The organism is Actinoplanes sp. NBC_00393 (assembly GCF_036053395.1).
Taxonomy (GTDB): Bacteria; Actinomycetota; Actinomycetes; order Mycobacteriales; family Micromonosporaceae; genus Actinoplanes.
The window spans coordinates 1264111-1320866 of record NZ_CP107942.1 but is presented as its reverse complement, the minus strand read 5'-3'; the positions used below and the strand labels follow the sequence as shown (position 1 = coordinate 1320866).

The following is a 56756-nucleotide window of genomic DNA, read 5'->3' as shown; positions in this document are numbered from 1 at the left end:
CTGGTACGGCCGGGGGGCCGCCGACTGCAAAGGCAACATCGTCATGCACCTGACCGCGTTGCGGGCCCTCGGGGACGATGTGCCGGTCAACCTCAAACTGATCGTCGAAGGGTCCGAGGAACAGGGCACCGGCGGTCTGGAGGATTTCGTCGAGCACCACCCGGATCTGCTGCGGGCCGACGCGATTCTGGTCTGCGACACCGGGAACGCGGCGGTCGGCGTACCGGCCGCCACGGTGACCCTGCGCGGCATGGTCAACGTGGTCGTCTCGGTGGAGGCGCTCGCCGGCGAACTGCACTCCGGCATGTTCGGCGGCCCCGCCCCGGACGCCCTCGCGGCGCTGATCCAGATCCTGTCGACGCTGCGCGACGCGGCCGGCAACACCACGATCGCCGGGCTGGAGTCCGGCCAGACGTGGAGCGGGGCGCCCTATCCGACCGAGCAGTTCCGCAGTGATGCGGCGCTGCTCGACGGGGTGGGACTGCTCGGTGACGGCACGGTCTCGGACATGATCTGGGCGCGGCCGGCGGTCACCGTGCTCGGCATCGACTGCCCACCGGTGATCGGGTCGGCGGCGGCCATCCAGCCGCACTCGCGGGCCCGGCTCAACCTGCGGGTGCCGCCGGGCACCGACGCGTTGAAGGCCCAGGACGCGCTGATCGCGCATCTGCATGCGGCGGCGCCGTGGGGGGTGCGGGTCACAGTGACGCCGGAGGCGGTGGGCCAGCCGTTCGAGGCGCGCACCGGTGGCCCGGCATATCAGGCGCTGGCGTCGGCGATGCAGGAGGCGTTCGGCCGGGAGATGACGACGCTGGGGCAGGGTGGGTCGATCCCGCTGTGCAACGTGTTCGCCGACACCTATCCGGACGCGGAGATCATCCTGATGGGGGTGGAGGAGCCGCTCGCTCTGATCCACGCCCCGAACGAGAGTGTGGATCCGGGTGAGATCGCTCGCCTGGCGCACGCTGAGGCTCTCTTCCTGCAGCGGTACCGCAGGTAGCCGCACCGCACTGTCGCACGGCCGGCGCTGTCCAGCGCCGGCCGTGCTGCTTTTTGCCCAAACGGCATTTTGTTAAGCCGAAGTCTCATTCGAACGCGATCATGAGAGCGATCGGCGCGTGTCGACCTGCCGCGCCTTTCTGGTGCTTTTACCTGCAATGCAGCGCTGCAGCGGAGATCGAGACGGCACGAAGCGGGGCGCGGGACTTCCCAATAAGTTAATCGAGAATTACAGTGCGATCAGGCACTGCAAGGCCGCCCGCAGTTCCGGTCGCGGCCGCTCAACCTCGCGCTCCTCCTGGTACCGCCCGCCGGTCACGCACCGGTCCGGCGGTGCGCCGTCCTGGGCAGGTGCCGGACGGACCGTCACACCGGTAAGCCATCGCGGCGTCCATCGCTACGAAGAACGAGGCAGCCATGCATATAAATCGGGTCGTTCCACGTACCCTGACCGCGCTTTTGATCGTCTCTATGGCCGCTGCCGGCTGCGCTGACAGCACGGCATCCGACCGCACCGACGCTGCAGCGTCCACCTTGACCAAGGCGCCGATCCTGGTCGGCTTCCTCAATCCGACCGGCGGCCCGGTCCCCCAGCCCGGCGCCGACACCGGCGCCAAGGCGGCAGCGTCCTACATCAACGGTGAGTTCGGCGGCATCCACGGCCATCCCATCGAGGTCGTCTCGTGCGACACCGACACGACGCCGGAGAAGGCGCAGTCGTGCGCCAACCTGTTCGTCGAGAAGAAGGTGGTGGCCGTCATGGACGGCTACAACCTGTCGTCCAGCGCCGCCCTGCCCGCGCTGACCGCCGCGCAGATCCCGCTGGTCGGCATGATCCCCTACGACTCGGTGACCGGCGCCAAGGCCGACAACCGGGTGTTCTTCGCCGCGCCGCAGGCGTCGTTCCTGGTCGGGGCGCTGCAGGCGTTCCAGACCGAGGGCAAGAAGTCGGTCACCCTCGCGCTGGTCGACACCCCGTCGTCGCACCAGACCATCGACAACCTGCTTCCGGCGCTGGCGAAAGCCCTCGGCATCGACGCCAAGGGCATCTACTACTCCCCCACCAACCCCAACTTCACCGCTGTGGCCTCCGCCATCGCCCAGGACAACCCCGATGTGGGCGGGCTGGTCGCGTCGCCCAGCGAGGCGGTCTGCACCGCGCTGGTCAAGTCGCTGCGGCAGCTGAAATACCAGGGCGAGATCTTCACCGCCGCGTGCACCGACTACATCAAGGGCGCCCCGGAGCAGGCCGCCGGCGGCGCGCTGTACTCCTCGAACTGGCTGCCCACCGCCGCGAAGTACGCGCCGCCGGAGACGCAGGCCGAACTGACGCTGGCCCAGAAGTACATCTCGGACGTCCCGAACGCCGTGCCCGGCTACTACGCCATCGGCGAGTTCTCGCTGTTCGCGACGTTCGCCAAGGCCATGTCGGCGGCGACCGAGGCGGACCTGACCGGCCCCGGTGTGCTCAAGACCCTCAAAGGGCTCAAGGAGTTCCCCAGCTTCCTCGGCCCGAAGATCACCTGCGGCAGCGCCACCTCACCCAACTGCACCACCCAGATGCTGCTGTTCAGCGTCCAGCCCGACGGCACGACCAAACCCGTCACCGACACCTGGATCACCCCGGCCCCGCAGGTCCTCTCCGCCATCCCCGGAGCGGTATAACCCGTGAGCGCCGATCAGATCCTGCTGTTCATCACCCTCGGTTTCGCCGGCGGAGCGGTCTACGCCGTCATCGCCGCGTCCATCGTGTCCCTGCACGCCGCCACCGGAGTCCTCAACTTCGCCCAGGGCTCCCTGGCGCTGTGGGGTGTGTGGGTCGTCGCCGAACTGAGGGAGGGCGGCACGCTCGTCCTGCCCGTCGGCACGGTTGCGCTCAGCGCGCAGCCGCTGCCGGCGTGGCCGGCCGTCGCCCTCGGGGTACTCAACGTGGCCGTCCTGGCGCTCGCCGCGCACTGGCTGGTGTTCCGGCCGCTGCGGACCGCGCCGCCGCTGGCCCAGGTGGTGGCATCGGTCGGGCTGATGCTGGCGATCGCCTCCCTGGTGCCGTTGCGGTTCTCCACCGAAGGAGTGCTCGCGCCGGCGCTGCTCACCGACCGCACGATCACAGTGGCCGGCGCGGTCGTCAACGTCAGCGACCTGATCCTGCTGGCCACGGCGCTGACCGTGGCGGCGGCGCTGTCGGCGTACTTCCGGTTCACCCGCTGGGGTGTGGCGACCCGGGCCGGCGCCGAGGACGAGCTCGCGGCCAGGTTGACCGGGTTGTCGCCGGACCGGCTGGCCGGTTTCATGTGGCTGCTGACCGGCGCGGCGACGTCGCTGGTGGCCATTCTGGCCGCGCCGACGCTGGGTCTCGATCCGATCGGCTACATGTTCTACGTCCTGCCCGGACTCGCCGCCGCCCTGCTGGCCCGGCTCACCTCGATCATGATCGCGTGTGTGGCCGGTGTCGGCATCGGTGTGCTGCAGTCGATCCTGCTGCTGCTGAGCACCATCGACGGCTGGCCGGTCTGGGCGCAGGCCGGGCTCGGGGACGCGGTCCCGTTCGTCATCGTGATCTTCGCGCTGGTCGTGCTGGGGCGGCGCATCCCGGCCCGCGGCGCGCTCGGCACCGTGCGCATGCCGGCGGTCGCGTTGCCCGTACGGCCGTGGCCGGCCGCCGCGGTGCTGGTCAGCGCCGCCACCCTGGCCATCGCGCTGACCTCGGGCAGCTGGCGGTTCGGCGTCGTCACCTCGATCATCATGGCGCTGATCGCCCTGTCGCTGGTCGTGCTCACCGGCTACCTCGGGCAGATCTCGCTCGCCTCGATGGCGTTCGCCGGCAGCGGCGGATTCATCCTGTCGCGCGCCACGATGGCCTGGGACGTGCCGTTCCCGCTGTCGATCATCGTCTCGGCCGGCGCCGCGACGCTCGTCGGTGTGCTCGTCGGCCTGCCCGCGCTGCGGGTACGCGGCGCGCAGCTGGCGGTGGTCACCCTCGCCGGGGCGGTCGCCGTGCAGCAACTCGCCTTCGCCAACCCGGCGCTCACCCCGTTCGAGGGCAACCTGATCGACGGGCCCACCCTGTTCGGCTGGGACCTGACCGTACGCAGCGGCACCGACCTGACCACCTCGGCGTTCGCGGCGACCGTCGTCGTCATCGTCGGGGTGCTCGCCATGGCCGTCGTCCGGTTCCTGGCCGGCTCCACCGGCCAATCCTTCCTGGCGGTGCGCTCCAACGAGCGGGCCGCGGCCAGCGTCGGCATCAACGTGGCCCGCGTCAAGATCGCCGGGTTCGCGCTGTCGGCGTTCCTCGCCGGAGTCGGCGGCTGCCTCATCGGCTACAGCCGCTCGCAGCTGTCGGTCGAATCGTTCAACGTCATCGTCGGGCTCAGCGTGCTGTGCATGGCGTACGTCGGCGGGATCACCCGGATCAGCGGGGCCCTCATCGCCGGGCTGATCGCCCCGCTCGGTGTGCTCTACACCCTGCTCAACACCACGTTCGGGCTCGGCCGCTACTACACGCTGATCGCCGCCTGCGCCCTGGTCCTGACCGCGGTGCTCAACCCCGTCGGCATCGCCGGCGGCCTGCACCGTCCTCGGAAGGTAGCCCTATGACCGCACTGCTGACCACCGAGAAGCTGACCGTCCGGTACGGCGGTGTCCTGGCCAACACCGACATCACCCTGCACGTCGACGCCGGCGAAGTGGTCGGGCTGATCGGCCCCAACGGCGCCGGCAAGACCACCTTCGTCGACGCCGTCACCGGCTTCACCGCAGCCGGCGGCGCCGTCACCGTCGCCGGGCGGCGCGTCGACCGGCTCGCCCCGCACGAACGGCGCCGCGCCGGGCTGGCCCGCACCTGGCAGGCCGGTGAGCTGTTCACCGATCTGACGGTGCGGCAGAACATCGCGGTCGCCTCCGGCCGCGGGCCGCTGCGCAACCTGTGGAACGACCTCATCGGCCGCCGCGACCCCGGCCACGACACCGAGACCGTGCTGGAGACGTTCGGCCTGCAGCCGGTCGCGGACCGCCGGCCCGGCGAGCTGAGCCTCGGCCGGCAGAAGGTCGTCGGTGTGGCGCGGGCGCTGGCCGGCGCCACCCGCGTGGTCCTGCTCGACGAACCGGCTGCCGGACTGGACACCGACGAGAGCGCCGAATTCGGCGGCCACGTCCGAGCGATCGCCGCGTCCGGGCTGGCAGTGCTCCTCATCGACCACGACATGACCCTGGTCGCCGGCATCTGCGACCGGGTGTACGTGCTGGATTACGGGGCGGTCATCGCCTCCGGGACGCCGGCTGAGGTCCTCGCGGACCCGGCGGTGCGGACCGCGTACCTCGGATCGGAGCTCGTCCCATGACCGAGGTGCTGAAGCTGGAGGGAGTCACGGCCGGCTACGCCGGCATCCCGGCCGTGCGCGACCTGAACTTGAGCGTCGCGTCCGGCGAGGTCGTGGCGATGCTGGGACCCAACGGGGCGGGCAAGACCACCACCCTGCTGACGGCGGCCGGTGTCATCGCGCCGATCTCCGGCACGGTCACCGCGTTCGGGCGGCCGCTGCACAAACGCCTCGAGCAGAACGCGCGCGCCGGGCTGGTTCTGGTCCCCGACAACCGCGGTTTGTTCCACAGCCTTTCGATACGCGAGAACCTCGCTCTCGCCCGCGGCAGCCTCGACCAGGCGTTGGAGCTGTTTCCCGCGCTGAAAGACCTGATGCCGCGCCGGTGCGGGCAGTTGTCCGGAGGGGAACAGCAGATGCTCGCCATCGCCAAGGCTCTGGTGCGCCGGCCGAAGGTGCTGCTCATCGACGAGATGAGCATGGGGTTGGCGCCGGTCGCGGTGCAGGCACTGCTGCCGACCATCCGGGCGCTGGCCGACCAGTACGGTGTCGGGGTGCTGCTCGTCGAGCAGCACATCGACCTGGCGCTGTCCATCGCCGACCGGGCGGTGGTGCTGCACCACGGCCGGGCAGTGCTGACCGGGCAGGCTGCGGAGCTGCGCGCCGACAGACACACGGTCGCCGAAGCCTACTTCGGTACGTCTACGCCTGCTCTGTCTCCACCCAGAACGTCGTGAGCCGCTCGGCCGACGGGCCCCGGCACCATCAGACCTGGTTCGCTCAAGTGCCCAGGCCATGATCGACGCGGCCCTGGCCGACGCGCTCGCGTGAACGCGAACCGGCCAGGGCGCACCGAATCCGTCAGCGGGACTTTCCGGTCAGGCTCTGCGTGAGCTTCTTGACCAGCTCCGGCTTCTTGAGGTCGGCCGTGCCCTTGACGCCGCGGCGCGCCAGCTGCGTACGCAGATCGGCGACCTTCATCCGGGCGATCTTGCTCTCGCTGACCTCCGGGGTGTTCGGAGTGTCGTTGCGGCTGGTCGGGTTCTTGGCGCTCGTGCTTTTCTTGCTGGTCTTCGCCGACTTCAGTTCGGCCTTCACGTACCGCTCGACGAGCTCCGGCTTCTTCATGTCGGCCGTGCCCTTGACGCCGCGCCGCGCCAGCCGCGTACGCAGATCGGACGCCTTCATCCGCGAGACCGCGGTCTCGCTGACCTCCGGCGTGTTCGGGGTGTCGTTACGGCTGGTCGGGTTCTTCTTGCCGCCCTTCGCCGCCCGCACCTCGGCCTTGACCAGCTTGTCCACCAGCTCAGGTTTCTTGAGGCCCTCAGTGCCCTTGACGCCGCGGCTCTTCAACTCGCGGCGCAGCTCGTCGACCTTCATCCGGGCGATCTTGCTCTCGCTCACGTCCGGGGTGTTCGGCGTGTCGTTGCGGCTCTTGGTGGCTGCCATGCAGATTCGCCTCCATTCATCGACGTTTCCGATCATCTGTCAGCTACCCGCTCCGGCGACGCCGACACCTACCGCCGCGGATATCCCTCCCCCGCGCCTCCCTCACCGGCTTCGAAAGGTTGATGTGCTGTTCGGCCATGCCGTACCCAGGGCTGGACAGCCTTCCGGCTACCGCTCGCCATGCGGATCCTCGGGCTGTGCGCGGGGTGTACGAGCGCCGCCCCCGGCAGGCAGGATGGTCCACAAGGTACACCGGCCCGGTGGAGCCGCCGGGGATTGCATCGAGGGGGATGCCTTCATGACAGCGATGTCCGTGCGCCTCGGAGCAGCAATGGTTGCCGTCGGGGTGGTCGTGGCGAGCGCGGTCGTACCATCGCCCGCGTCGGGCTCCGAGCGTGATCGCGGCTACTCGGCGCTGATCCGCCGGGCCTCGTACGGTGTCCCGCACATCACCGCCGGCGACTTCGCCGGTCTCGGGTTCGGCGTCGGCTATGTGCAGGCCGAGGACAACCTCTGTGTCATCGCGGAGAAGGTGGTGACGGTCGCCGGTGAGCGATCCCGGTGGTTCGGGGCGGCCGGGCCGGACGACGCCAACGTGCGCAGCGACCTGTTCTACCGCAAGGCGATCGACGACCGCGTCGTGCAGCGCCTCCTCGAAGGCCGCCGCGACGGTGTGCGGTCGCCGTCCGACGACGTACGCGACCAGATCCGCGGCTTCGTCGCCGGCTACAACCACTTCCTGCGCCGCACCGGCGGGGCGAACCTGACCGACCCGGCATGCCGCGGCAAGGCGTGGGTGCGCCCGGTGACCGAGACCGACATCTGGCGTACGTCATGGGCCAGCATGGTCCGCGCCGGCTCACGTGCCCTGCTCGACGGCATCGTCGCCGCGGCACCCCCGGTGCCCGCCGAGCCCGTGCAAGCCATGCAAGCTCCGGACGCCGCCGCGGTCGTCGCCGCCCTCGACGGGGCGAGCGCCGGCATCGGCAGCAACGCCTACGGCCTCGGCGCGCGAGCCACCACGAACAAGAACGGGATGGTGCTGGCCAACCCGCACTTCCCCTGGCAGGGCGCGGAACGCTTCTACCGGATGCACCTCAAGGTGCCCGGTCGCTACGACGTCGAGGGCGCGGCGCTGATCGGCGATCCGATCATTGAGATCGGGCACAACCGTACGCTCGCCTGGAGCCACACCGTCTCCACCGCGCGCCGGTTCGTCTGGCACCGCCTGAGTCTCGTGCCCGGCGACCCCACCTCCTACTACGTCGACGGCCGGCCGGAGAGGATGCGTGCCCGCACGGTCACCGTCCCGGCCGGCGACGCCGGCACGGTCCGCCGGACCCTGTACGACACCCGCTACGGCCCGGTGGCCGTGGTGCCGGGTTCCTTCGACTGGACGGCGACCACCGCATACGCCGTCACCGACGTCAACGCGACCAACAACCGCGCCTTCGACGGGTGGCTGCGGATGGGCCAGGCCCGCGACGTCCGCCAGCTCAAGGCGGTGCTCGACCGCCACCAGTTCCTTCCGTGGGTCAACGTGATCGCGGCGGACGCGCGCGGCGAAGCGCTGTACGGAGACCATTCCGTCGTGCCGCGAGTCACCCATGAGCTCGCGGCCGCCTGCATCCCCGCGGCGTTCCAACCGCTGTACACCGGCAGCGGACAGGCGGTCCTGGACGGCTCCCGGTCGGACTGCGCGCTGGGCACCGACCCCGACGCCGCCGTACCGGGGATTCTCGGCCCCGCCGACCTGCCGGTGCGGTTCCGCGACGACTACGTCACCAACTCCAACGACAGCCACTGGCTGGCCAGCCCGGCCGCGCCGCTGGAGGGCTTCCCGCCGATCCTCGGCAACGAACGCACTGAGCGCAGCCTGCGTACCCGGCTCGGGCTCGACCAGATCCAGCAGCGCCTGGCCGGCACAGACGGCCTGCCCGGCACGGGCTTCACCACCGACCGGCTCTGGCACGTCATGTTCGGCAACCGGGTGCACGGCGCCGAACTCGTCCGCGACGACCTGGTCGCCCTCTGCCGGCAGCAGCCGATCGCGACGGCCTCGAACGGCGCGACCGTCGATCTCAGCGCGGCCTGCGAGGCGCTGGCCCGGTTCGACCTGCGCGTCGACCTGGACAGCCGTGGGGCACACCTGTTCAGCGAGTTCGCCCTCGCCGGCGGGATCCGGTTCGCCGACACCTTCGACGCCACCGACCCGGTGCGCACCCCGCGCCGGCTCGACACCACGAATCCCCGGGTGCGTACCGCGCTCGCCGACGCCGTGCAGCGGCTCACCGGTATTCCGCTCGACGCGAAGCTGGGTGACATCCACACCGACACCCGCGGCGAACGCCGGATCCCGATGCACGGCGGCCGGGGCGACGCCGGCGTCTTCAACGTGATCACCAACCCGCTCGTGCCGGGCGTGGGCTACCCGAAGGTCGTACACGGCGCGTCGTACGTCATGGCCGTCGAGCTCGGCCCGCACGGCCCGGCGGGCCGGCAGATCCTGGCCTACTCGCAGTCGACGAACCCGAACTCACCCTGGTACGCCGACCAGACGCGCCTCTACTCCCGGAAAGGCTGGGACACGATCAAGTACACCGAGGCGCAGATCGCGGCCGATCCGAACCTGCGCGCGTACCGGGTGGTCGAGCGGGGCCGCTGATCGTCACGTGGATGTGTAGCGGCGCCCGGAGTCGAACCGGGCGGTCCAGCCTTATGAGGGCCGGCTGGGCACCGACGCCCCGCCGCCGAGCAGATCCACAGTGCGAATGGCAGGAGAGCCGAAGCCGAGGTCGGAGTCGAACCGAATTGCCCGAAGGACCCGCGTTGCAGGCGGGCGGCCCCACCCGGGACCCACCAAGGCCATGAGGTGATCGACGGGAGTCGAACCCGCACCTGTGATCCGGGCCTGGTCCGCCGTGCAGGGATCGAACCTGCGACCTGCCGATTAAGAATCGGTAGCTCTACCAGCTGAGCTAACGGCGGTTGGCAGAAGTGACGTCGGCGCCACCGACGGGACTCGAACCCGCGGCTCCCCGATCGACAGTCGGGTGCTCTCCCTCTGAGCTACGGCGGCATGGCGGCCCGCTGATGCGGGCCGCAGTGGAGCCACGGAGAGTTGAACTCCGGACCTTCCCGGTGCGAGCGGGACGCTCTTCCAGCTGAGCTATGACCCCATGAGTGCGTCCGGAGGGAGTCGAACCCCCACCCCTTGCGGGACCGGCACCTGGGGCCGGCGCGTCTGCCATTTCCGCCACGAACGCAGGTGAACTCCATCGGTATGGAGCCGGCGGTCGGAGTCGAACCGACCGGGTCCCGATTACGAGTCGGGCGCTCCCCCTCGGGAACCTCGCCGGCTGGCGTGTCCTCGGCGGGAGTCGAACCCGCACTGGCCGCCTCCTCGGGACGGCGCCTCTGCCAGTTGGGCTACGAGGACGTGTCTTGCGTGTGTGCTCCGAGAGGAGGACTCGAACCTCCAACCTTCCGCTCCAGAGGCGGACGTGCTGCCAGTTGCACCATCTCGGACTGCTGGTTGTGGTAGACCCGACCGGGATCGAACCGGCGTCTCCGCCTTGAGAGGGCGACGAGCGTTCCGCTGCTCCACGGGTCCATGTGTGCCCACCGGTGTTCTGCCGTGTGAACTCGGTGGGCATGCTTCGTGTGGAACCGACCGGGATCGAACCGGCGACCTCCGCCATGCCACAGCGGCGCTCTTCCTGCTGAGCTACGGCCCCAGGCGCGCCGCCCGGGGTCGTGACCCGGGCGGCGCGTGGTTCCCGCGGCGGGCCCGTGCTGGCGCCGGCGGCGGGTTTCTCATGCCATTCGCACTGTGGAGTTCTCAATTCCGAGACCGAGGTCTCGACGAGTCCATGCCCGCAGAATGTTCTGCGGGGGACGCAAAAAGCAGGGGTGACAGGATTCGAACCTGCAACCTTCGGATTTGGAGGCCGCTGCGCTACCGAATTGCGCCACACCCCTATAAGGAATTGTCGGTGAAACGAAAGAAGCCGCCTTCCCGATCCGGGAGGCGGCTTCGGCGCTGTAGCGCTTCGGCGGGCGCTAGGTGCGCCTCCCGGGGACGGGCTTGATGCTGAGGGCCTGCTCTTGGTGCATCTCGAGGGCACAGGCGACCGCATCCGGCAGCAGCAGATGCTGCGGATTCGTTTCGGCGTGCCAGCGGCGCATCGGTTTGCTCCTCGCTTCGTGCGGCGGTTGCGGATGACTCTAAGGGATGTGTCTCGATGATGCAATCAATTTAGGGTGATCGAGTTGACCTCAATCGCTCTTTCCTATCGTGAGGAGAGACGGGTGTGCGCGTCAATGCAATATGCCAAGAGAGCCGGACACCGTTGATCGGTGCCCGGCTTCTCTGATGGCTGCCCGGTTTGTTCGGGCTGCTACCTGGTGCGGTTCACGGCGGCCATGACGGCTTGCACCGACGCGGTCAGGACCGAGGTGTCGAGGCCGGCTCCCCAGACCGTCACCTCGCCGACCTGGCAGTGGACATAGGCGGCGGCTGGGCTTTGCGCGCCGTTGCCGGTGGCGTGTTCGCTGAACTCGAGGATGTCGACGGTGATCCCGGCGTGGCGCAGCGCGTCGGTGAGCGCTGACAGCGGCCCGTTGCCGGTGCCCCGGCACTCGTGTTCCTGGCCGTCGGCGCGGACCACGCAGCTGAACTGGTCGTCGCCGGTGAGCTGCCAGGACGCCAGGGTGACCGGCCCGGTTTCGGCCGGGTCCAGGTAGGTGGCCCGGAACAGCTCCCACAGCCGTCGCGGGGACAGTTCCTCGCCGGTGTCGTCGGCGACCCGTTGGACGTGCGCGGAGAAGTCCGGCCGCATCGCCGCGGGCAGGTCCAGCCCGCGGTGGGTGTGCAGCAGGTGCGCGATGCCGCCCTTGCCTGACTGCGAGTTGACCCGGATGACCGCCTCGTAGGTGCGGCCCACGTCGGCCGGGTCGATCGGCAGGTACGGCACCGACCAGGGCGCCTCCTCGGCCGGCACCCCGAGGTCGGCCGCCTGCTTGGCGTGCGCCGCGAATCCCTTGGCGATGGCGTCCTGATGGGTGCCGGAGAAGGCGGTGTGCACCAGCTCTCCGCCGTACGGGTGGCGCGGGTGCACCGGCAGCCGGTTGCATTGCTCGACGACGTCGCGGATCGTGTCGATGTCGGAGAAGTCGATCATCGGGTCGACGCCCTGGGCGAACAGGTTCAGCGCCAGCGTCACCAGGTCGACGTTGCCGGTGCGTTCCCCGTTGCCGAACAGGCAGCCCTCCACCCGTTGTGCTCCGGCCAGCACGGCGAGTTCGGCGCAGGCCACGCCGGTGCCGCGGTCGTTGTGCGGGTGCGCCGACAGGATCACACTGTCGCGGCGGGCGAGGTTGCGGTGCATGTATTCGATCTGGTCGGCGTACACGTTCGGGGTGGCGATCTCGACGGTGGCCGGCAGGTTGATGGTCACCGGCCGGTCCGGGCTGGCCTCCCACAGTTGGGTGAGGCTGTCGCAGATCTCCAGGGCGTAGTCCGGTTCGGTGAGGTTGAAGACCTCCGGCGCGAATTGGAACCGGACGTCCACGCCGCTGCGGTCGGCGCCGCGCATCAGGTGGCGGGCGGAGTCGCGGATCAGCTCGTGCAGCTCGTCGCGGGAGCGGCCGAGCACGACCTCGCGCCAGGTGGGGGCGGTCGCGGTGTACATGTGCACGACGGCACGGGGCAGGCCGGCGATCGACGCGACGGTCTGGTCGATCAGCTCGGTGCGGGCCGGGGTGAACACCACCACGGTCACGTCGTCCGGGACCGCACCGCTGGTGGCGAGGTGGCGTACGAAATCGAAGTCGGTCCGGCTGGCGGCCGGGTAGCCGATCTCGATCTCCTTGAAGCCCATGGTGACCATCAGGTCGAACATCCGGCGTTTGCGGGGTGTGTCCATCGGCTCGGCCAGTGCCTGGTTGCCGTCACGCAGGTCGACCGGCACCCACAGCGGGGCGCGTTCGACGCGGGCCGACGGCCAGGTCCGGTCGGTCAGCGGCAGGGCGACACGGTCGTGGGCCGCCTGGTAGCGGTGGTACGGCATGGCGCTGGCGCGCTGGGGATTCCAGTGCGGGGCGTCCGACGGCACGGGGCCGGCCGGGGTGCGCAGAGTGGGAAACGACATCGGGAACGTCTCTTTTCGGATCGGTCGATTGACCGGCACGGCGAGGCACCCGCTGCGGGGTGCCGGTCGTGTCAGACCCCGCAGCGGCAGCCGAGGAGGAGAAGGGCAGCCGATGGCATGCGTGTAGAGTAAGCACTTGTCAGGTACTCAGACAAGTGAACTCCTCAGACAAGTTGGAAGGCGTGCCCATGACAGCGGGTCCGTTGCGGCCGTCCTCACTGGTCCAGCAGGCCACCGACCGGCTCCGCGAGCAGATCACCGGCGGCGAGTGGCCGGTCGGCACGAAACTGCCGGGCGAGGTCACCCTGGCCGATCAACTCGGCGTCGGGCGGTCCACGGTCCGCGAGGCGCTGCGCGCCCTGGCCGGCGCCGGCATGGTCCGCGCCCGGCAGGGCGCCGGGGTGTACGTGATCGCGACCCGGCCGAGCGACGACTGGTCCACCCGGCTGCGGCAGGCCGCCGTCACGGACGTCTACGAGGTCCGGATGATCGTCGAGGTGGAGGCCGCCCGGCTGGCCGCCACCCGCCGCACCGACGACGATGTGGCCGCCCTGCGCGCGGCCCTCGACCGGCGGCGGCAGGCGGCCGGCGCCACCGACGCCGAGTTCGTCGAGATTGACATCGCCCTGCACGCGGCCGTGGTCGCCGCCACCCACAACCCGTTGCTCGTCAGCCTGTTCACCGAGTTCACGCCCAGGCTCCAGCAGGGTCTGCTCGACCTCGTCGCGCTGCTGGGGCTGCGCTCGGCCGACCCGACCCCGGGCGACGACGGGCACACCGCCCTGGTCGAGGCGGTCATCGACGGCGACGCCGACGCGGCCGCGAGCGCGCTCGGGGCGGAGCTGCGGGGCACGCTCGCCCTGCTGCGGGCGGCGGCCCGTTGATGACCCGGTAGAACAGCGGTGCACGCTATTCGTCCGGCCGGATGCGGTGAGCGCAGCTGGTGGGTCAGACGCCGGCGGGCACCTGCCGGTCGTCGCCGGGGCAGGGCAGGAAGCGGCGCAGCAGCGGCCAGGCCATGATCAGCGCGATCGCGGTATAGACGGGTATGTCGCGACCCGGCCGAAACTGGCCCGATCAGGAACGTGACGGCCAGCAGCTCATCGCCTGGTCGACGATCTCGTCGAGTTCGGCGCGGCCGAGGCCGTTGGCGGCGTGCACGGGAATACCGAAAGCCAGCGCCATGACATAGCGGGCCAGGCGCCTCGGATCCGCGTCGCCCGGCAGGTCGCCCTCGTCGACAGCACGACCGAAACGCTGCTCGAGCCGCTCGACCGCGTCGTTGCGGAACTGGACGAGCGCCTCGTGCACCGGACGGTTCTCGTCACACGCCGGCAGCGCGCCCTGGATGGTCAGGCAACCCGCGAAACCCTCGGGCATGGTCGAGGTGCGGACCGATCCGCGCAGCAGCGCCTCGGCTGCTGCCTGCGCGGTCGGCTGCTCCAGGGCGGCGTCGAAATAGTCGGCCGGGCCCTGCGTGTATCGCTGCAGAACCTTGCGGAACAGTTGTTCCTTGTTGCCGAAGGCCGCGTACATGCTGGTCTTGGTGATTCCCATGGCACCGGTGAGATCAGCGAGACTCGAACCCTCGTACCCCTGCGCCCAGAACACCCGCATGGCGCGCTCGAGCGCCTCGTCGGTGTCGAAGCCGCGGGGCCGACCCAACACCGTGCTGCGGGAACGGCTCATGGCGGCAACCGTACCATTCGGTACAGAATGCTTCACCGGCTGGTGATGCCGCGTGCGAGCTGTTCTACCAGACCGGCGGCCGCATCAGGAGTGGGCCGCTCAGGTCACCAGGCCGCGGCGGTAGGCGTACACCACGGCCTGCACCCGGTCGCGCAGGTCCAGTTTGGTGAGGATGCGGGACACGTACGTCTTGACCGTCTCCTGGCTGAGCACCAGCGCCGCGGCGATCTCGCTGTTGGACAGGCCCTCCGCGATGAGCCGGAGCACCTCCAGCTCGCGCGGGGTCAGCGCGCCGCCGTCCGGGTCGCCTTCGGCCGGGCGGATGCGGGCCGCGTACCTGCCCACCAGCTGCCGGGTCACCTCCGGGGCCAGCAGCGCGGCGCCCGTCGCGACCGTGCGGATGCCGCCCAGCAGCTGCGCCGGTGGGGCGTCCTTGAGCAGGAAGCCGCTGGCGCCCGCGCGCAGCGCCTCGTAGACGTATTCGTCGAGGTTGAACGTCGTCACCACGAGGACCTTCACCGGCTCGGGGACGCCGACTCCGGCCAGCAGACGGGTCGCCTCGATGCCGTCGAGCACCGGCATCCGGACGTCCATCACCACCACGTCGGGCCGGAGCCGGGCGGCCAGGTCGACCGCCGCGCGTCCGTCGCCGCACTCGCCGACGATCTCCATGTCGGGCTGGGCGTCGATGATCGTCGCGAAGCCGGCGCGGATCAGCTCCTGGTCGTCGCAGACCAGCACCCGGATCGGCGCGGTCACGACGGGTTTCCGGCCGGGATCCGGGCCCGCACGAGGAAGCCGCCGCCGGCCTGCGCGCCCGCGCTGAAGTCGCCGCCGAGGACGGCGACCCGCTCGCGGAGCCCGGCGAGGCCGCGCCCGCTGCCGCCCGGGGAAGCGTTGCCGGATCCGGAGCCGTCGGTGCTGATCTCCACGGTCGTCTCCCCTTTCCCGTGGTGGACGTGAACCCTGGTCGGGCTGCCGTGCGCGTACTTCAGCGCGTTCGTCAGCGCCTCCTGCACCACCCGGTACGCCGCCACCTCGGCGCTGCCGGTGGCCGCCGACGGCGTGCCGTCCCGGACGAACTCGACCGGCTGCCCGGCCTGCCGGGTCTGGTCGACGAGGGTGTCCAGGTCGCCGACCGACGGCGTACGCGGGTCGTCGGTGCTGTGATCCGGGTTGAGCAGGTCGAGCAGTTGCCGCAGGTCGCCGACGGCCCGGCGGCCGGTGCCGGTGATCGCGGTCAAGGTCTGCTCCAGCTTGTCCGGGGCGCCCGTCAGGTAGCGTGCCGCCTCGGCCTGCACGACCATCGCCGTCACGTGGTGGGTGACGACGTCGTGCAGCTCCCGGGCGATGCGGGTGCGCTCCGCCGTACGGGTGGCCTCCTCGACATGGCGGCGGCGTTCCGCCTCGGCGGCCCGGTTCTGGCGCAGCCACGCCCCGATGCCCCACGCGAGCGCCAGCAGCAGATAGAAGGTGGTGAACCCGACGACGCCCTCAGCCGAGCCGAGCCGGTCGAGGGAGACCACGAGGGATCCGTACGCCGCTGTGGCGAGACCCGCGACGAGCCAACGGCGCTGTTCCACATAGGCGCCCGCACTGACGAGCGCGATGGCCAGTGCCGTACCCGCGACGGTGTGGTAGCCGCGGAGCTGGTCGATCGCGAAGCCGAGCGACACCAGCACGAGGCAGACGGCCGGCCACCGGCGGCGTACGGCCAGCGGCAGGCACTCCAGGGCGACGACACCGATGGTCAGCGCGTCGTACGGGCGGTTCGGCAGGTCACCGACCTGCGTGCCGTGCCGCTGCAGCGCCGGGACCGCCGCCGCGAGGGCGAAGGCGAGGGCGAGCGGGAGATCCCGGACCGTGACCGGCCACTGCCGCCACAGATCCGGGAGGCTCCGGAGCTTGATCACCGGGTGACTGTAGCGGTTGCCGGGGCTTGTGCCGTCCGGCGGCGAAGCGGGACGATGTGCCCGCGGCGCTTGGCCAGCCACAGGAACACCACGGTCAGGACCACGCCGGCCAGCACCGCGTACAGGCTGCCCTCCGGCCCGAAAGCGCCCCCGCTCAGCGCGACCGGCCCGGACGTCGAGGCCTCGAGCAGCCCCTTCGACTCGCCGTTACCCGAGACCGCGACGCTGAAGATGCCGCCGGCGGCGAAGTTCCAGCCGAAGTGCAGACCGATCGGGACCCACAGGTTGCGGGTGGCGGCGTAGCAGGCGGCCAGCATGAACCCGGCCTCGATCGCGATGGCGGTCGCCCCCCACAGGGTGGCGTCCGGGTTCACCAGGTGCATCGCGCCGAACACCACGCCGGTCAGGGCGAGAGCGATCCAGGTGCCCGTACGCTCCTCGATGATCCGGAACAGCACCCCCCGGAACAGCAGCTCCTCGGTGACGGCCGCGGCCGCCATGAACCCGAGCAACCCCAGCGCTCCCGTCGGCGAGCCCCAGCCTTCGACGTGGTAACCGCCGAGGAACGCGATGTTGGCGATGACGGCCGCGAACATGGCGAAGCCGATGAGCGTCCCGCGGCCCACCTTCCCCCACCAACCGTCGAGATCGAGCTCGGCAGGGTCGCGGCGCTCGGTGCGCCGCACCACCCACCGGTAGACGACCACGCCCAGCACCGCCGCCACCGCGCCGATCACCAGGGTGAGGAAGAAGTCGCCCTCGACCGCGGCGGCACCCTGCCCGCCGATGAGGGCGACGGCGACGACGGCGAGAAGCTGTTTGACGAATCGCATGATGACTCCTTCGCAGACCGCGACCGGAGCGCCGCGGACAGGAAGAAACCTATGGATTTCCGCCGCAGCAATCGTCACCGTGCGGTGGACACTTGCGGGTAGCTCGCACGGGGGACACGACCCGCTCGGCGAGCAGGCGCTGGCGGTCGTGGCACGGGTGCTGCGGTAGGGTGAGGTCGGCACGCTCCCGTGCCGAACCTCCTCCCGGGTGCCCACGCCACCCGGCACCGCGGAGGCAAAGGGGTGTCCGGCCTCGGGAGAGCGACCGTCCCATGCTGAGACGCACCGACGGTTGTGCGTATCGCTGCCGCGTGGGGATCGCGGCGTGCGCGTGACCGGACGGGACAGCGATGACCGAGCAGAAACACCTCAAGGCCCGCATCCGTGCGCGGATGGCCCGGACCGGCGAACGGTACGCCGCCGCGCGCCGGCACGTGGTCGGCGACGCCGAGCGGCCCGGCACCGACCACGACTGGCCGTTGCGGGGTGGGCTGCACCCCGAGACCGCCGCGGTGGCGCACGTGCTCGCCGGCCATGGAGTCGAGCTGTCGGAGGCGATGGTCCTCGGCATCGGCGGTGGGCTCGGTGCCGGATACATCCTCTGGGAGTTTGCCGCGCACGACACCACCCACCTGACGTTGGGTTTCCGGCGCCGGTGGAACTATCTCGACTGGACCGACCAGACCCTGGACCGGCTCGGCGCCCGTTACCGGGTGCACACCACGTCGGGCGCCAAGGGCGCGGCTGCCGCCCTGGACGCGGCACTGGCCGCGGGCGAGCGGGCGATCGTGGTCCCGGACCGGTACCTGGTCGGCTACTGGCACCTGCCCCCGCACTTGGAGGCGCACGGCGGCCATGCGGTGGTCGCCTACGCGGCGACCGGCGCGGGGGTACGCATCGACGACCGCAACACCCGTCCGCTGACCGTCTCGGCCGACGCGCTGCACCGCGCCCGGGCACGCGTCGTCTCGTACCGGAACAAGCTTGTCGTGGTTGAGGCCGCGACCCCGCCGGAGAAGCTCGCAGACCTGGTTCGTGACGGGGTCCGGGAGTGTGCCGGGCACCTGGGCGGCACGTCTTCGTCGTTCGCGCTGCCGGCCTGGCAGAAGTGGGCGAAGCTGCTCACCGACCGGCGCAACGCGAAGGGCTGGCCGACCGTTTTCGCCGACGGCCGCGGGCTGGCCACCGCGCTGCTGACGGTGTGGGACGAGGTGGAGCCGGTCGGCATGAGCGGCGGCCACCTGCGCGACCTGTACGCCGACTTCCTCGACGAGGCCGCACCGCTGCTCGGCGAGCGGGCGACGCAGGCGGCGCAGGCGTTCCGCGAGGCGGGCCGCCGCTGGCATGCGTTCGCTGAGGCCGCGCTGCCGGCCGATGTTCCGGAGTACGCCCGCCTGCGCGACATGGTGGCGGCGGTGGCCGAGGGCGTGGCGCTGGGAGACGACGGCGCCGCCGGCCGGGCCGAGGCTGCGGCCGAGCTGTGGCAGCTACGGGCCGAGCTGGACCGGAAGCCACCGGTGGCGCCCGATCTGGGCATGCTGGCCGACCGGCTGCGCGCGGTGCACACCGCGGAGACCGAGGCGGTCGAGGTGCTGCGCACGCTGTAAATGTTCGAGCGGCCAGGGTGAATGAGCTCGCCGGATGCCGATGCTGCTGACCGGCATCCGGCGGCTGACCGTTCGCGTCAGGGTCGTGCGTCGAAGTGGGTGCGGGCCTCGAAGACGCGGTCCATGTTGGCCTCGGCCCAGGTCTTGATCGCGAGCATGACCGGGAACAGGTCGTTGCCGAGTGGGGTGAGCTCGTAGTCGACACGGACCGGCACTGACGCGGTGACCGTGCGGGTGAGCAGGCCGTCACGTTCCAGGGTGCGTAGCGTCTGGGTGAGCATCTTCTGACTGACGCCGGCGATGCGGCGGGCCAGCTCGCCGTGGCGTTGCGGGCCGTCGGCGAGCGCTGCGATCACCAGCGCCGCCCATTTGTCGGTGAGCGTGCTCAGCAGTTCGCGGGTCGGGCAGCCCGCCAGGAACGCGTCGTAGTCACGTTTGGACTGCTCGCGCCGCTCCCCGGCCGTTGTCGTCGCCATGCCCGCCACCTCCTGGCACCTTAGGCACCTCAAGGTACCTACTTACTTCTGGTGCCCAACCCTACCTATCTTCTAGAGGTCAACAACACCTCGAAGGAAGAGGAAAGCGATGCGCGCCATCAGGTATGCGGAGTTCGGCGGCCCGGAGGTCCTGCAGGTAGCGGCGGGTCTGCCGGTGCCCGAGCCGGGACCGGGACAGGTACGGGTACGCGTCGCCGCCTCCGTCCTGCACCCGGTCGACCTCATGATCCGCGCCGGCCGGTTCCCGGCCCCACTTCCGACCGGGCTGCCCTACATACCTGGCTGGGACGTCGCCGGCACGGTCGACGCGGTCGGCCCCTCGGTCACCGACCTGGCCGTCGACGACGAGGTCATCGGCTTCACCCCGTGGCTGCAGACCACGAACGGCGCCCACGCCGAGTTCGTCGTCCTGGACGCGACGTGGCTGACCGCCGCACCCACCGGCATTCCCGCCACGCAAGCCGCGACCCTGCCGACCAACGGCCTCACCGCCGTCCAAGCCCTCGACCTGCTCGCCCTGCCGGCCGGCTCGTCGTTGCTGGTCACCGGCGGCGCAGGACAGGTCGGCGGGTTCCTGCTCGCCCTGGCCCGCAACGCCGGCCTGCACGCCACCGCCGTCGCCGGGGCCGGCGACCGCAAGTTCGTGGAATCGCTGGGCGCGACGTTCGTACCGCGCTCGGAGGAACCGCAGGGCAGCTTCGACGCGGTCGTCGACCTGGCGGTGATCGGCTCGTCGCTGCTGGACGTGGTCCGCGACGGCGGTGGCTTCGTCGCCGCTTCTCCCCCGCTGCGCCCGGAACCGGTACGTGGAATCCGGACGCACGCCCTGGGGGTGCAGCCGAACGGCTCCCGGCTCAGCGACCTGGTCAAGCTGGTCGAAAGCGGCGACATCCCGCTGCGCGTCGCCGGCGTCTACCCGTTCACCGAAGCGGCAGCCGCCCACATCCGGCTCGCCGAAGGCGGCGTCCGCGGTGGCGTCGTGATCGTCCCCTGATCCGGTGTCTGCCCTGCCGGATCCTCGGCAGGGCAGACCTCATTCCCACCAGCGCAGATTCTCGGCCGCTGTCGCCACCGGCTCGATGATCTCCCACACGTCGACGATCAGCCCGTCCTCGAGCCGGCAGACGTCCACGACCACCGTCTCCGGGCCGCCGGGAAGCCAGCGCCGGGAATGCACCACGACGTACTCGCCGTCGGACAGCAGTTGCAGGAGCTCCACCTGCATGTCGGCCAGCGGCACCAGTGCCGCCTCGACCGCGGCGAGCCATTCCTTCTTCGTTTTCGTGACGTTGCCCGGCCGGCGGTGGGTGAAGTCGTCGCTGAGGAACCGGCCGACCGCGTCGACGTCATGTGTCTCGATCAGTCCGGCCAGTGCTCGCTGGACGATGCTCTTGTTCTCAGTGGTCATGGCCCGAAGTGTTTCGGCGCCGGGTGGCACTTGTCGATGAAGTGGCATTTCATGGCGTTCGCCGCCAGGATGCGTACGCTCTCGATCGTGCACACCGTCGGGGAACTGCTGCGGCAATGGCGGCATCGTCGTGGTCTGAGCCAGCTGGACCTGTCCATCGCCGCGGACGTCTCCGCCCGGCATGTCAGCCTGGTCGAGACCGGCAAGTCCCAGCCGAGCCCCGACATGATCCTGCGGCTGGCCGACCAGCTTCATGTGCCACTGCGCGACCGTAACCACCTACTGCTGGCCGGTGGTTACGCGCCCCGCTACCCCGAGCGGTCTCTGGACGACAGCGCCCTCACCGCCGCCCACGACGCTATCCGGCGGGTTCTGCGCGCGCATGAACCGTACCCGGCCATTGTCTTTGATCGTCGCTGGAACATCGTGATGGCCAACCGGGCGTTCGAGCCGTTCCTCGCCCAGGTCTCCCCTGACCTGCTGCGCCCGCCGGTCAATCTGATCCGTCTGGGCCTGGACCCGCGCGGCCTGGCCCACCTGGTCGTCAACCGCGACGACGTACGTGCGGTGTTCCGCTCCCGGATCTCCCGGCAGCTCGCCACCAATCCCGATCCCGAGCTGACCGCCCTGTACGAGGAACTGCTCGCTGATGAGCCCGGCGAACCGCCGCAGCCGCAGGCCGGCACCGACGTGGTGATTCCGATGGTGCTGCGCATCGACGGGCGGGAGCTGCGGCTGTTCTCCACGTTCACCACGTTCGGCACGCCGATGGACATCACCATCGACGAGATCGCCATCGAGTCCTACTACCCGGCCGACGCCGAGAGCGCCGCCTACTTCGACCGTTTCGTTCAAGCCGACAAGTCCGGCCCTCCCTAGCGTGGGAGGCATGACCCGAGTTCCTGATGCGGCGCGCCGCCGCCTTCGTCTGGTTGACCGGGTGCTCGACCCACGCCGGCTGGCGTATCTGAGCGGCGGCGGTGACCGCGACGGGGTGCTGGCCGCGCTGGCCGGGTACGCGACGCCCGACGGCGGGAATGCGTTCGCGCTGGAGCCCGACGTCAAGGGGTCGAGCCGCCGCAGCGGCCGTCTGCTGAGCCGCGGTCGCCGGGGTGGGGACGGCCGTGATCGCGGTTACGGCTGGCGTGCCGATCGCGGACGGGCGGCCTGACCGTGGTCCGCAGGTGCTGACCAACTCGTGGAACCGCCCGGCGGTCGAAGGTTGTGACCTGGCCACGTTCGTCCCGGCCACCGCCGCGTTCGCGGCCGCCGGGACGTTCGTGGTCGCCTCGGCCGGCAACAGCGGGCCCGGCTGCGCGACGGTGAATCTGCCGCCGGGGCCGTACCCGGATGTGGTCACCGTCGGCGTGACCGACCACGCGGGTGTGGTGGCGGCGTCCTGTCATCGACGGGTGGGCCAGGGCGCGAAGGCGTTCGCGTCGGCGGGCAGCAGCGCCGCCAAGGCTGGGCAGTGCCGGTGGATCAGGCTGGTCATCGAGGTCTGCGCGATCCAGTCCAGGCCGAACTGGGTGTAGATCTCGGGCCGGTAGTCGGCGGTGAGGAACCGGTCGCTCTGCAGCCGCCGTGACGCCATCAGGATGAAGACGCGGAACGCGGTGTCGGAGAACCCGAAGCCGTCCGGCGGGGTTTCGGCGAACAGGCCGACCATGGTGTCGACCTCGTCGATGCTGCGGTAGACGGTGCGCAGTCGCTCCACCGTTTGCGGGTCGCTGTTCAGGTCCTCCCAGCGCGTGATGCGGGGCAGGTGCAGGGCGGCGCGGAAGTCGTTGTAGCGGGGTACGCCGCGGCGGCGGGTGCGGACCAGGTCGACCACGGACAGATCGATCAGTTCGCCCTCGCGTTCCACGTTGAGCAGTGCCTGAGGGTAGTTGTGCAGGGTGATGGCGCCGGGGTGGGCGGTGCCGAACGAGTAGAGCACGTTGGTCAGCCCGAGTTCGCGCAGCACGTCGTCGGCCAGGTCGCCGCGCAGCTGATTGAAGGCGGCGTCGCGCAGCAGGCCGCCGGTCGCGGCGTCGTGGAACGTGTAGTCGTCGGGGATGAGCGGGTGCATGCGGTAGACGGTGACGAAGTCCTCGGTGAGGGAGAACGGTGTGCCGTGGTGGTCGGGTGTCGTCTTCGGGATGCCGTGCAGCGCGTTCGCGTCGGTCAGCCACAGCCCGATCCGGCTGAGCAGGTCGTTGGCCGGGACGCCGTGCCAGTTGACGTTCATGCCCCGGCGCAGCACCTCGGTCGCCAGGATCGCCGGCGTCCACTCCACCGTGTGGATCTTCGCGATCAGAGCGGACACGATCAGCCGGGCGGTCTCGTAGACCCGCACGTCACTCCAGCCCGGGTTGCGTTGGCGCAGCTCGTCGCAGAGCACGTTGTGTTCCCGGGCGAACAGCGTGTGCATGCTGCTGAGCCCGAGCCACCACGCCTCGTTGAACCCGGTGATCTCCGCGCCGCGCACGTCCACCGGCAGGTAGCCGTCCGGGGTCATCCGCAGTTTCGCGCCGTCGCGCAGTTCGGCGGCCTTCGCGGCGTCCGAGCCGTACACCTCGGAGCCGTCCCACCAGTGCGACACGACGTTGCCGAACAGCTTTTCGACGCCGTCCGCGCCGGTGCCGCGGCTGATGTTCCCACCGATGCGCATCCACGACTCGAGCGGCCCGCCGACCGTGTTCACCCAGCCGGGCATGTCGGCCGGCAGCGGCACCTGAACGTCGTCGACGCCGAGCGGATGCCGGGCGTGAACCACCCAGTCGTGCACCTGGAACTGGATCCAGGCGGCGGCCAGGATGTTCAGCGAGGTCGCCGGCCGGAACTGCTCGCGGTGCAGCAGTTCGCGACTGACCACGATCGGGTTCGGCTCATCATGCAGGTCAGGCCGGTGCACCGCGGGCACGTTGCGGCCGAACGCCGCATCCACGGAACCCATGGCAGGCTCAGAAAGATCATTCAAACGGCCGTCATGGGTACGGAAGACGCGCTCATCCTCGGCCGGAGCTGCCGGCGCCTGCCGGGCGCGCGGCGGGGCTTCGCGCACCTCGGTGTCCATCAGGTTCTCCCGGCGCAGCACGTCCCGCAGGGCCGCCAGGTTGAGCAGGGCCAGCGACGTCGGCAGGCGGTGCCAGGGCCGGAACCGGTTGACCACGCCGAAGATCGTCCGCATCGCGGCGCCGGCCACGTGGTTGCGCAGCGGCACGTCGGTGAGCCAGCGTTGCCGGTCGCGGTGCGCGGCGCTGGCGTCGTAGGCGGCCTTGCGCACCCGGTTGAGATTGCCGAGCGGCCGGAATTCGTCGGTGGTGTTCCACGGGTTGAACCGCAGCGCGTGCACCGCCGGGTCGTCGGAGGATCCGGCGGGAATGGTCAGCACCGCGATCGGCTCGGGCGGGTCATCACGTGAGCGCCAGTCGACGGCGGCGTCCTCGATCGGCGTCGACTCCGAGTCACGGAACCGCTGCACACACAGCTCGAAACTCACGTCGCCGCGCGCCAGCCGGTCCGCCAACTCGTGGCCGAGGAAGTCGGGGTCACCGGCCGGCGGCGCGCCCGCTGCCGGTGTGCCGGGCGCGGGCCGCAGCAAGTACTGCACCGCGGTGTCGCCCCAGGCGATCGGGATGCGGCTCCAGAACGTCTCGGTCGCGACGCTGGTGATGCGGGTGCGCCCGGCGGTCAGGTTGCGCACGATGCGGACCGTCTCGCCGGGGCCGAGCACGAACACCAGCCGTACCAGCCCGGCGTAGCGCCGCCACCCGCCGCCGGCCGTGGCCACGGCGACCTCGGCGAACTGGCGGGCGTCGCGGGCGTGCGACACCGGCGCGTTGGTCATCAGCAGGTCGTGCTGCTCGCCGCCGGCGTCCACGGTGACCCGCAGCGCCGCGCCCCGCAGGTCGGCCTCCTGGTCGGACAGGATGCGGCCTTCGGCGTTGCTGAACCGCACCGCCGTGCGATAGACCGCGCCCGGCTGGGCGAAGCCGACCCGCAACTCGGCCGGCACTTCGAGAAACCGCAACACTGCGTCGCGCGTACCGAAAATGCTTTTGGCCTGGAAGCCCGCGGTGATCGGCCCGCCGCCGGAAGCCTTGCGATTCCGCAGCTGGGTTTGCATGATCTTGACCGCGAACCCCTCGAATAGCCGCCGTTCGGCCTCGGGCGAGCCGCCCAGGTAAGTCTCCGACCACAGCCTCGTGCGGTGGGTGGTCCGGTCCTCAGCAGTCATCGGTGACCCCCGATCGATCAGCCTGCGTCAACGCGTCGCGGGCCGATCCTGGCGCAACGGCGGCCCGCACGGGTGTCTGCTGTCGGCTACCCGATCCAGGTAGGCACTGTTCGCTGACGATGCCTCCGGGCGCCACCTGGATCTGCCGTGCCGGGGCCGCGGCTTGCGCTCGCTCGCGCCACCGCCGGTCGTGGGTGACGGTCAGAACAGCGCCGGGGTACGTAAGCAGCGCCTGCTCCAGTTGCTCGAGCAGTTCGGGAGCCAGGTGGTTCGTCGGCTCGTCGAGCAGCAGCAGGTCGCTGGGGCGGGTGACGGCGAGGGCGACCTCCAGGCGCCGGCGCTGCCCGACCGACAGGTGCGCCACCGGCCGGCCCAGGTCGTCGGGATGAAACAGCCCGAGCCGCAGCAGCGCGTCCGCGGCGTCCTGCTCGTAGGCGGCGGTGGCCACGGCGAAGACCTGGAGCAGCGTCGCAGCCGAACCGGTCGTGATGTCCTGCCGCAACCATGCGACACGAAGGCCGGGACGGTGCCAGACCGTGCCGTGCTGCGGTGCGAGCTCGCCCGCCAGCACGCGCAGCAGCGTGGTCTTGCCCGACCCGTTGGGTCCGGAGATCAGCAGCCGGTCACCGGCCGACACCGCGAGCGACTCCAGCTCAAGCCTCGGCGCCGGCCCGTCCACTCCCAGCCGGACACCGTCCGCACTGATCAGGGCACCCGGATCGGCGGGCGCCGGCCCGGCGAAGTCAGGTGTGAACCGCAACGGATCGGCAGGCCGCGGCGCGGGATCCGCGCGCAGCCGGTTCACCCGCTCCTTCGCCATCCGAATGCGTCCCATCGCACCGTGGTCGCGGCCGCGGGCCCGGAAGGCGGCATGGCCGAACAGCGAGCGGCCCAGCTTGCGCGGGATCGCGTCGAGCCGGAAGGCGTTGGCGGCGACGAGCGCCTCCTGACGGGCGAGGTCGTGCCGCCACGCCTCGTACTCGGTCAGCAGCCGCCGCCGTTCAGCCGCGCGTGCGGTCAGGTAGCCGGCGTATCCGTTGCCGTATCGGCGCAGCGAACCACCTTCGACATGCACGATGTCGGTCGCGAACCGATCCAGCAGCGCACGATCGTGGGTCACCACGATCAGCGCGCCGCGGTGCGCGGCCAGGCGCTCCTCCAGCCAACCGATACCGGCGTCGTCGAGGTCGTTGGTCGGCTCGTCGAGCAGCAGCAACTCCGCCTGCGACGACAGGGCCGCCGCCAGCGCCAGCCTCGCCTTCTCGCCGCCGGACAGCGTGCTCACCAGCCGGGACTGGTCGAGACCGCCCAGCCCGAGCCGGTCGAGCCCGGCGTGCACACGCTGATCGACTTGATAACCGTCGCGGGCCTCGAACCGGTCCATGGCGGCGCTCAAACATGCGAGCAGCCCGGCCTGCTCGTCGGCGCCGACGTGTTCCAGCCGCTCAGCGGTCCGCTGGATCTCGGCCTCGAGGCCGCGGACGTCGGCGAGCAGGTCGTCGAGTGCGTCCGCGACCGTGGCGCCGGGCCGGAACCGTGGCTGTTGTTCGGCGAACGCGACACCGCCGGGCAGTTCGACGTCACGGTCGCCGGCCGTCAGCCGTACCGTTCCGGCGAGCGCTCGCAGAAGCGTCGACTTGCCGGCGCCGTTGTCGCCGACCACCGCGATCCGCTCGGCGGGGCCGACGATCAGGTCGATGCCGGCCAGCACGGTGCGTTCGGCGAATCGGACAGCTCCGCCTCGAATGGCGATCATTGGGGGCTCCTCCCCACGACGCGGCAGCGTCGCGGAATCCGCGCCTCGAAGAGCGCGAGAACGTACGGGGAACCTCGCGCGGCCGGCGACACATGCCTGCACGACGCGCATAGGACCCACCGCGGAGAAGCCTCGACGCGGTGTCCCGTACTAGCGGATCAGAGTGCCCACGGCGGCAACGGTAGCAGACGTTCGGTGGCTAGGCGGGCCGGACAGGGATCGATGATCTCTGTACACTGCGGCGGCGCGCCAGGCGGGGGCTCGGCGCATGACGTACGGGGAGGAATGTCGTGAGGTCCCACCGTGTCCGCCGGTACGGCGCCGGACTCGCCGCGGTCCTCGGATTGCTCGCCGCGACTGCGATGCCGGCCGCCGCGGCTGCCAAGCCGACGCTGCATCTCGAAGACATGACGCTGGAACCGGGTGGTCCGGCGAAGTCGCAGTTCATCTGGGTGTCGCCGAATCCGGTCAACGCGGAACTGACGCTGCACGACGTCGACGTCACGATCGACACCACCGGCCTGGCCGGTGTGGCAACCGTGAAACTGCTGAATCACGTCGCCACGTGCACGACCACCGGGCCGGTCTACACCTGCCAGGATGACATCCTGCGGCCCCGGATCGGCGATATGACCGCGAGCATCCTGCTGACGGACCTCTCCTTCACACCGGTCGGAGCGGCCGGCGCGCAAGGCCAGGTCAAGATCACCATGACGAGCCGGGAACAGGGCACCGTGGTGCAGACCGCCACGATCTCGGTCGAGGAGAAGGTGGAATCAGCGCTCGCCGTCGGCGGCGAATTCACCGTGGTCGAGACGAAGCCGGGCGGCACGTTCCGGGTGCCGTTGGACGGCGTGCGCAACGAGGGCGAGAAGGTCGTCGACGGCGTCGTTCTCACCTTCGGCATCACCCCGGAGTTCCAGCCGGCCCGGCTGTACACCAACTGCGAGTACGGCACCACCCTCGGCTACTGCCACTTCGACACGAAACTGCAGCCGGGTACGGTCTACGCGCTCGCCGGCGCCCTGACCGCCACCGTGCCGGCCGACCTGCCGGCTCCGCTCCAGCTCGAGCATGGTTTCGGCTGGGTCGTTCACGCCCTGAGCGGCCCGGGCATCCAGAAGGTCCGCGCGCAGAACCCGAAGCGGGGCACCGGCGGCACGCTGACGTTGACGGCGCAGGGCGCGCCGAGCGACACGGAGTACCACGAGGCCCACCAGACCGTCGTCGTGCGGGTCGGCGGCAAGCAGAGCGCCGACATCACCGCGATCGGCGCCGAGGTGCAGGGCGACGTCGGCTCCACCGTGGAGGTGGAGGTCGGCATCGAGAACAGTGGCCCGGCCGCGGTCTACGGTCCCGGTTCGGACCCGCGAGCCACCGTCACCCTGCCCGAAGGCACCACGGCCCTCGATACCCCGCAGGGCTGCACCGCCGACGCCAAGAACAAGCTCCGCTACGTCTGCGTCGTCGAAGACGACGTGTACCGGGCCGGCACCTCGACGACTTGGCCGTTCCCGGTGCGCATCGACAAGGCGGGCACGCTGACCGGCACGGTGGCGGTCGCGGTGAACCAGTCGGTGGCGCAGCCCACCGGCAACGACACCGCCGAGATCGTCCTCAACGGCCCCGGCGACGGCGGTTCCGGTGGTGGCGGGACGCTGCCGATCACCGGCGCCCCGATCGCGCTGGTCACCGGCGTGGGCGTGCTGCTGCTCGCGGGCGGCGCGGCCGCGTACGTGATCGGCCGCCGTCGCCGGGCGAAGTTCACCGCGTGACCCGGCCCGCCGGCGTCGGGGCCGATGCCGAAGCTCCGACGCCGACGGGTAGACAGGTCCCCGTGACGGAGGGCTCGTCGATCAGGCAGGCCGGGCGCAGCCTGGCCGTCGCCACGCTCGCGTCGCGGATCGCCGGATTCGTGCGCATCGTGGTGCTCTCCGCCGCGCTCGGTCTGGGCACCCGGCTGCTGGACACCTACAACATCGCCAACACCCTGCCGAACGCCGTCTACGAGCTGATCGTCGGCGGGACCATGGCCAGCATCGTCGTGCCGCTGCTCACCCGGGCCGCCCTGACCGAACCGGACGGCGGTGTGCTGTACGCGCAGCGGCTGCTCTCCCTGATCGTCTACGTCCTGTCCGCCGTCACCGTGCTCGCCATCGTCGCCGCGCCGCTGCTGATCGACCTGTACGCGCCCGGCTTCACCAGCGAACAACGCGAGCTGGCGATCGTGTTCAGCCGCTACTTCTTCCCGCAGATCCTCTTCTATGGCATCAGCGCCACCGCGGCCGCGGCCCTGAACAGCCGCGGCCGCTTCGGCGCGCCTGCCTGGGCGCCGCTGTGCAACAGCGTCATCGTGATCGCGGTCGGGCTGACCTACGCGGCCGTCGGCGGCAGCACCACGACGACCCTGGACACCGGCCACCTGCTGCTGCTCTCGGTCGGCACCACGGCCGGGGTGTTCGCGCAGATGACGCTGGTCGTGTGGGCGTTGCGCCGCACCGGGTTCGCGCTACGGCTGCATCTGGATCCGCGCGGTATCGCGATCCGGCGGATCGGCCGGCTCGGCATCTGGGTGCTGCTGTCGGTCGTCACCACCCAGATCCTGGTGGCGGCGGCGACCCGGACAGCATCGTGGAGCGGACCGGGCGGCATCACCGCCTTCCAGAACGCGAACGCGATCTACCACGTGCCGTTCGCTGTCATCGCGGTGTCCGTCATGACCGCGATGCTGCCGCGGCTGAGCCAGTACGCGGCCCGCAGCGAACATCAGCGGGTCGTCACCGGGTTGTCGCGGGCGGTGCGTACCGCGCTGGTCGTCATGGCGCCGATCGCGACGGCGTTCGTGCTGCTCGGCCCGCAGATCGCGACCGTGCTGTTCGATCACGGCAACAGCAACGCCGCGACCGTACGGGTGCTCGGGCTGGTCCTGGCCGCCTACGGCCTGACGCTGGTGCCCTTCACGAGCTACATGATCCTGCAGCGGGGTCTGTACGCCCTGCAGGACACGAAGACGGCTGCGCTGATCACCGCGGTCGTCGCCGGGGTCGGGGTGGCGGGCTGCGCGGCGGCCGGGTGGCTGCTGCCGGCCGAGGACATCGTGATCGGCATTCCGATCGCGTACGCCGCCGCCTACACCACCGGGCTGGCCCTGACCGCCGTGGTGCTGCGCCGCCGTCTCGGCCACATCGACGGTAAGCGCCTCGTGCGTACCCATCTGCGGGTTTTGATCGCCGTCCTCAGCGGCGCGGTGTGCGCCGTGCTCGCGCTGTGGGCGCTGGCGGCCGCGGTGGATTCCTCGGGCTGGGGCGGTGCCCTGCTCACCGCTGCGGTGGCGGCGCTGGCCGGCGGGGTCGGCTATCTCGCGGCCGGCCGGCTGCTGCACGTGGCCGAGCTGCGGCACCTGCTGAACGCAGCGCTGCCCGGCATCCGCACCTGGTGACCGGGCAGCCGCCGGGTGCTGCGGGTGAACAGCTGCCGCACCACCTCGGGGTCCATCGCGGTGCCACCGGCGGCCACCCGCTCCACCGCGTCCAGGAACCCGTCCAAATTGGTCACCCGGTCCTTGAGCATCTCGCATGGATCTCAGCGTCGTCAGTCCGGCGCCGCGGCGGCATACGGCGGCCCATGCACTTGCCTGGTAGGGCCAGCCTTACCAGGGCAGCGAGATGAGTCGATCTCCACTAAGGTTGTTCCGAGTCGATAACCGGGCCCCACCGCCCGGTACGGGGAATCGATGTAGAGGAGAAACCACCCTTGCGTACGCTCATGCGCGCGGGCGCCATCGCGCTCGCGGCCAGCTCTGTCGTGCTCGGCGGCGGCGTCGCCGCTCAGGCGGCTCCGGCCGACAACGTGACATTCACGCTGAATCGCCTGGTCCTGCAGCCTGCGGAGTACGGCCACACCGGCAGCATCCGCATCGTCATCCGCAACCGGACGAGCGAGCCGTTCAGCGGCGGTGTCACCATCACCGAGCCGCTGCCGTACACCACCACGAAGACTGAAGGCGCCTCCGGCTGCATGCTGGACAAGACGCCGGACAACCGCACCATCTCCTACTGCGGGATGGACTACGTCATCGAGCCGGGCCGCAGCGGCGTGGTCACGGTCCAGTTCCGTTCGCCGAGCAAGCCGCAGCCGTTCGCCCAGATCGCGCCGACCAACGGCAGCATCGAGATCGGTGGGGTCACCACCGAGTTCTCCGCGCTGTTCCGCTCCACCACGGGTTCGCTGCGCAACCCGCGGCCGTACGTGCAGGACACCACGCCGGCGCTGAGCGTGGCCGCCGGCGATGTGACCCTGACCCGGCAGGAGGACGGCACCTTCGCCGGCCGCGTGCCGGTCACGGTGCGCAACAACGGCGACGCTGCGCACCGGGGCCTGGGGGCGGAACTGCGGTCCCCTGCGGGCGTCGACCCCTTGTCGAACATCGAACCGAGCGAAGGTTGCTTCCCGATTGAGGACGGCCTCGGCACCATCTGCTCGGTGGACGGCGGGCAGCTTGCCGAGGGCCAGGAACGCTCCTTCGAGTGGTTGCTGACCGCGCCGGCCGGCACCCCGGCCGGACCGCTCGGTACCGGGACGACGCAGGTGAACCTCGTCACCGACGGGGCCGCACAGGCCGACAACGCCAACGTCGCCTCGTTCGCCGTCACGGTCGCCGACTGATCGGTCCGTCGATCAGAGATCATGTGGTGTGAATTTCGACGTACTGCTGGACCGGGTCGCGGCCGATGACCCTGCCGCTGGGCAAGCGCTGATCGCGGCCGGTGCGCCGGCCGTCGGTCCGGTCCTGCAGACGTTGTGTGACGAAGCCTCGCCCATCCCCTGGTATCGGCTCACTGCCGTGCTGCAGCGGATGGGCGAGGCCGCGTTCGGCCCGCTGGCCACGGCGCTGGCCGCGGCGCCGACGGCTGAGGTGGCCCGGCGCTGCAGTGCCGCCTTCATCCACCTGGACGTGCCCGACAAGGCGATCTACCGGTCGGCTCTGCGCCATCGCAGTCCCGCGGTCCGCGCCGCAGCAGCCAGCGCGCTGCAGGCCGAGCCGTTCCTGCCCGACCTGATCGAGCTTCTCGACGACCCGGACCCCGACGTACGCCAGCGTGCCGTCTGGGCCTGCGCGGTGATCGGCCCGGCGGCGATCCCGGCGTTACGCGCGGTGCGGCGTGGTCCTGGACGGCGACGCCGGGCAGCGCTGACCACCTTGGCGGACATCGGGGGCTGGGCAGCCCTGGAAGCCGCCGACCAGCACGCGGTGACCCGGCTCATCGAGGTCAAGGCGCTGGGCGAGACACCGGCGCCGATGCACCTGTGCGGCTCCTGATACGCCGTACCCGCGGCGGCCGGCCAGCAGGCGGTGCTGGACGCGTTCGAGCTGACCGAGGCGCGGCCGGTGACGATGCGGCTCGGCGCCTCCGCGTGGAACAGCGACCACCACAACGGGGACCACCGCTCCTGCTCGCGCATGTACGTGACACCGGCACTGAACGCTTGGACGCTGGTCTTCGGCACCGTGCCGGCGGTGGCGCACACCGACAGCGAGGCGGCGTTCGGGGAAGCGGTGCGGGCCCACTGCGCCCGGCTGAGCAGCCGGTTCGGCGTCGCCCACTGGTACGGGGCCAGCTGCGGCGACGGCTGGACCGCCTGGTGCCTGGCCGAGGATGGAACGGTCACTGACTTCTACGACATCTTCGAATCCGAGCCGCCCGAGGAATCTCCTGTTCCCGACGATTCGGCGATCCGTTACTACGACGACTTCGTGCCGACCGCCGCTCGCCCGGCCGCACACTACGAACAGCTACACCTCGACGGCTTCCAGGCACCCGGCAGCCAACCGGCTCGTAGCCGGCACGACATCCCGGAACGTGCGCACGCCACCGACGTCGCCGCCCGGCTCTCCGTCAACCCTGGCGCGCTCGGCCCGGACGTCACCGTCACCGGCCGCGGTGTGCTCGCCCTGACCAGCTGCGGAGCCGGCCGCCTGAGCACACCGGGCGCCCTGGAAATCTGAGCGTCAGCGCGGAGGAGCAGTGCTCGCCCGTACGACCAGTCGCGTGCCCAGCTCCATGCGGGGCGAGTCGAGCCTCTTGCGGCGTGCCAGGCTGAGGATCGTGCGGGCGGCGAGCCCGCCCATCTCCTCCAGCGGCTGCCGCACCGTCGTCAGCGGCGGCGCAGCCCAGCGCGCGAGGGGAAGGTCATCGAAGCCGACAACGCTGAGGTCGTCAGGGATCCACAGCCCTCGGATCCGCGCCGCCTCGTAGACACCCAACGCGATGTGGTCGCTGGAGGCGAAGATCGCCGTCGGCGGATCCTCATGATCGAGGAGTCGCTGGGCCGCGGTGATGCCCGAGCGGTACTCGAATTCACCGTGCTCGACCAGGCTCAGATCTTCGGCGATCCCCGCGTCCTCCAGGGCGGCCCGATAGCCGTCGAGCCTTGCACGACTGCACAACAGCCCGCCTCTCGACCCCGTGATCATGCCGATCCGCCGGTGGCCGAGCCCGATGAGGTGGTCGGTCGCGGCATGCGCCCCCAGCCAGTCCGTGGCGCCGATGGTGGGCAACTTCGCCGCCGCCCTCAGCCCCGGGTCGAGACTGATCACCGGAACGTTCAAGTGGTCCAGCACGCTGCCGAGCGGCGTCTCCCCACTCGCGCCCGCCAGGATCGCCCCGGCCGTCTGCCCGGACCGGGCACGCCGCAGCAGGCCCTCCCTGCCCTCGACGCCACGGTCCAGGGCGGAGACGACCAGCCCCACGCCGGCCTCGCGCATCACCGCTTCCATGCCACGGATGTGCTCCAACTGCCAGGAGCTGTCGAGGCGCGGATAGATAACGTGGACCGTCTCGGCCGACACCGCTGATCGCTTGCGCGGTGCGCGATATTCGTACTCCTCCAGCAGTTGCTCGATCCGTGCCCGGGTGTCTTCAGCGACCTGATCGTCGCCGTTCAGCACCCGCGACACGGTCGGCACGGAGACTCCGGCCGCCCGGGCTATGGTCGCCAGCGTTGTCCGCTTGGCAGGCGGTCGGCTCAATCCAGGCCTCCATCGATCAACGTTGACGATCCGGCACGACGGAGACTACCGCGTCACCGACCGGGGCAGCGCCGATTCGGGATCGACCGGGAAAACCTGATCAGCTGAGGACTATCGTCGAGCGTCCGTCGACGCCCGCGCCCGCCTCGACGTCACGGCGATGCTCGATGAAATGCCCGTGGCCGCGGTCACCCTCAACGAGCTCGGCCGCCGGAGGGGTTTGGCGAGCCGAACGTGCTGCGCGACTTCGAGTCCCGCGAGGCTGCTTCCACCTGGAGCTGAAGGACAGCCTGCAGCTAGGACGCCGCCATCAGGTCGTGCAAGGGCTGGTTCAACCCTGCGACCTCAGCCACCGGTAGCGCGGTCAGCACTTGCCGGGTCCGCTCGGCCACTTCCTCGGCGTCGGACGGGTCGTGCGCCTGTGTCCGGCCCTGCTCGACGAGCGCCCACAGCTGATCGACAGTCATGAGCGGCCCGTTACAGCTGGGCAGCGGTGCGGACGAGGCCCGCGACGGCTCGGGAGCGGCTGTGCGCGGGCCAGGCGAGAACGGTGGTGACGTGCGGCGCGTCGATCAGCGGAATGGCTGCGTGCGCGCTCCACAACCATGATCGGGAGGAGGCGCAGAGGACGGCCAGCGTGTGCCCGAGGGCGATCAGCTGGGCCAGCTGCGACAGGTCGTGGATCTCCGGGCCCGGGCCGGGCTCGTAGGTGCCGTCCTGGCGGGGCCAGCGGGCGACGGGCAGGTCCGGCACGTCGCTGAGGTCAGCCATGGTCAGAGACGTACGCGCGGCAAGCGGATGCCCGCCCGGAACGATGGCCACCTGTTGCTCCGTCAGCAGGTCCTCGGTGTCGAAGCCGGCAAGGTCGTCGAAAGGCCGCTGCATGAGCGCCGCATCGGCACGGCCGTCCCGCAACATTCGCGCCTGGTCCCCCATGCCGCACAGCAGCACATCGATCTCGGCCGCGTCCGGCTCGGCGGCGTGGGCGTCGAGAAGCTTGCGCAACAGCTCGTGGTTCGCGCCGGCTTTGGTCGCCAGCGTCAGCCGATTCGTGGAGGTTGCAGCGCGACGGGTACGGCGGACGGCCGCAGCGGTCCCGTCGAGGATGACGCGGGCCTCGCCGAGCAGCACCTGACCCGCGTCGGTGAGCGCGACCCCGCGCCGGTTGCGTTCGAGCAGGGTGACCCCGAGGCGTCGCTCGAGCTGCTGAATCGCCCGGGACAGGGGCGGCTGAGCGATGCCGAGGCGCTCCGCCGCCCGGCTGAAGTGCAGTTCCTCGGCGACGGTGACGAAATACCTGAGCTCACGGGTCTCCAGCGCGTCCACCGGCCGACGATAACGCGGTGATACCGGCCCGGTATGACAGCGCACCTAACCGGTGTAACGACATCACCGGTCGCCGAGCCACCATCGGCCTCATGAGCGACAAGAAGACCGCGCTGGTCACCGGCGCGAACAAGGGACTCGGGTACGAGATCGCGGCCGGTCTGGGCGCACAGGGTTACCGCGTGCTGGTGGCAGCGCGCGACAGCGCCCGGGGCGAGGCAGCCGCGAAGACGCTGCAGGCCGCCGGAGTCGACGCGCTTCCGATCACCCTCGATGTCACCAGCGACCGCAGCGTCACCGAGGCCGCGGCAACGATCGACCACCTGGACGTGCTCGTCAACAACGCCGGCATCTCCGGAGAAACCGGCCCGGGATGGGCGCAGGATCCCACCACGCTCGACCTCGACGTCGTCCGTACGGTCGTGGACACCAACGTCTACGGCGTAATCCGGGTGACCAACGCGATGCTGCCCCTACTCCGGCGCTCGGCGTCGCCGCGCATCGTCAACATCTCCAGCAGCGTCGCATCGCTGACCTGGCAAACAGACCCGAACATCGAAGTCGGCCCGATCATGGCGGCCTACTCACCGACGAAGTCGTACCTCAACGCCGTCACCGTGCACTACGCCCGCCAGCTCGCCGGCACGAACATCCTCATCAACGCCGCCTGCCCGGGCCTGGTCGCAACCGACTTCACCGGCTTCGTGGGCCGGCCCCCGCACGAAGCCGCAGCAACCGCGATCCGGCTCGCAACGCTCCCTGACGGCGGCCCGACCGGCGCATTCTTCAACGACGACGGCGTCGTCCCCTGGTGACCTTCCGCCGACGAACCGCTTGATCCAACCCCTTCCAGATCCGCCTCGGCCACACTGTGGCGCGCTGCCGTGTTGGTCGAGGCCCAAGGCGATGACCTGCGGACAGGCAGGTCATCGACCCACCCTCGCGGGCTCGGCGGGACCGGACAGGAGCACTCCGCGCAGGTTCAGCAGCACGGCCAGGCTGACACCGACTACGAGTGCGATGTCCGCGACGTTGCCGACGAAGAAGCCGAAGTAGTCGATGAAGTCGACGACATGCCCACGTGCCAGCCCGGGCTCACGGAACATGCGGTCGAGCAGATGTGTGGCCGCTCCACCGAGGACCAAGCCCAACGACACCATCCAAGCGCGCGATCTGACCCGGACCGCGACGATGCTGATGGTGACCACCACAGCGGCGGTGATGACGGTGAGAACCCAGGTGAACCGCTCGGCGAAGGAGAACGCGGCACCGGCGTTGTAGGTCAGGCGTAACTGGATCAGCTCACCGACGACGGCGACGGGCGCCCGCCCGCCGAGCGCCGACACCGCCCACAGCTTGGTCAACTGGTCGACGACGACCACGGCGCCGGCCAACACGACCACCAGCAAGAACCCCGCACGGGCAGAACGCGTCTCACGGCCATTCACCAGCACAGTCTAGGGCGGCTGGTGAACCACGCGGCTGCACGTCTGCAGGAGAACCGGCCGGGCTTGAAAGCGATCCGAAGTCCACAGTTGACACGATCCCCGTGATCTGAGCCCAGAGAGCACGGGGAGGAACCAGCGATGAGAACGATCCTATGTGGCAGGCTGCGCATGGCGGCGGTGACGGCGGCGTTTGTGCTGCTCTCACCGGCGGTGTTCGCGTCCGGTGCAGCGCAGGCGGGGCCGGCCGGCGCGGTGAATCCGGTGGTCACCTGGAACTCGTACGCCCAGACGGCCATCTATGAGGTGGCGCGGCAGTCGCCGACCACCACGGCGCGTAGTTTCGCGATGGTGCAGGGCGCCGTCTATGACGCGGTGAACGCGGTGGCCGGCGCACCGTACCGGCCGTATCTCGTGGCGCCGCCGGCCCGGCCCGGCGATTCGGTGCCTGCTGCCGTCGCTGCGGCCGCTCACGGCGTACTGCTGTCGCTCTTTCCGGCCCAGGCCGACGCCCTGCGTGACCGGTATGACGAGGCGCTCGCCGCGATTCCTGACGGCCGTTCCAAGAAGGGTGGCATCGCCGTCGGCGAAGCCGCGGCCGCGGCCATGATCGCCTCCCGGGTGAACGACGGCGCGTTCTCCGACGCGACCTGGCGGGTCGGCACGGAACCGGGTCAGTGGCGGCCGACCCCGCCCGACTTCCTGCAGGTCGGCGCGTGGTTCGCCACCCTCCGGCCATTCGTCGTGCCGGACCCGGGCCGGTTCCGCACGCCGGGCCCGCCGGCGCTGACCAGCGCGGCCTGGGCTCGCGACCACAACGAGGTGAAGGCGGTCGGCTCGGCCACCAGCACGGTACGCACGCCGGATCAGACGGAGGCGGCGATCTGGTGGGACGACCAGCGGTTGGTGGAGTGGGCGATCCTGCGCGACGTGGCCACGACTCAGCGGCTGGGCACGCTGCAGGCCGCCCGGATGTTCGCGATGGCCGACCTGGCCGCCGTCGACACCATGATCGCCTGCTACCGGGAGAAGAAGCACTGGAGCTTCTGGCGGCCGGTGACCGCGATCCCGCTGGCCGGTACGGACGGCAACCCGGCCACCTCACCCGACCCCGGCTGGACGCCGCTGAAAGTGACGGCACCGTCCACCGAGTACCCGTCGGGGCACGCCTGTTTCACGTCGTCGACGATGACCGCGCTGCGGGCGTTCTTCGGCCGTGACGACATCGCGTTCAGCGCCTACAGCGCGGACTCCGGCACGGTACGCCACTACCGCAGTCTCACCGCCGCCACGGCCGAGTTGAAGCTGGCCAGGATCTGGGCCGGGGTGCACTACCGCACCGCCGTCGACCACGGCGAGCAGCTCGGCACGACCGTCGCCCGCGACGTGCTTTCCCGGCAGTTCGGGCGCCGCTGACCCGTACCCCGGCATTTCTTTTGTCTGAGAGTCGGCCCGGTGGAGGCTCACGTGGATTCCAGATCTCTTCGTTTCGTCGTCCATTTCCTGGAACTGGCGGTCGCCATGGCGGTCGGCATGTTCGCGCTCGACGTGCTGTGGGCGGCGATCCTGCCGGCCGTCGGTAGCCGGGTGGACGTCTATACCGTCGTCATGGCGACCGACATGGCCCTCGGGATGGCGCTGTGGATGGTGATCCGGGGCCGTTCCTGGGCCCGGATCCTGGAGATGTGCGTCGCCGTGTACGTCCCGTTCCTGATCCTGCTGCCGCTGTTCTGGGCGGGTGCCGTCTCGGTCGGCACGCTGATGCTCGTCGGGCACGTGCTCCTGGTTCCGGCGATCATCATGGTGATGCTGTGGCGGCGTTCCGAGTACACCAGCTCCTGGCGCCGGGACGGCCGGCGGCGTTTCCTGTGGGTGGGTGCGCTGGTCCTCGCGTTCGCGGTGCCGCCGGCCGTGGTCGGCACCGTGCGGGCGGTGACGTATCTGAACGGGGTCTACGAACCACCGGCCGACAGCGCCGTGCCCGCCCTGCTGGGGCAGGCACGGCCGGTGCATGATCCGTCCCGGCCGACCGCGGTGGTTCTGCTGGGCAACGAGGGCGCCAATGCGGGTGACTCGCTGGCGCCGTACGAGACGCTGGCGGCAACCGGGGCGTTCAACCTGTACACGGTCGCTCCGCAACGACGGCTCGTCACGCTGACCGGAGGTCTGGACCTGGTGCCGGACCTCAGCTTCGCGGAACTCGACCAGCGGCTCGGCGCGGCGGCACCGGAGGTGATCGTCGTGCCGGCCCTGCCGGACGCGACCGAACCCACCTCCGCTGCCCTGCGCGGCTGGCTGGGACGGATGCACGACAACGGCGCCACGGTGATCAGCGTCTGTGAGGGCGCCGCCGTGGTCGCCGCGGCCGGGGTGCTCGACGGACACGGCGCGACCACGCACTGGTTCCGCATCAATGGGCTGGAGAAGCGGCATCCGGCCGTGCGCTGGCAGCGGGAGACACGGTACGTCGATGACGGTGATGTGATCAGCACCGGTGGCGTGCTCTCCGGTATCGACGGGACGTTGCGCTACGTCGAGCGCCGGCTGGGCATCCCGGCGGCCAGAGACGCCGCGTCCGCGGTCGGCTGGAAGTTCTACTCCCCCGGCAAGCCCGCGCCGTTGCCGCACTGGACGTTCGGACCGCGCGAGATGATCACGGGGGTGAATCTGAGTTTCCGGCCGCATCAGGACATCGGTGTGCTGCTCACCGACGGGGTCGGGGAGATCGAGCTCGCTTCGGTCTTCATCGCCTACAGCGACGTGAGTTACGTTGCGCGGACGTCCACGCTCGGCAACGGCTCGGTGGCACCGGTGCGGACCCGTCACGGATTGACCTTCGTGCCGCGCGGCACGCTTGCCGAGGCGTCCGGCCTGGACCGGTTCGTGGTGCCCGGGGCGCAGGTCGCGCGGCGCAATCCGGTGCCGGACGCGGCCGGCGTACGCCCCGAATATGTGCACCGTGAGCCGGACTTCGCTTTCGAGCTCGTGCTGGAGGACATGGCCCGCACCGTGGACGTGCCGACGGCGCGATGGCGTGCCAAGACGCTGGAATACCCGCCCACGGCGCTCGACCTGCACGGCCCGGGCTGGCCGTGGGGAGCGACGTTGCTGCCGGTGCTGTACGGGTTGCTCGGCGTCGGGGCCGCCGTCGCGCTGCGGTCCGCACTTCGCCGGACCCGGCGGCCGGAAACCGACCGGACGCCACATTGACCCGGCACGTGCCGCGGGTCGTCGTGGTGGCGTACGACCGCGCCGAACTGCTGGAGATTCGTCCGCCGTACCGGTCAGTCGCCGGGCCGCTACGTCCGCCGGGCCCGTACCGAGGCCGCCGCGAACCTGCTGCTGTCCACCCGCCTTCCGCTGGCGCAGCTGGCCCAGCGGTGCGGGCTGGGTTCGTCGGAAACGCTGCGGCGCGCCTTCGCCGAACGCTACGGGGTCTCGCCGTCGCGGTACCGGGCCTCCCGGGCCACGACGGACCGGTAGCCCACAGATCCGGACATCCTGCAATGACCTCCTCGACACGTGCCCGGCCCGCTCGCGAGCATCGCTGTAACGGAGGGAAGCCGAGATGACAATGATGAACAACCTGCCCACGGTGGTGTCCCGCGAGCAGTGGCGCGCCGCCCGCATGGAGCTGCTGAACAAGGAGAAGGAGCACACCCACGCCGGTGACCGGATCAACGCCGAACGCCGGCGGCTGCCGATGGTCCGGGTCGACAAGGCGTACGTCTTCGAGGGGCCGGACGGGAAGGTGAGCCTGGCCGACCTTTTCGAGGGCCGGCCACAGCTGGTGGTGCACCACTTCATGTTCGGGCCGGACTGGGACACCGCCTGCCCGAGCTGCTCGTCCGCGGCCGACGGGATCGGCAACCCGCGACAGCTGCACGTGCGCAACACCACGCTGGTAGCTGTGTCCCGCGCCCCGTACCCGAAGATCGCCGCCTATCGCGACCGGATGGGCTGGACCTTCCCGTGGTACTCGTCGTACGACAGCGACTTCAACTACGACTACCACGCCACGCTCGACGACCGGGTCGAACCGGTGCTGATGGACTTCCACACCGAGGCGGAACTCGCCGCGCGCGGAGAGCCGTGGACGCCCGACATGCGCGGCACGGAGATGCCGGGCATCAGCGCGTTCCTGCGCGTCGGCGACGAAGTGTTCCACACGTACTCCACCTACGGGCGGGGCATCCAGCAGTTCCACCACGGCTACCCGTACCTCGATCTGACCGTCCTGGGCCGGCAGGAGCAGTGGGAGGAACCGAAAGGCCGCGCGGAACCCCTCGGTCTGCAGGTCGGCGGCCCCAACATGCGCCTGCCCGACGAGTACGGGACCTGAGCGTGGTCACCGAGGGCTGCAGCTTGCGGCTACAGGTCGGGGTCCTCGGTCCGCTGGTGGTCTCGCTCGACGGGCACACCGTGCCGCTCTGGTCGCCGAAGCTGCGCACGTTCCTGGCGGTGCTGGCCCTCTCGGCCGGCGAGCCGGTGCTCTACGACCGGCTGGCGACCGCGGTATGGGGCGATGACCAGCCGAAGGACGCCCGCCGCGCGCTTCAGCTGCACGTCACCCGGCTGCGGCAGTTGCTCGGCGGCGAGCAGATCCGCACGGTTCCCGGCGGATACGTTCTGGCGACGAAGCCGGAGCTGGTCGACGCCGTCCGGTTCGGCCGGCTGCTCGACGCCGCAGCACGGGCCGAGGATCCGACGGTCGAGCGGGCGGCCCTGGTGGAGGCGCTGGCCCTGTGGCGGGGTGAGCCGTTCGACGGTGTGCAGTCCGCGTGGCTCGAAGGTGTGCAGGCCCCGTACCTGTCGGCTCGGCGGCTGGCCGCGCTGGAACGGCGGATCGAGCTCGACCTGGCGGCCCGGCGCACCGACGGCCTGGTCGCCGAGATCGAGGAGCTGACTGCCGGCTATCCACTGCGGGAGCAGTACTGGGGTCATCTGATGACCGCGCTGGCACACGCGGGCCGGCGGGCCGAGGCGCTGGAGGCCTATCAGCGGTTGTACCGCCTGCTCGCCGCGGAACTGGGGATCGAGCCGAGCCGGCCGCTGCGTGAACTGCACCGCCGGATACTTGATGGTGAAGGCGATCCGCGGTTGCCGGCGCCGCGGCAACTGCCGGCCACCGTCAGCCACTTCATCGGTCGCGCGGGCGCTCTCGCCCGCCTGGACGCGTCCCTGCCGGCGTCGGGAGATGCGGCGCCGGTGACCGTGGCGATCACCGGCGTGGCCGGCGCCGGCAAGACCGCACTGGCCGTGCGCTGGGCTCATCGGGTGATCGGCCACTTCCCCGACGGGCAGCTGTACGTGAACCTGCGCGGCTCCGACCCGCTTCCGCCCGCCGAGGCGATCCGGCGCTGCCTGGAACCGCTCGGGGTGGCCGCACACCGCATCCCGGTGGACCTCGACGCCCGGGCTGGTCTCTACCGCACCCTGATGGCGGGCAAGCGGATCCTCCTCGTCCTCGACGACGCCCACGACTCGCATCAGATCCGCCCGTTGCTGCCCGGTGCCGGAGGCTGCATGGTCGTCGTCACCAGCCGTGACTCGCTCGCGGACCTGGTCGCTTACGACGGGGCGCGGCCGCTCGAGCTGGACGTCCTCACCCCGCAGGAGGCGGTGCGGCTCCTGACGGTCCGGCTCGGCCCGCAGCGGGTCACCGCCGAACCCGAGGCGGTACGCGCCATCGTCGCCAGGTGCGGGATGCATCCGCCGGCCCTGAACGCCGTCGCCGCTCAGGCGGTCCTGCATCCGGCTCTGCCGCTCGCCGCACTCGCCGGCCACGCCGCACGGATCGCCGTTCGCTGATCGTCCAACATCGCCAACCAACCACGAGTCGGTGCAGTCCTCGGCGTCCTCCTCGCCGATGCTTATCGTCGAACGGCGCAGCGGATCCGGTCGTGCCCGCGTCCAGGAGACAGAAAACCCTTCTCCATGCAGGAGGCCGGACCATCGCCCACGGCTCGCCGCCCATGATCACGTGCGCACTTCTACCGAGATGAGCGCACTCGACATGCCGAGTTGAGCGTCTCGGAGACTGAAGTCCATTGACAACGGATGTTGTCAAGTAGATCCTGGTGACAACGTTTGTTGTCAAGGGGGATTCGTGGCGGACGAGAAAGAAACGCTGGCAGGCTCCATCCAGGAGTTGGCGTGGGCCTGGGCGCGGAATCAGCCTCCCGGCGACCAGCGAATGGATGTCGCCTCCCCCTATGAGCATGGGCTGACTCACGAACAACGGCGCAGGGCCTGGCTGGCGACGTTGTCCGGGTTGAACGCCATTCAGGCCGAGATCACTGAGCTGACCGCGACTGCCGCGAGCCGTGCGGCCGAGTACGGGGCCGACTACCCGGACATCGGTCGGGCGATCGGCATGACGCGCCAAGGTGCACGCCGCCGCTGGCCGCAGCTTTCCGCCTTCCTCGGCAGAAAGAAGAGCAAGTCCGCCTCACCTACCCAGGTCCACGCGAGTGCGGATGCGCTCAACGATCCGGTAGCAGATATCGCGCCCTGGCTGAAATGACATTGAGCCGCATATAACGCGCACGCCGAGCAGAGTGTTTCGGTTCCGCCGGGCCGCCCTCGTCCGCGCTCCCGCCGTTAGTTCGGCTGCTGCTCCGTGCGAGGTCGTGGCGTCGCAGAGGACTCGGGCGACGCTGGAGGAGGCGTGCGCGTTGGTCCGACGTACGGGTGCAGTTTGAGCTTCTCGTGGATGGCGGCCGGCGGTTTCCGGGTCGTGCGGTACGCCAGGTCCTCCAGATAAATCCACAGGTTGCTGTTGCGCTTGTCGCGTTCAGCGCGCACGAAGGGCTCGATCGCCTCCCAGATGCGTCGGGCCTGGGGGCCATTCGAGCCGATGATCAGCTCCTCCTTGACGATGCCGTGCGCGACGAGCTTGCCGAGGTCGTCGTAGAGACCGCCCACCAAGCGCAACTGGGACCGGACCTCCAACGACAGGTCCGTGTACGGCTGGACCGGTTGCTGGGGAAGTTCGTCGAAGATGAACTGTTGAGCGTCGAAGAACTCCTGAGTTCGGAACCGGCTGAAGACCTGGAGCACGACTGGCAGGGCGTAGCCGTCCATCGTGGTCCGCGTCTGACGGAGCGCGAGCGTCCCGGAGACGATCAGCGAGACGACGGAGATGGCGATAGAGATGAGGGAGATCGCTGTCCTGACGTCCACGCATCCAAGGTAATCGATTGGCCTGGGTTCGGTGAGCGCGCAGACTCCAGCGATGGCTCGTTCCCGTCAATGAGCGGGCACCGACACGCAGACCATGACTGTGTCCTCGAGGGCCTCGACGACCCCGGGCGCCTGCTCCGGAACGTGCACGAAGTCGCCGGCGCCCACCGTTACGGCGCCGCTCCCGGCGCCCACTCGCAGCGCTCCGCTGAGCACCACCCAGACCTCCGCGTAGGAGGCCGGCAGGTCGGCCCGCGCGCCGGCGTGGAAGAACGACGTGTAAGCGCTCATCGACGCGTTCGCCTCTTTGCCGAAGGCGGGTGCGATGAGGATCCCGTCGCCGAAGCGGATGGCGTCGTCGCCGATCGCCGAGCCGAATTTGCGGACCCGCATGGGCGTGACATCCATGCCGAAATCTCCCTCCCCATTGGTGCTCAGGCGTCGAGCACGGCTGCGGCGACAGCGTGCACGGGCGGCGCCTGGATACCGAGCTCTCGTGCGATGGCCGGGATCTCACGGTCCGCGAGGAACTTGTCATAGGCCTTCGCGCCCCAGTCGAAACGGACCACACCCGGCACGCGTCGTCGGGATCGTAAAACCTCAACCCTTATCGAGGTCAACGCACCGAGTGTCGCTGACCATCAGCGCCGGCCCGCGGCGGACGAACTTGGTGTTCCTGAGTTTCCGGCCACCCGAGGCTGTGCAGGCTACCCATTCGTCACCGATGCAATCAATCTGGTCTTCTGCGTCGCCCGATCAACGCGCCTAGTACGGCAGCCGCCATTCGAGATCATGACTGAAACTCGAGGTTGAGGCGGCGGGTGTAGTGGGCTCGTCTGGCTTGGGCTTGGTGTCGGCGTCGCCATCCTGACCAGTGCAAACGGTAGTTGGTGCTGCGTGTTGGCTGGTCGCGGAAGACGTTGATCAGACGGCGGATCTCGTTGACGGTCAGCGGGATCATGTCGGGGTCTTCGGCCTGTTCGGTGTTGGTGGCTTCGGCGGCGCAGATCGCGAGGATAGCGAGGGCGGCCAGCGCGAGCGTGGTGAACCGGTGCCAGGAATTCCATCGCCGGACCTGATGCTGGTCCAGCCCCACCTGCCCCTTTCCAGCTTGGAAACCCTCCTCTACCGTCCATCGAATTCCTGCGATGCGCACAAGGTGTGCCAGCGTGACCGGGCCGGGCGCCCAGCAGCGGTAGAAGGCCAGCTCATCGGTCGTGTTGTTACGGCGGATCAGTACGCTGTGCCGGCCGTCGTCGTCCGGGTCGCCGTCAGCGCCGACGTCAGCGAGCCAGGCCCAGTCGTAGTAGCGGGGCCCTTTCGATCCATCGCCGGCGCTGCGCCGGGTCCACGCCGTGGCCGGTAGATCGGCGACGACGAGGTCGGCGCGGCGGCGGGTCTTGCCGCCGTCGAGCGGCAGCAGGTGATCGCGGGAGACGGCCAGGACGTAACCCAGACGCAGTTTGCGCAGCTCGGAACGCAGGTGACGATTGTTGCCGTAAGCCTCGTCCGCGGCGGCCCATCGGGCCGGGACGTGCGCGGCGACCGCCGCGGTGATCATGTTCTCGGCCAGTTGCGAGCGGGTGGCGAACGCGATGTCGCCCGGGACGCCGGCCTGCTCGCACCGTTCACGGTCGCTGGTCCAGGACTCGGGCAGATACACGCGGCGGTCGATCAGGGTGTGCCCGTGCCGACTCGCATAGGTCAGAAACACTCCGACCTGGGCGTTCTCGATCCGGCCCGCGGTTCCGGTGTACTGGCGCTGGACCCCGACGGTGTGCTTTCCCTTCTTCAGGTCGCCGGTCTCGTCGACCACGAGGACACCATCGGAGTCACCGAGGGAGTCCGCAACGACCTGGCGCACGTCGTCGCGCACCGTGTCAGCATCCCATTTCGCCCGATAGAGCAGCCGTTGCATCGCGTCCGGACGGGTATGCCCCGCCTGCTCGGCCAGCTGCCAGCTCGTCTTGATCTCCAGGCCCGCGAGCAGCCCGGTGATGAACCCGGCCGCAGCCTGCCGCGGTTCCACCCGGGCGAACCGGCCCGCGAACGATCCGATCACCTTGTCACTGACCTGCTGCCACCGATCGGGGTCTACGCTGTGGCCTGCGGCCACCGCAAGATCTGAAAGTTTGTCCACAACATACTCAAGATCACGCGGTGGCCGCCCTGTTCCCAGCAGCTCCAGCCATGATCACGAACGGCGGCTGCCGTACTAGAGTGGTGCTCGTCGCCGGCGATGTTGGGAGTGACAGGTGGGCTTCGAACTCGGTGAGCGGATCGCCGCCTCCGTTACCGAACGGGCGCCGGTCAACGGCATCCGGGTCATCGGCGTCGATGGCCCCAGCGGGTCGGGCAAGAGTTTCCTTGCGTCGCGCCTGTCGAGCCTCCTGGCGGCACCCATCATCGAGATCGACGACTTCGTTTCGTGGGATTGCTTCGCGGGATGGTGGCCGCGCTTCGATGAACAGGTCCTGTCGCCCCTCCTGGCCGGCCGCGACGCGACGTACCAGGCCAGGGACTGGAGTGGTGACTGGTACGGATCGACGCTCGGCGCTTGGAAGACGCAACCATGGTCGCCCACAGTGATCATCGAGGGCGTCACGTGCACTCGTCGAGACACCATCGGGCGTCTGGCGTACGCGATCTGGGTCGAGGCTCCTGCGGAACTGAGGCTGGCCCGCGGCCTGGCCAGGGACACCCACTTCCCCGGCAAGGAGGATCTGTGGAAACGGTGGATGCGTGAAGAGGACGAGTTCTTCAGCGCAGACGGAACACGCGAACGTGCCGACTGCATCGTCGACACGTCAGCTTGCGGTGTGAATCCGAGTACGTAATCGCAGCGCATTCTCATGCCGCGCAGCCGCGCCGGGTTTGATCACAGTTCATTGTCAGTGAGGGGCAGCGAGCCGGTGGCGTGAGCGTTAGTGGCCGAGAGCGTCGAGCTGTGGGAAGGCGCGGCGCAAATCGGTGTGCAGCCGCTGGTCGCGCCTGGTGTCCAGGGCAGCGGCCGCGACCAGCGCGTCGCAGGCCGCGGCGAGCGGATGAGCGGCGACCGGGTTCAGCATCATCTCCCGGAACAGCATCTGCCGGCTACCGCGGTCGAGCCTGCCGTCGGCCTGGCGGTCCGGCGCCATCGGCGGCGGATCCAGTTGCTCGGAGAACCGGTGGGCGAGCAGGTCCGGCACGGTAGCGCCGGAACGCAGCGCGCCGAGGACCTCGTCGGCGTCCGGCCGGCCGGCCACCTCGGCCTTGGCGAAGGCCCACTCGCGGGCCCACCGGAGGACCTCCCGGCATGCCGGGTCCCCGGCCCGGGACAGTGCGAGCAACAGAGGCAGGTCGGTCCGGGCCAGGTACGCGCCACCGGGGCCGGCGGCCCGGATCCGCTCGTCAGCCCCGTCGACGCCGGCCCAGAGATCCTCCGCGTCGTCGACCGCGGCCTCGACGGGCACCAGTTCCTCCGGGAACCGGATCCCGGTCACGTGCTCGGCGAGGGCGAACGCCCGCAGCGGCGCGTCGTCGTCGTAGACCCAGGCTGGGTCGTCGGCCTCGGCCGCGCTGAAGTTGAATCCGAGCCGCCGCATCGGACCGAGCAGCGCATCGGGATCACTGCCGTAACGCCAGTTGACCGCGTAGGGGTCGCACACCAGCCGGGCGTCCCCGTCACGCAGCCAGTGCAATTCCGCGTCGCTGTGCTCGCTGTCGTAGACCACGACCACGTCGGTGCCGGCCGACAACCTTTTGTTGATCCTCGCCCGGATCCCCAGCCCGCCGTTCTTCTCCAGCATCAGCGTTCCGCCGGGAACCTCGGTCACGGTGGTGTCCACAAGCTCGACGCGACCGAGCCGACGAATCACCTCCCTGGCCGGAAGCCCTTTGACGAACGACAGACAGAAACCCAGCACGAACTCGTTGCCATCGCGCTGGAACCACCGGTAATCATCTGCCGTCGACACGCCAAGATCATGTCCGATCGCCCAAGCGGGCACGACGGCGGCCCCGAGGTTGCGCCAGGTGCTTGCCTGTGGGGCAAATCGACGCCCCTGAAAATGCCGATGAGAGCGCGTTGCCACTGCTGGCTCGCCGCGGTGCGGACAGGCTGCCCCGGATGCTCAGCTGAACGTTGGCACTGACCGGGTCGGGCCGGATGGGCCAGCGCCGGGATCGGAGTGACCCGGAGACGCATCGCTCAACACCTACGCCGGAACGCCATCGCCGGGCGCACCACATATTTTCCGAGTGGTTGAAAGTTGCCATGGTGGAAAACATCTGCGATAGTTTCCGACATGGAAAACAACGTGCACGTCCCGGACCCCGCCGAGGCCCGCGAGGCGCTGGCGAACATCGACACCGCCCAGCGCGCCGTGCGGGACACACCGTGGCCCGCATGGATCTACCCCGTCAACGCCCTTCTGCTGGGCGCCATGACACTGACCTTCGCGCTGGGCGACGACGGCTTCGTCTTCTTCCTCGCCGGCGGCGCCGTGCTGTTCGCGATCAACATGCTCGCCGGCTACCGGATGGGTACGCCATTCACCCTGCCCACCAGTCGTGTCTTCCTCACCCTGGCCTTCGCCTCGATCGGGTGCCTGCTCGCGGCGTTCATCGTCACCGAGCTCACCGCGCAGCGATGGCCGATCGTCGTGCTTGCCGTCGCGGCGACGGTTCTCTACCTGGCCGCCGGCGTGGTGCACCGGCGGTCGACAGGGGCGCCCCGGTGACCGCGCAACTCGATCCGATCATCCACCCGACGCACCGGCTGCGGATCTGCGCGATGCTGGTCGCCGGCAGCACTCTGGAGCTGTCGGTTATCAAGGAGCATCTGGATCTGAGCCCGTCGGCACTGAGCAAGCAGGTCGCTGCCCTCGTCGACGCGGGCTACGTAAAACAGGAACGTCTCGGCTCGGATACCCGGCGGGTGTGGCTGTCGATGACGCGCCAGGGACGCAAGGCATACCAGGGGCATGTCGCCGCACTCCAGGAAATCGTCAACGCTACGACGGCTCCTTCATTGGACTAGCATGGTTTCATCCCGACGTCCGCCTAGCATGCCGGCGCTGCGTCGAACGTCCTCTTCTAGCCGCCGATCGCGCGGCGCCCCCACCGTGGACAGCCACGCTGACGATTCCTCAGGAAGGCGTGACGCGTGACTATGCAACTGTTCCAAGGTCTGACGTCACAGTGCGCAGCACACAACACTGTTGGAAACCGGCGCCTACTTCTACGATCTTGACGTGCTGGGGGTTCACTACGCCGTTACGGCGAAGCAGGAACGCGCGCTGCTCGCCGCTGATCGCGGCGGCGGGGTAGGTGAGTACGTCGGGGACCTGGAAGAAACATGGTCGGACGACGAGCTGAGTGTCGATACCGACAAGGCCTGGGACGCCATTCACCGCTGCCTGGGCGACGGCACCCTCGACCCGGATGGCGCCGGCTACCCACTGTCGCACGCGGTGCTCGGTGGACGGCACATGCATGACGAGTTCCACGTCGTGTACGTCAGCGAGGCCGAGACCAGGGATGTCGCAGCCGCGCTACTCGCCGTCGATCGCGGCTGGCTGCGTCGCCGCTTCGACGCGATCAACGACCCGGACTATGCGGGTGCCCACGACGACACTGACTTCGAATACACCTGGTCGAACTTCGTCAATGTGCGGGCCTTCTATCAACGGGCCGCCGCCGCAGGACGAGCGGTGATCTTCACAGCCATGTAGGTCGTGACCGGGTGCACGGGTCTGCCGCCAGTCGCGCGCGGCGCTCAGCACAGCCGTCACGCTCTGTACGACCGGCGCGGAGGCCGGTCGACCGTGACCAGAACGCGTGGTCCGGCGGTACTCGCTCGTGCCGTGAAGCGGATAGGCGGTCAAGTCTTCGTGGGCCGGCACCGGCCCAGTCCCGCAAGGCTGCAGAGGTCTATCGGCTCATGCCCTCGATCACGGCGAGGGCAACTCGCGCCAACTGGGCCGACTCATCGTCCCCGAGTTCCTGGTATATCGGGATACTGTGGCGGGCCTCATCGGCAGCGAACATCCATTCGGCCTCGGTCAGCCGGATCGAGATCACCTGGTCCAGAGCAGGCCAGGCACCGTTGACCCAAGGCACTTGATCCCAGCCAGCCTGGCGGATCCGCTTACCCACCTCGGCCGTTGCCTCGTCGCCGTGGTCGGCCGCCAAGGAGTTGGCATTGTCGACTCCCGCGTCGATGCCGGCCCAGATCCGCGCTGGCATGTGCAGCGTCACCAAGTCATCTCGTGCATCCACGTGGACAATCCTTGCGTATCCGCCGTCACAGACGTCTTTCCGGGTCCGCGTCGGGTGGCCTCGTTGGATCCCGCATCACGGTGCTCCTCAGGCGCAGAATCCCCGCCTACCGCCGCCAGTACGCCGGCGGCGCCCAGCGCGACTGCTTCGGCCGCGGCACCGGTCGAGGGGACGATCGCACCGCTGGACGCGGGAGCCGTTCTCGCTCAGCTCAAGGCTGCCGACCTGGGTACCTGACCGCGGACGGCACGGTGTTGGTCTGGTCTCAGGCAACGTCAAGCCGTCACGTGCAAAGAAGATCGAGACCGCCGTCGCCGGTCTGTAAGCCTTGAGGTCCCGCGCCGGGACGACGGCCATCCCCCGAGCCGGTGTGGGGAGACGCGCTGGCTGGTGCGCCCGCGACTCCCCACACCCGGGTTGGTGTCAGCGGGTGAGCCGGGTGACTCCCGCGGGGCGTGACGTCACGGTGCCGGTCCCGCCGGTGTTGCCGGCCGTGACCCGGACCTGCAGCCGTTTACCCACGTCGCGCAGTGTCTGCCGGTAGGTCTTGGCGGTGGCGCCACGGACCACGACGCAGCTCTTACCGGTGTCGGTGCAGCGCAGCCATTGGAAGGTGTAGCGGATCGGGGCGGTGCCGGTCCAGGTGCCGGGCTTGGCGGTGAGCACCTTGCCCATCTTGGTGGAGCCGGTGATGGTGGGCCGGCTGTGGTTGGCCGGGCGGACGGCCTGGATGGCCACGGTCGCCGCTGAGATGGCGGGCGTCCCGGTACCGACCGGGTTGGTCGCGGCGACCCGGATCCGCAGCCTGCGGCCCACGTCGGCGACGACCGGGCGGTACGTCGCTTTGGTGGCGCCCTTGATCGGGGCGCAGCCGTTGCCGTTGGCAGCGCAGCGCATCCACTGGAAGCCGTACTGGATCGGGGCCGTGCCGGTCCAGGTGCCCGGCTGGGCGGTCAGCACCTTCCCGACCGTGGCCTGCCCCGTGACGGTGGGCACGCCACGGTTGACCGGGCGGGACGGCTGCGTCACCTCGGCGGTGACCTCGGAGATCGCCGGGGCGCCCGGGCCGGCGGCGTTGGTCGCGGTGACCTGGACCCGCAGCCGGGCGCCGGTGTCCGCGGCGGTGGGCCGGTAGGTGGCGTCGGTGGCGCCGTCGATCGGAGCACATGCGGTGGTGCACCGCTGCCACTGATACGCGTACTGGATCGGGGCCGTGCCGGTCCAGGTGCCGGGTCGCGCGGTCAGCGTCCCACCGACCGTGGCCGGCCCGGTGACGGTGGGCAGGGCGCTGTTGACCGGGCCGGTGGGCGGCTCGACCACTACAGCGGTGGGCTCCGAGGCGGCCGGGGTCCCGGCGCCGGTGGTGTTGCTCGCGGTGACCTGCACCCGCAGCCGTGACCCGGCGTCCGCACCGGTGACCTGGTAGGTGGCGTCGGTGGCCCCGCCGATGTCGGCACAGTCGGCGCCCTGGGCCGTGCACCGCTGCCACTGGTAGGCGTACGTGTACGACATCGGCTGGCCGTTCCAGCTGCCCGGCTGCGCGGTCAGCGTCGCACCGACCGCGGCGGTCCCGGCGATGCTCGGCGGTGCGGCGACCACCGGGACGGCACCCGATCCGGCGCCGGTCAGCGGCACGGTCCTGGTGACGCCGGCCGGGTCCTGGGTGTCACCGTCGTTGGCGGCCAGCGTCAACGTGCCCGGTAGGTTCCCGGCCGAGGCCGGGGTGAACGAGACGTCGATCGCGCAGTCTCCGCCGGGCGGCACCGGCGCGGCCGCTCCGTCCTTCTGACAGGTGGTCGCGGCCACCGCATAGCCGGCGCCGGCCACGCTGATCTGGGCCAGGCCCAGCGGCCGCCCGCCGGTGTTGCGCACGGTCAGGGTGCGGGTGGTGGTCGAGCCGAGGTTCTGCTCGCCGAACGGGATACCGTCGGCGGGTTCCAGCGTCAGCTTCGGCGCGGGCTCGGTGTACTGGTAGGCGCCGATGTCGCAGGTCGTGGCGTAGAGGAACAGCCGGATGGCGCCACGCTGGTCGGTGCCGCCGCACAACGGGGAATCGGCCGGGATCGCGTTACGGGCCGGGCTGGTCGCGGTGAGCGCATGGGTGGCGGTATGGCCGCCGTCGTGGGCCAGGTCCGCCACCTGCGGGTCGCCGATCACATCGGTCTCCGGGTCCGTCCCGCACGAGTCGTCGCTCATCACGTTGTAACGGCCGCTGAAGTTCACGTCGCGGCAGTTCGGGCTGTTGTCCGGCGGCTGCGGCGGCGGCGGAGTGCTCTGCCCACTCACGATCGAGGCTTCGAGCCTGACCGTGGCGCCGTCCGTCCCCCCGCCATAGGTCATGAACGCGGGCCCTCGGTTACCCACGATCGTGTTGTGGGTGCCGACGAAGGTAATCCCGGTGGGGCTCGGCTGTGTGCCGTCGAACGACACGATCGCGCCGCCCGCGTTGCCTCTGTTCATCCCGTTGCCGGTGACCGTGGAGTCGTGCATCTCCACCCGGCCCTCATTGAAGATCGCAGTGGCGGCCGGGGTGCCGACGGCCGCCGAGTTCCCCGCGATCGTGGATCGCCGGATGGTGAGACTTCCGGAATTGTTGATGCCACCGCCATGCACAGCCGCCATGTTCCCCGAGATGGTGCTGTCCACAACGGTGGCGTCACCAGCGTTGTAGAGACCCGCACCAAAGGCGCCGCCGCTGTCGCTCAGGCTGACCCGCTCCATCCGGAGGGTGCCTTCGTTCTTGACCGCCCCGATCCCTTTGATCACGGCGATCCCGGTGAGAGTGAGGGTCGAGGTCGGCGGCACCAAGACGGCGACGCGTTTTCTTTGCCCATCGATCACCGTGGTGGCGGTGCCGGCACCGGCGATGGTCACGCCGAGACCGCTCGGCACCTCGACGTTCTCGGCGTAGGTGCCGGGACCGACCATGATGGTGTCGCCGTTGACGGCGACGCTCAGCGCGTCGCTGATCCGGCCGCATGGCTGCGCCTCGGTGCAGGCCTCGCCACTACCCCCGACCGCGACATGGTGGACGGTCGCGGCGGACGCCGGCAGAGCGACCCACCCTCCGCCGACCACCAACACGGACCCGATCCCCGCCACCACGGCTTTGCGCCGCCATGACCTCGACCTGCCACCTAAAAACACGACAAAACTCCCCCCGATGATCACAAGGACGGTTGATCCTAAAGTGCCTCGTGACCCGATGCTGATCGTCCTTTTGATCAATATTCGCCGACCTGAACGTCGGTCGGCCGGGGGAAGGCCGTGGAACTACTCGACCGGCTCGGGCAAGATCGGGTCGTTAGACTCCGCGCATGCAGCATTGCCGACTTTCCTTCACAAAACGCACAGCGATCGGGGTGCTACTGCTGCTCTTGGCCGTGGCCGGCTGCAACTCCAAGGCGGAATCGTCCTCCGATACCACGCCGTCGAGCCCCGACGCCGCCGCTGCGGCGGTCGCCTCCCGCGCAGTTTCCACCCCAAGTTCTCGTGACGTCGAACCGTCCGCGTCCTCCTCCACCGTGGCCGAGTCAGGGGAGGCGGATGCGTCACGCAAGCCCAAAGCGTCACAGAAACCCAAAGCGCCGCAGAAGACGAAAGCGCCAAGCGGGGGCGGCACGAAGTACACGAAGTGTGCCGACGGTGACTGCAAAGTGTCTTTCTCCGGCTCGGTCAAATTCCCACTCGCCAGGTGGACGGTGTCGGCCTACACGGAGAATGGCGGTGTCAGTGTCCGACTGACCAAGCCCAACGGCTTGGGCGGCGGTGGCGGCTTCATGGCAGGGCCCGGGTGCAGTGTGGCGGTACACGCCGACGGCGGCGGGCGAGTCGGATGCGACCAACCCGGAGACGAACCCGAGCCGGGAGGGTACGTCGTACACCTGCTGGAACTGGACGGGAACACTGCAGTCATCCGAGCGATCCTGGGCTGACTGCGCGAGGATCGCTGCCGCAGCCTGACGGTGCTGGGCAGTGGTCTGGTGTCCGTGCGTGTATTCGTTGGGTCTGACTGGCTTCCTGCATCTGAGCCGACTTGCCCACGCACGGTCACCGGCTCTGGCCGGGCCTGTTGCGCAGATCCTCGAACTGCGTCACTGACAGTGGCCGACACAGACCGGCGTACGATCACCGCTGATCGACAACCGTGAACACGTGGAGGCCGCAGTGGACGATCGCACCGCCGAGCTGGGCGCGCTGGTGCTGACTGCGCTACCGAAGAAGTCGATGTTCGGCCGCCGCTGGCGTGACTCCCGGCTGGAGCTGTTCGCCGACGGGCTGGCCGTCACCGCGCCGGCCGAGCCGCCGCGCATCTACCACTACGCGACCACCTCGGTACTGCAGAACCTCATCTCGGTCAACGGGCTTCTGGTGGAGGCGGCCTACACGCTCATCGACACCGACGGCCGGGCGCTGACGATCGGGATCGGCAACCACAGCGTTCTCGGTCGGACCCTGCGGCGGCTGGGTGCGCGTGAGGTCGTTCGCGGGCCGATGTTCACCGAGGCGCAGAAGTGGGGGCCGGAGATTCAGAGCCGGGTCACCAACGCCCGGTTCCCCGCCGACGCGGCCCGGATCCGGGCCGGCGAGCGGCTGGCCTTCGGCGACATCGCCTTCGACGCCACCAGCGTCACGGTCGGGCGCCGCACCGCCGAGTGGGCCTCGATCGGGCGAGTGTGGGCCGCCGACGCCCTCGTCCGGTTCGACGACCTGAGAAACAGGACCTGCTTGCCGACCGTGCCGGCCCACGAGGTGCCGAACCTCTACGAAGTCCTCGCCCTGGCCGACCGGCTGCGGAGTCAGCCCTCGATCTGAGTGGCGAGCCCGGCCGAATCTGACCGATGCGGGCCTCTTCGAATGCCATTCAGTGACGGCCGGCGTCCCGCGGCCGAGGCGCTACGGCCGCTGCCCAAGCAAGGCGCGCTCGAGCCTGTCGATTTCCGTTCGGCGCTGAGCGACTACTGCCATGCCCGCAGATCGGCCACGTGCGGTGAGTAGATAGGAGATGGGGCAGGACGGATGAGCAACGGCAGGGGCGCCTAACCACCGCGGAGGATCAACCGCGTCAGCTGCCAGCGGGCAGTTCGGCGCCGTTCCTGTCGTACGCGGTCAGATCGGTCAGCGTCGCCGGCGCCTGGCCCTGGGCGAAGTCGAACCAGAAGATCTGCATCTTGTCCGCCTTTTCGAAGCCGCTCCACGGCGTGCGGTGCGCCTCGACGATATTGCCGGTAGCGGTGTTGCGGGCGGTGATCCTGGCAGCGTCGCCGACGTGATAGCCAAACGTCGGCGTGGTACGGCCGTCGAGCAGCCGCCCAGCCTCGACCGCGTGGAAGCCCGGCTTCATCCGGCCGGCGCCGGGGTCGCTGCCGACGATCTCGATGTCGAAGTCGTCGATGGTGCGGGTCTTCGTGTGCCCGAGCACCAGCGTGAGAGTGCTGTTCAGATCGTCCGGGTCGGTGGTCTCGACGTACAGAATCCATTGCCGGCCGTCGACCTTGTTGCCCGTCTCGACGACCGTGCCGAGGATGCCGGGGGCCGAGGAGTAACCGTCCGACGGCATCGGTGCCGATGGGCCGCCGACCGGCGTGGACTGCCCGGCGGCCGGGATCCCGCCGGGCGCGCGCTGCGGGTCGGCCAGCTGGCTGCCGCCGAACAGCAGGGCCGCCACCGTGAGCGCGGACGCCCCGCCGACGGCGAGCTGACGGCGACGGCGCATTCGGCCACCGGCGTTCATCACGTGGGCCAGGTCCAGAGGTACCGGGTCGAAGTCCGCAGCACCACCACCGCCCGTTCCCGGGGCGACAGCGCCTGCCACGCGCCGATCAGCCAGCGCCGTTTCGCCACGACGTCGGCGACGTCATGCGCGGTGGGCTGTTCCGGCATGGTTTCGGTCGCGTACTCCCGCATGGGGCGGCGCCACTCGTCGGTGACCAGATTGGTGAGCACCGCACGGGCGTACGCATAAGGGTCCTTGCTCTTGATCCTCGCCCACGCGGCGTAAACCCGGACCAGGGTCGCCTGCCTTCGTCCGTTTCATGAGCAGCAAGACGAGCGAACGCCGCGTTCGGTTGCGCTACTCGAGACGAATCTTGACGCTACGGGCTCGTCAATGTGACTCGCGGGAGACGCGGTCGCCGCTGGAACCCAGCAGGAAATCGCAGTCGGCGCCGGTGTTCGCCTGCCCCACCGTGTCGACATATAGGCGCTCCCAGCCGCGGCGCGGCGCCGCGTACGCCTGGACGGTCTCCGGCGCCGGCGCACGCGCCTCCAACTCAGCGTCCGGAATGTCTACATCAAGGCGGCGATTCTCGATGTCCAGGATGATGAAGTCGCCGGTGCGGACCTTGGCGAGCGGGCCGCCGGCGGCGGCCTCCGGGGTCACATGCAAAACCACGGTTCCGTACGCCGTACCCGACATCCGCCCGTCGCAGACGCGAACCATGTCGCGCACCCCCTGCTCGAGCAACTTCGCCGGCAGCGGCATGTTGGACACCTCCGGCATCCCGGGATATCCCTTCGGCCCGCACCCGCGCAACACCAGCACCGAGTCCGCAGTGACCTCCAGATCCGGGTCGTCCAGCCGGGCGTGCAGATCCTCCACCGAGTCGAACACCACGGCCGGGCCCCGGTGCCGCAGCAGATGCGGTGAGGCGGCCGCCGGTTTC

Annotated in this window: 51 protein-coding genes, 11 tRNA genes and 3 pseudogenes (2 of these 65 only partly in view); 28 read left to right on the top strand and 37 right to left on the bottom strand. The window is 69.9% G+C overall.

Translation table 11 applies throughout. From position 1 onward, the window contains the following. The 5 genes from OHA21_RS05905 to OHA21_RS05885 form a co-directional block, all read left to right on the top strand. Positions 1–1000: the 3' portion of a dipeptidase gene (locus tag OHA21_RS05905; protein WP_328470934.1), read on the top strand. 338 nt of this gene lie to the left of the window's left edge; the window shows 1000 of its 1338 coding nt (coding positions 339–1338); its start codon lies off the left edge, out of view; it ends in the stop codon at positions 998–1000. 470 nt (positions 1001–1470) lie between these two features. After that, positions 1471–2664, top strand: a complete 1194-nt coding sequence (locus tag OHA21_RS05900) for an ABC transporter substrate-binding protein (RefSeq protein ID WP_328470932.1) — start codon at positions 1471–1473, stop codon at positions 2662–2664. 3 nt (positions 2665–2667) lie between these two features. Continuing rightward, positions 2668–4596, top strand: coding sequence for an ABC transporter permease (locus OHA21_RS05895; protein WP_328470930.1), 1929 nt, complete (start codon positions 2668–2670; stop codon positions 4594–4596). Further along, positions 4593–5339, top strand: a complete 747-nt coding sequence (locus OHA21_RS05890; protein ID WP_328470928.1) for an ABC transporter ATP-binding protein — start codon at positions 4593–4595, stop codon at positions 5337–5339. The genes OHA21_RS05895 and OHA21_RS05890 overlap by 4 nt, the downstream gene beginning before the upstream one ends. Then, the gene (locus OHA21_RS05885) at positions 5336–6055 is read left to right on the top strand and encodes an ABC transporter ATP-binding protein (RefSeq protein WP_328470926.1); all 720 of its coding nucleotides are present in this window, start codon (positions 5336–5338) and stop codon (positions 6053–6055) included. Before OHA21_RS05890 ends, OHA21_RS05885 begins: the two co-directional genes overlap by 4 nt. Before the next feature lie 124 nt (positions 6056–6179). Here the strand turns inward: OHA21_RS05885 and OHA21_RS05880 are convergent, their stop codons facing one another. Then, positions 6180–6767 (bottom strand): hypothetical protein, encoded by a 588-nt coding sequence (locus tag OHA21_RS05880; protein ID WP_328470924.1) that lies wholly within the window; start codon positions 6765–6767, stop codon positions 6180–6182. Between the two features lie 298 nt (positions 6768–7065). Between OHA21_RS05880 and OHA21_RS05875 the strand changes: the two genes are divergently transcribed. Further along, positions 7066–9432: an acylase gene (locus OHA21_RS05875; protein WP_442875072.1), complete on the top strand. Its 2367-nt coding sequence runs from the start codon at positions 7066–7068 to the stop codon at positions 9430–9432. A 16-nt stretch (positions 9433–9448) separates the two neighbouring features. Here OHA21_RS05875 and OHA21_RS05870 read toward each other — a convergent pair. The 12 genes from OHA21_RS05870 to leuA all read right to left on the bottom strand — a co-directional run bounded on the left by OHA21_RS05870 (position 9449) and on the right by leuA (position 12919). Next, a tRNA-Met gene (locus tag OHA21_RS05870) sits at positions 9449–9519 on the bottom strand. Between the two features lie 160 nt (positions 9520–9679). Beyond that, a tRNA-Lys gene (locus OHA21_RS05865) sits at positions 9680–9755 on the bottom strand. A 19-nt stretch (positions 9756–9774) separates the two neighbouring features. Further along, positions 9775–9846 (bottom strand) — tRNA-Asp (locus tag OHA21_RS05860). Between the two features lie 27 nt (positions 9847–9873). Continuing rightward, positions 9874–9946: transfer RNA gene (locus OHA21_RS05855), tRNA-Ala, on the bottom strand. A 5-nt stretch (positions 9947–9951) separates the two neighbouring features. Continuing rightward, positions 9952–10033, bottom strand: a tRNA-Leu gene (locus OHA21_RS05850). A gap of 18 nt (positions 10034–10051) precedes the next feature. Next, positions 10052–10127 (bottom strand) — tRNA-Thr (locus OHA21_RS05845). A 5-nt stretch (positions 10128–10132) separates the two neighbouring features. Next, positions 10133–10206, bottom strand: a tRNA-Leu gene (locus tag OHA21_RS05840). Positions 10207–10222: 16 nt separating this feature from the next. Next, positions 10223–10295, bottom strand: a tRNA-Gln gene (locus OHA21_RS05835). 10 nt (positions 10296–10305) lie between these two features. Next, a tRNA-Glu gene (locus tag OHA21_RS05830) sits at positions 10306–10380 on the bottom strand. Positions 10381–10431: 51 nt separating this feature from the next. Then, a tRNA-Ala gene (locus tag OHA21_RS05825) sits at positions 10432–10504 on the bottom strand. A 170-nt stretch (positions 10505–10674) separates the two neighbouring features. Next, positions 10675–10748 (bottom strand) — tRNA-Trp (locus OHA21_RS05820). 419 nt (positions 10749–11167) lie between these two features. Then, positions 11168–12919: a 2-isopropylmalate synthase gene (gene leuA, locus OHA21_RS05815; RefSeq protein ID WP_442875071.1), complete on the bottom strand. Its 1752-nt coding sequence runs from the start codon at positions 12917–12919 to the stop codon at positions 11168–11170. Between the two features lie 188 nt (positions 12920–13107). Here leuA and OHA21_RS05810 point away from each other — a divergent pair, with 188 nt between their 5' ends. Further along, positions 13108–13803, top strand: coding sequence for a FadR/GntR family transcriptional regulator (locus OHA21_RS05810; protein WP_328470922.1), 696 nt, complete (start codon positions 13108–13110; stop codon positions 13801–13803). A gap of 193 nt (positions 13804–13996) precedes the next feature. Here the strand turns inward: OHA21_RS05810 and OHA21_RS05805 are convergent, their stop codons facing one another. From OHA21_RS05805 to OHA21_RS05790, 4 genes are all read right to left on the bottom strand, one after another. After that, entirely contained in the window at positions 13997–14608 is a 612-nt protein-coding gene (locus OHA21_RS05805; RefSeq protein ID WP_328470920.1) for a TetR/AcrR family transcriptional regulator, read from the bottom strand. A 99-nt stretch (positions 14609–14707) separates the two neighbouring features. Then, positions 14708–15367 (bottom strand): response regulator transcription factor, encoded by a 660-nt coding sequence (locus OHA21_RS05800; RefSeq protein ID WP_328470918.1) that lies wholly within the window; start codon positions 15365–15367, stop codon positions 14708–14710. Then, complete coding sequence (locus OHA21_RS05795) at positions 15364–16521, bottom strand: sensor histidine kinase (RefSeq protein ID WP_328470916.1); 1158 nt, start codon at positions 16519–16521, stop codon at positions 15364–15366. The genes OHA21_RS05800 and OHA21_RS05795 overlap by 4 nt, the downstream gene beginning before the upstream one ends. Further along, a complete protein-coding gene (locus tag OHA21_RS05790) occupies positions 16518–17354 on the bottom strand; it encodes a CPBP family intramembrane glutamic endopeptidase (RefSeq protein ID WP_328470914.1) in 837 nt (278 codons plus the stop codon). The genes OHA21_RS05795 and OHA21_RS05790 overlap by 4 nt, the downstream gene beginning before the upstream one ends. Positions 17355–17704: 350 nt before the next feature. On the opposite strand from OHA21_RS05790, the gene OHA21_RS05785 reads away from it, so the two are divergent. After that, a complete protein-coding gene (locus OHA21_RS05785; protein WP_328470912.1) occupies positions 17705–18961 on the top strand; it encodes a BtrH N-terminal domain-containing protein in 1257 nt (418 codons plus the stop codon). Positions 18962–19038: 77 nt separating this feature from the next. On the opposite strand, the gene OHA21_RS05780 is transcribed toward OHA21_RS05785, so the two are convergent. After that, complete coding sequence (locus OHA21_RS05780) at positions 19039–19437, bottom strand: winged helix-turn-helix transcriptional regulator (protein WP_328470910.1); 399 nt, start codon at positions 19435–19437, stop codon at positions 19039–19041. 109 nt (positions 19438–19546) lie between these two features. On the opposite strand from OHA21_RS05780, the gene OHA21_RS05775 reads away from it, so the two are divergent. Next, the gene (locus OHA21_RS05775) at positions 19547–20452 is read left to right on the top strand and encodes an NADP-dependent oxidoreductase (protein WP_328470908.1); all 906 of its coding nucleotides are present in this window, start codon (positions 19547–19549) and stop codon (positions 20450–20452) included. 39 nt (positions 20453–20491) lie between these two features. On the opposite strand, the gene OHA21_RS05770 is transcribed toward OHA21_RS05775, so the two are convergent. Then, complete coding sequence (locus OHA21_RS05770) at positions 20492–20866, bottom strand: nuclear transport factor 2 family protein (protein ID WP_328470906.1); 375 nt, start codon at positions 20864–20866, stop codon at positions 20492–20494. 36 nt (positions 20867–20902) lie between these two features. On the opposite strand from OHA21_RS05770, the gene OHA21_RS05765 reads away from it, so the two are divergent. Together OHA21_RS05765 and OHA21_RS05760 are read left to right on the top strand one after the other, a co-directional pair. After that, positions 20903–21745, top strand: coding sequence for a helix-turn-helix domain-containing protein (locus tag OHA21_RS05765; protein WP_328470904.1), 843 nt, complete (start codon positions 20903–20905; stop codon positions 21743–21745). Between the two features lie 10 nt (positions 21746–21755). Next, positions 21756–22037, top strand: a complete 282-nt coding sequence (locus tag OHA21_RS05760; RefSeq protein WP_328470902.1) for a hypothetical protein — start codon at positions 21756–21758, stop codon at positions 22035–22037. Between the two features lie 231 nt (positions 22038–22268). Here OHA21_RS05760 and OHA21_RS05755 read toward each other — a convergent pair whose 3' ends face one another. Continuing rightward, the gene (locus OHA21_RS05755) at positions 22269–25088 is read right to left on the bottom strand and encodes a peroxidase family protein (RefSeq protein ID WP_328470900.1); all 2820 of its coding nucleotides are present in this window, start codon (positions 25086–25088) and stop codon (positions 22269–22271) included. A 157-nt stretch (positions 25089–25245) separates the two neighbouring features. Continuing rightward, positions 25246–26844, bottom strand: a pseudogene (abc-f, locus tag OHA21_RS05750) (ribosomal protection-like ABC-F family protein); the annotation flags it as partial. A 290-nt stretch (positions 26845–27134) separates the two neighbouring features. On the opposite strand from abc-f, the gene OHA21_RS05745 reads away from it, so the two are divergent. Together OHA21_RS05745 and murJ are read left to right on the top strand one after the other, a co-directional pair. Further along, entirely contained in the window at positions 27135–28619 is a 1485-nt protein-coding gene (locus tag OHA21_RS05745) for a hypothetical protein (RefSeq protein ID WP_328470896.1), read from the top strand. 101 nt (positions 28620–28720) lie between these two features. Beyond that, positions 28721–30283 (top strand): murein biosynthesis integral membrane protein MurJ, encoded by a 1563-nt coding sequence (gene murJ, locus OHA21_RS05740; RefSeq protein ID WP_328478310.1) that lies wholly within the window; start codon positions 28721–28723, stop codon positions 30281–30283. Between the two features lie 2 nt (positions 30284–30285). Here murJ and OHA21_RS05735 read toward each other — a convergent pair. After that, positions 30286–30414 (bottom strand): annotated as a pseudogene (locus OHA21_RS05735) (DNA-binding response regulator); the annotation flags it as partial. Between the two features lie 183 nt (positions 30415–30597). Here OHA21_RS05735 and OHA21_RS05730 point away from each other — a divergent pair. Genes OHA21_RS05730 through OHA21_RS05720 form a run of 3 tightly spaced genes read left to right on the top strand, consistent with a single transcriptional unit; the run spans position 30598 to position 32851 of the window. Continuing rightward, complete coding sequence (locus OHA21_RS05730; protein WP_328470894.1) at positions 30598–31509, top strand: hypothetical protein; 912 nt, start codon at positions 30598–30600, stop codon at positions 31507–31509. 28 nt (positions 31510–31537) lie between these two features. Continuing rightward, positions 31538–32164 (top strand): HEAT repeat domain-containing protein, encoded by a 627-nt coding sequence (locus OHA21_RS05725; protein ID WP_328470893.1) that lies wholly within the window; start codon positions 31538–31540, stop codon positions 32162–32164. 33 nt (positions 32165–32197) lie between these two features. Continuing rightward, a complete protein-coding gene (locus OHA21_RS05720) occupies positions 32198–32851 on the top strand; it encodes a hypothetical protein (protein WP_328470892.1) in 654 nt (217 codons plus the stop codon). Positions 32852–32854: 3 nt separating this feature from the next. Here the strand turns inward: OHA21_RS05720 and OHA21_RS05715 are convergent, their stop codons facing one another. The 3 genes from OHA21_RS05715 to OHA21_RS05705 form a co-directional block, all read right to left on the bottom strand. Then, entirely contained in the window at positions 32855–33874 is a 1020-nt protein-coding gene (locus tag OHA21_RS05715) for a LacI family DNA-binding transcriptional regulator (protein WP_328470891.1), read from the bottom strand. Positions 33875–34170: 296 nt separating this feature from the next. Next, positions 34171–34341, bottom strand: a complete 171-nt coding sequence (locus OHA21_RS05710; RefSeq protein ID WP_328470889.1) for a DUF4240 domain-containing protein — start codon at positions 34339–34341, stop codon at positions 34171–34173. A gap of 10 nt (positions 34342–34351) precedes the next feature. Next, entirely contained in the window at positions 34352–35191 is an 840-nt protein-coding gene (locus tag OHA21_RS05705) for a LysR family transcriptional regulator (RefSeq protein ID WP_328478308.1), read from the bottom strand. Positions 35192–35292: 101 nt separating this feature from the next. Between OHA21_RS05705 and OHA21_RS05700 the strand changes: the two genes are divergently transcribed. Further along, entirely contained in the window at positions 35293–36015 is a 723-nt protein-coding gene (locus OHA21_RS05700; protein ID WP_328470887.1) for an SDR family oxidoreductase, read from the top strand. A 111-nt stretch (positions 36016–36126) separates the two neighbouring features. Here OHA21_RS05700 and OHA21_RS05695 read toward each other — a convergent pair whose 3' ends face one another. Further along, positions 36127–36603 carry a signal peptidase II gene (locus OHA21_RS05695; RefSeq protein ID WP_328470885.1) on the bottom strand — a complete coding sequence of 159 codons (477 nt, stop codon included), beginning with the start codon at positions 36601–36603 and terminating at the stop codon, positions 36127–36129. A 183-nt stretch (positions 36604–36786) separates the two neighbouring features. Between OHA21_RS05695 and OHA21_RS05690 the strand changes: the two genes are divergently transcribed. The 6 genes and pseudogenes from OHA21_RS05690 (at position 36787) to OHA21_RS05665 (ending at position 43171) form a co-directional block, all read left to right on the top strand. Further along, on the top strand, positions 36787–38061 hold the full coding sequence (locus OHA21_RS05690; protein ID WP_328470883.1) for a vanadium-dependent haloperoxidase: 1275 nt from the start codon (positions 36787–36789) through the stop codon (positions 38059–38061). Positions 38062–38112: 51 nt separating this feature from the next. Continuing rightward, the gene (locus OHA21_RS05685; protein WP_328470881.1) at positions 38113–39855 is read left to right on the top strand and encodes a DJ-1/PfpI family protein; all 1743 of its coding nucleotides are present in this window, start codon (positions 38113–38115) and stop codon (positions 39853–39855) included. Positions 39856–39921: 66 nt separating this feature from the next. Further along, positions 39922–40128, top strand: a pseudogene (locus OHA21_RS05680) (helix-turn-helix domain-containing protein); the annotation flags it as partial. Between the two features lie 85 nt (positions 40129–40213). Then, positions 40214–40987 carry a DUF899 domain-containing protein gene (locus OHA21_RS05675; RefSeq protein WP_328470879.1) on the top strand — a complete coding sequence of 258 codons (774 nt, stop codon included), beginning with the start codon at positions 40214–40216 and terminating at the stop codon, positions 40985–40987. Positions 40988–41010: 23 nt separating this feature from the next. Beyond that, the gene (locus OHA21_RS05670) at positions 41011–42456 is read left to right on the top strand and encodes an AfsR/SARP family transcriptional regulator (RefSeq protein ID WP_328470877.1); all 1446 of its coding nucleotides are present in this window, start codon (positions 41011–41013) and stop codon (positions 42454–42456) included. A 298-nt stretch (positions 42457–42754) separates the two neighbouring features. Then, positions 42755–43171, top strand: a complete 417-nt coding sequence (locus tag OHA21_RS05665; RefSeq protein ID WP_328470875.1) for a hypothetical protein — start codon at positions 42755–42757, stop codon at positions 43169–43171. A gap of 77 nt (positions 43172–43248) precedes the next feature. On the opposite strand, the gene OHA21_RS05660 is transcribed toward OHA21_RS05665, so the two are convergent. From OHA21_RS05660 to OHA21_RS05645, 4 genes are all read right to left on the bottom strand, one after another. Further along, positions 43249–43830: a DUF4760 domain-containing protein gene (locus OHA21_RS05660; RefSeq protein ID WP_328470873.1), complete on the bottom strand. Its 582-nt coding sequence runs from the start codon at positions 43828–43830 to the stop codon at positions 43249–43251. A 66-nt stretch (positions 43831–43896) separates the two neighbouring features. Then, positions 43897–44238 (bottom strand): cupin domain-containing protein, encoded by a 342-nt coding sequence (locus tag OHA21_RS05655; protein WP_328470871.1) that lies wholly within the window; start codon positions 44236–44238, stop codon positions 43897–43899. Positions 44239–44264: 26 nt separating this feature from the next. Continuing rightward, positions 44265–44408 (bottom strand): hypothetical protein, encoded by a 144-nt coding sequence (locus OHA21_RS05650; RefSeq protein ID WP_328470869.1) that lies wholly within the window; start codon positions 44406–44408, stop codon positions 44265–44267. A 212-nt stretch (positions 44409–44620) separates the two neighbouring features. After that, a complete protein-coding gene (locus tag OHA21_RS05645; RefSeq protein WP_328478306.1) occupies positions 44621–45889 on the bottom strand; it encodes an IS701 family transposase in 1269 nt (422 codons plus the stop codon). Positions 45890–46085: 196 nt separating this feature from the next. On the opposite strand from OHA21_RS05645, the gene OHA21_RS05640 reads away from it, so the two are divergent. Further along, a complete protein-coding gene (locus OHA21_RS05640) occupies positions 46086–46667 on the top strand; it encodes a uridine kinase family protein (RefSeq protein ID WP_328470867.1) in 582 nt (193 codons plus the stop codon). 87 nt (positions 46668–46754) lie between these two features. Here OHA21_RS05640 and OHA21_RS05635 read toward each other — a convergent pair whose 3' ends face one another. Beyond that, the gene (locus OHA21_RS05635) at positions 46755–47786 is read right to left on the bottom strand and encodes a DUF6461 domain-containing protein (RefSeq protein ID WP_328470865.1); all 1032 of its coding nucleotides are present in this window, start codon (positions 47784–47786) and stop codon (positions 46755–46757) included. A gap of 330 nt (positions 47787–48116) precedes the next feature. Between OHA21_RS05635 and OHA21_RS05630 the strand changes: the two genes are divergently transcribed. From OHA21_RS05630 to OHA21_RS05620, 3 genes are all read left to right on the top strand, one after another. Next, entirely contained in the window at positions 48117–48551 is a 435-nt protein-coding gene (locus OHA21_RS05630; protein WP_328470863.1) for a hypothetical protein, read from the top strand. Next, a complete protein-coding gene (locus OHA21_RS05625) occupies positions 48548–48850 on the top strand; it encodes a transcriptional regulator (protein ID WP_328470861.1) in 303 nt (100 codons plus the stop codon). Before OHA21_RS05630 ends, OHA21_RS05625 begins: the two co-directional genes overlap by 4 nt. A gap of 181 nt (positions 48851–49031) precedes the next feature. After that, entirely contained in the window at positions 49032–49544 is a 513-nt protein-coding gene (locus OHA21_RS05620) for a YfbM family protein (RefSeq protein WP_328470859.1), read from the top strand. Between the two features lie 199 nt (positions 49545–49743). On the opposite strand, the gene OHA21_RS05615 is transcribed toward OHA21_RS05620, so the two are convergent. The 3 genes from OHA21_RS05615 to OHA21_RS05605 all read right to left on the bottom strand — a co-directional run bounded on the left by OHA21_RS05615 (position 49744) and on the right by OHA21_RS05605 (position 53770). Further along, complete coding sequence (locus tag OHA21_RS05615; protein WP_328470858.1) at positions 49744–50091, bottom strand: hypothetical protein; 348 nt, start codon at positions 50089–50091, stop codon at positions 49744–49746. 423 nt (positions 50092–50514) lie between these two features. Beyond that, positions 50515–53175 (bottom strand): choice-of-anchor D domain-containing protein, encoded by a 2661-nt coding sequence (locus tag OHA21_RS05610; protein ID WP_328470856.1) that lies wholly within the window; start codon positions 53173–53175, stop codon positions 50515–50517. Positions 53176–53395: 220 nt separating this feature from the next. Next, positions 53396–53770, bottom strand: a complete 375-nt coding sequence (locus tag OHA21_RS05605) for a hypothetical protein (RefSeq protein WP_328470854.1) — start codon at positions 53768–53770, stop codon at positions 53396–53398. Between the two features lie 488 nt (positions 53771–54258). Between OHA21_RS05605 and OHA21_RS05600 the strand changes: the two genes are divergently transcribed. Continuing rightward, the gene (locus tag OHA21_RS05600; protein WP_328470852.1) at positions 54259–54906 is read left to right on the top strand and encodes a hypothetical protein; all 648 of its coding nucleotides are present in this window, start codon (positions 54259–54261) and stop codon (positions 54904–54906) included. Positions 54907–55156: 250 nt separating this feature from the next. Here the strand turns inward: OHA21_RS05600 and OHA21_RS05595 are convergent, their stop codons facing one another. The 3 genes from OHA21_RS05595 to OHA21_RS05585 form a co-directional block, all read right to left on the bottom strand. After that, positions 55157–55807 (bottom strand): hypothetical protein, encoded by a 651-nt coding sequence (locus tag OHA21_RS05595; RefSeq protein ID WP_328470850.1) that lies wholly within the window; start codon positions 55805–55807, stop codon positions 55157–55159. A gap of 17 nt (positions 55808–55824) precedes the next feature. Next, complete coding sequence (locus OHA21_RS05590; protein ID WP_328470848.1) at positions 55825–56037, bottom strand: hypothetical protein; 213 nt, start codon at positions 56035–56037, stop codon at positions 55825–55827. Positions 56038–56197: 160 nt separating this feature from the next. Continuing rightward, positions 56198–56756, bottom strand: partial view of an IlvD/Edd family dehydratase gene (locus OHA21_RS05585; protein ID WP_328470846.1) — the end only. Its footprint extends 1157 nt past the window's final position; the window shows 559 of its 1716 coding nt (coding positions 1158–1716); its start codon lies off the right edge, out of view; its stop codon occupies positions 56198–56200.

Excerpts from the sequence above, each read along its gene's own strand:
- OHA21_RS05765 (WP_328470904.1), top strand. The coding sequence starts at position 20,903 with ATGAAGTGGCATTTCATGGCGTTCGCCGCCAGGATGCGTACGCTCTCG.
- OHA21_RS05810 (WP_328470922.1), top strand. The coding sequence starts at position 13,108 with ATGACAGCGGGTCCGTTGCGGCCGTCCTCACTGGTCCAGCAGGCCACC.
- OHA21_RS05775 (WP_328470908.1), top strand. The coding sequence starts at position 19,547 with ATGCGCGCCATCAGGTATGCGGAGTTCGGCGGCCCGGAGGTCCTGCAG.
- OHA21_RS05890 (WP_328470928.1), top strand. The coding sequence starts at position 4,593 with ATGACCGCACTGCTGACCACCGAGAAGCTGACCGTCCGGTACGGCGGT.
- OHA21_RS05630 (WP_328470863.1), top strand. The coding sequence starts at position 48,117 with ATGGAAAACAACGTGCACGTCCCGGACCCCGCCGAGGCCCGCGAGGCG.
- OHA21_RS05885 (WP_328470926.1), top strand. The coding sequence starts at position 5,336 with ATGACCGAGGTGCTGAAGCTGGAGGGAGTCACGGCCGGCTACGCCGGC.
- OHA21_RS05880 (WP_328470924.1), bottom strand. The coding sequence starts at position 6,767 with ATGGCAGCCACCAAGAGCCGCAACGACACGCCGAACACCCCGGACGTG.
- OHA21_RS05690 (WP_328470883.1), top strand. The coding sequence starts at position 36,787 with ATGAGAACGATCCTATGTGGCAGGCTGCGCATGGCGGCGGTGACGGCG.
- leuA (WP_442875071.1), bottom strand. The coding sequence starts at position 12,919 with ATGTCGTTTCCCACTCTGCGCACCCCGGCCGGCCCCGTGCCGTCGGAC.
- OHA21_RS05790 (WP_328470914.1), bottom strand. The coding sequence starts at position 17,354 with ATGCGATTCGTCAAACAGCTTCTCGCCGTCGTCGCCGTCGCCCTCATC.
- OHA21_RS05710 (WP_328470889.1), bottom strand. The coding sequence starts at position 34,341 with ATGACTGTCGATCAGCTGTGGGCGCTCGTCGAGCAGGGCCGGACACAG.
- OHA21_RS05760 (WP_328470902.1), top strand. The coding sequence starts at position 21,756 with ATGACCCGAGTTCCTGATGCGGCGCGCCGCCGCCTTCGTCTGGTTGAC.
- OHA21_RS05805 (WP_328470920.1), bottom strand. The coding sequence starts at position 14,608 with ATGAGCCGTTCCCGCAGCACGGTGTTGGGTCGGCCCCGCGGCTTCGAC.
- OHA21_RS05780 (WP_328470910.1), bottom strand. The coding sequence starts at position 19,437 with ATGGCGACGACAACGGCCGGGGAGCGGCGCGAGCAGTCCAAACGTGAC.
- OHA21_RS05655 (WP_328470871.1), bottom strand. The coding sequence starts at position 44,238 with ATGGATGTCACGCCCATGCGGGTCCGCAAATTCGGCTCGGCGATCGGC.
- OHA21_RS05785 (WP_328470912.1), top strand. The coding sequence starts at position 17,705 with ATGACCGAGCAGAAACACCTCAAGGCCCGCATCCGTGCGCGGATGGCC.
- OHA21_RS05900 (WP_328470932.1), top strand. The coding sequence starts at position 1,471 with ATGGCCGCTGCCGGCTGCGCTGACAGCACGGCATCCGACCGCACCGAC.
- OHA21_RS05875 (WP_442875072.1), top strand. The coding sequence starts at position 7,066 with ATGACAGCGATGTCCGTGCGCCTCGGAGCAGCAATGGTTGCCGTCGGG.
- OHA21_RS05675 (WP_328470879.1), top strand. The coding sequence starts at position 40,214 with ATGACAATGATGAACAACCTGCCCACGGTGGTGTCCCGCGAGCAGTGG.
- OHA21_RS05755 (WP_328470900.1), bottom strand. The coding sequence starts at position 25,088 with ATGACTGCTGAGGACCGGACCACCCACCGCACGAGGCTGTGGTCGGAG.
- OHA21_RS05770 (WP_328470906.1), bottom strand. The coding sequence starts at position 20,866 with ATGACCACTGAGAACAAGAGCATCGTCCAGCGAGCACTGGCCGGACTG.
- OHA21_RS05700 (WP_328470887.1), top strand. The coding sequence starts at position 35,293 with ATGAGCGACAAGAAGACCGCGCTGGTCACCGGCGCGAACAAGGGACTC.
- OHA21_RS05595 (WP_328470850.1), bottom strand. The coding sequence starts at position 55,807 with ATGCGCCGTCGCCGTCAGCTCGCCGTCGGCGGGGCGTCCGCGCTCACG.